Genomic DNA, 51682 nt, shown 5'->3' with positions numbered 1-51682 from the left:
CCGCCGTCATCGCGTACGTGATGAACGCGCTGCTGGCGTTCCTGGTCACCATCCCGGCCCTCGGCCTCACCGAGACCGCCGCGGGCTACATCTCCACCATCGGCTCCGGCGTGCTCGCGCTCATCGTCGCCTGGCAGACCCGGCCGTGGGTGATCTCGACGCTGACTGGCGCCGTCTCTACGATCCTGACCGGGGTCAGCCACTTCTGGCTGGTGCTCACCCCCGCGCAGACGGCGGCGTTCATCCTGCTGCTGTCGGCAGTGCTGGGCCTGGTCCTGCGCGGCCAGGTGTCCCCGAAGTCCGGGCCGGTCGCGCACGTGGTCGTCGTGGAGGAAAAGCTGTCATAGACTCCGGCTGCTCAGACAAGAAGAGGCCCCACCCGCTCCGGCGGGTGGGGCCTCTTTCGCGTTTCCGCCGTCAGATGCCGTGCTGCCAGCGGGCGATCACCTCGTGCAGCACCTGCAACGCGTGGTCCGCGTCGTCGTCGTACATCCATGCCAGCGCGCCGCGGGCGTCGTAGTCCCATCGCCAGCCGTCGCACAGGGCGTCAAGCACGTCGGCCGCCTCGATCAGCGCGGCCAGATCGCGAGCGGCCTTGAGCGACTTCACCTGCTGGTGCCCGAGATCGACGCGCAGCGCGTGGTGGCGGCTTTCGCGCCGATGCTCCGGCAGCTCGCCGTCGAGCGGGGCGAATGTGAAGACCGCCTGCCGAGCCTGATGGTCGATCTCCAGGATCGGCGTGTACTCGTCGCGGGGGCGGCCGAGCAGGTCGTCGAGGTTGTGGGGGATGTGGATGGTGATGGGCATGACGGATCTCTCTCTCGGGGTGGTGAAGGGTGGATCTCCGCTCAGGCGGAGAGGAGAGAGAACCCCGCGTGCGCGGGGAGCAAGGCGGGTGTGAGCACCGCCAATGGATCATCCCCGCAGGTGCGGGGAGCATGGTGGGTCAGATGTCCACACTCGGCATGTCGAGCATACTTGTCGCCCGGCGCGCGTTGGGGAGCCACTGGTGGATGCGGTGCCAGGCCCGCTTGGAGCTGCCGCCCATGGGGCCGTCCGGGGAGAGCAGCTCCTGCAAGGTGTCCCACGCCTGGCGGTCGTCGGGGTCGGCGATGACGCGCGCGAGGTGGCGAGCGACCTCGATCGCGTAGCGACCGGTGCGCTCCGCGTCGTCCAGGTCGTTGGCGGGCAAGGTCACCATGAGGAACGAGTCGTACCGCCTGCCGCCGGGGCCTCGGACCCAGGCGACGGCGTCGCCGTACCGGGGCCGGCGGATGGCCTCGCACCACCATTCGGTGGCGCTGTCGATGCCGTGGTCCTCCGGGGTGATCTCGTCGGAGTTCGAGGTGCCCGTGAGGATGCGCACCTCCTCAGGAATCGGCGGGGGATGGACGGTCATGCTTGCCATGACAGGACTCCTTTCGGCTGATGGATGGGGGTCTACAGAGACATGTTCTCTTCCGTGAACCGGACTCGTACGGGGTTCGCCACGATCCGCAGCAGCTCCAGCGCTCGGCCGCGCTCGTCGGCGATGATCTGGTCGGCGGCCAGCACCCACGCCCCCTTGCCAAGCTTGAGGCGTGAGGTCTCATCGCCGGTCGCGAGCCGCGCCTGGACTGCGCGCCGGGTAACCGCGGCGGGGGAGTGGCCGACCTGGGCCAGCGTGGCGTAGATGCCGCCAGGCACCTTGCGCTCGGTGGCAATCGGCGTGCGCTCGACCAGCTCGGCCGGGTAGTACGCCACATCCAGGCGGACGACCTCCTCGCCGATGGTGGCGTGCCGGTCGCGTCGTACGACCGGGTCGCCGTCGCCGAGTCCGAGCAGTTCGGCCGCCTCGGCGCTGGCGGCTGCGGGGTGGACGTCAGTGGTGACCATGATCCCGTCCAGACCGGCGCGCTTGCAGCACTCGGACCAGGGGAGAGGGCCATGGCCGGTCGGGTTGTGCAGGATCAGGTCCACGATCTTCGGGTTCGGGTTTTGGACGATCATGCCTACGGCGGCGTTGCGGCGGATCAGTCCCTCGCTCTTGAGGATCTTGTAGACCTCGTTGAGGGTGCTGTCCGAGCCGATCAGGTAGCGTTCGCGCAGCTCCCGCGAGGATGGCAGGACGCTGCCGGGCGGGTATCGGCCGTCGAGGATCTTGGCGCGGAGGTCGTCGGCGGCCTGGACGTAGAGGGGCGTGCGCTTCTCGGCCATGCGGGCATGTTATACGTAGAACATGCGCCTGTCGAGTGGGTTACGCAGCAGTGATCAACTCGTTGAACGCCAACGCCTGCGGCTGATCCGGCCACCGCGACATCAACACCGTGTTCAGCCGCATCAGCTCGGCCCGCACCGACTGCGAGCCCGCCTCCGTCGCGATGACCAGCGCCTCGCTCGCCGTGTCCGCCGCGGCGTCCGGCGCCTGGGCGGCGGCATGGGCGTGCGCGAGCCTCGCCAGATACGACGCCTTGTCGCGGCGGTGCGTCGGCGGGATGCCGCTGATGCACTGGGTCAGCAGGTCGATCGCCTCGCCCGGACGGCCCGCCTCGAGGTACGCGGTGGCGGACTCGGCGTCCGCGAAGCTGCGTCCGTAGAAGCGTAGATACCCCGGGGTGTCCTCGCCCTTCGGCTCGTTTAGCAGCTCGTTGGCGTGCTCCATGTCGGCGTCCGGCCTGGAGCACGCGAGCGCGTGGCCGCGGGCGAGGTAGGCGTGGCCGATGCCGCGCAGCACGGGCGGGAGCGGCCAGGCCGCGCTGACTGCCTGCTCGGCCAGGTCCACGGCGGTCTGGTGGTCGCGCTGGTCGAGAGCAACCGACGCGCGCCGCAGCTGCATGTAGGTGACCATCGGGTGGTCGCCGGCGTCGAGCGCCCACAGCGCGGCGCGCTCGGCCCAGGCCAGGCAGCCGGTCACGTCGCCGGCCTCCTTGGACAGCCACGACAGATGTTCGGCGTACGCGCCCTGCACGGCGCGCAGCTTGCGCCGGGTGGCCGCATCGCTGGCTTGCCGGATCTGCTCGATCCCGTCCAGGCGACGACGGAGCGCCTCGATGTGCACGCTCGGAGGGAAAAGATGGTGGGCGTCCTGATGCCCAACGAGGAAGCGGGTGGCGTAGGCGACAGGATCCTCGTCCCGGGGCCACGTCGGACCCGACGCCGTGGCCGGCGCGGCAGGGATCACTCCGGCGCCCCCGGCCGCCAAGACCCCGAGGAGCGTGCGACGGGACAACGACACGTGGACCACCTTCCCGGCAATGCTGATCGGCACGGTGACCGTGTCCTCAGCGTAGGCGTCCCCGCCCTCTGCGGGCAGGGGGGTAGAACTCGACATCTCCAGGATGCCCGGAACATCGGCAGAGGATGGCGTTGTGGGTGTTGACAATTCTGTTGCGCAACACCCGGTGTTCGTACGCAACACCTCCAGCACTCCATTGGCGCCAAGTACCTGGTCAACGGCCTGTGTGACTTGAAGAGAGAGCAGGACGAGACCCCGCTCCGCTCGGGAGATGTGGCTGGCATCGACGTGCACGGCCCTGGCCAGACCTCGGCAGGAAAAGCCTCGCTCTTCGCGGAGATGGCGCAAGACCTGCCCAAACGCGGCGGCGGTTCCGTCTGGCATCTCGCCTCCTTGGGTGTTGCGCAACAGTCAACACCCTCACTCAACACCTCGGTTGTCAACGCTCGTTCACGGGAGCAGCGTGTTGCTCAACCCGAGATTCCGTTCGCAGGGTAACCCGGACCGTGGAGGTCTGCTATGCGCAATGCAGCGATAGCACAGTGTGCGCAAGGCGGGTCAGAACTGGTCGGCGCCTGCGGCTTGCCCGATGGGGAAGACGTGACGGCTGCCCGCGCAGATGGTCTCCAACGTGTGGATCGGGGTTCCCTCGGTGCTGTAGCTGGCGCGGATGATCTGGGCCACCCACTCGCCCGGGTCCAGGTCCAGGGTGTGCGCCTCGAACGGCGTCGCCTTGCGGATCGTCAGGACCTCGTCGGCCCGGCCAAACTGGTAACCCAGAGCCTCGATCGCGGCCTGAAGAGTCGGGAGCACGAACTCCGGCTCAGCGATCCGGGTGTCACCGAACAGGTCCTCGCGGAAGTAGCTCGTCGCGATGCGGACGGGCACCTCGTTCGCGGTCATCAGCTTCCGCCTGGCGATCACGGTGTCGCCTTCGCTGACGCCCAAGCGGGACGCGATCTCCTCCTTGGCTGGTTCGGGTCCCACGAACAGCATGCGGCGGCCAGGCTCGATGCCCTGGGCTGCGGCCTCGGTGAGGAACAGCGACTTCGACCCACGGACTGCTGGGTCTGTCGGAAGCTGACGCTGAACCAGGACACGCGGGTACGGCTCCGCTGGGCCGGCCGGGGCTTTTGCGCCCTTCGAGGTCTGGGAGACCCTGCTGGGTGTGACGCCGATACGGTCCGCGATCTGGCCGACGCTGTAGCCGCGCTCGCGTGCTTCGGCGATGGCGTGTCGTCGCATGGTGGCGGCTTCGTCCACTCGGCCTCGGGCGGAGTCGATGTACTCGGTGAGCAGGCGGCCTCGGGTGATGGGGTCGTCAACCTTGGCGATCTCATGCAGGTCCACAGAGGGGTTCCTTTCGCGAGGAGTCCCCCCTAATGTAGCGGGCCGCTTGACGAGAGCGTATGAAGGGGCCTACATTCCTATTAGAAATTTAGAGCGCTAAAACGATTGCTATGGTTGAGTCTTCCACGGGTGCAAACGAGGAAGATCAACCACGACACGGCTAAGTCATCGGCGGTGCAACGTCGGCAACTGAGCCGCCGCAACAGAACGGCCCCCGCCCTGGGCCCGGTGGTGCAACACCGGAGGGCGGAGGCCGCGATCAGGTTCTCCTCGCGAAAAGAGATCACACCTGATGTCCACCATCATCGCACCCGTGGCCGCCGCGCCCAAACCCAAGCCGGCCGCCACCCTCCAGCAGAGGCTCAAGGCTGAGCAGATCCGGCTCGCTGAAGCCACCCGCCTCCGGGGCAAATGCGTCCGCCAGAACACCGAGCAGTGGTTCCCTGACAACTGGCGAGACGCCGACGCGGAAAAGGCGTGCCGCGGCTGCTGGGTCCAGGCCGCCTGCTTCCGGCTCCACGTGATCGACGAGGCCCTGATCGTCGCCAACACTGGCAGTTCGGTCTCGACCGCCGTCCGTGGCGTGGCCGGAGGACTGACCCCGAGCAAGCGGCGCCGGTACGTGAAGGCCCTTGCCGACAAGCTCCGGGCGGAGGCGTCGGCATGATCCTCTCCGCTGACCGTGGCCCCCACATCGACAGCCACGACACCGAGGACGTCGCACCGGGCATGCCCGGCAGCGTCTGCCACCTCATGCGGTCCGCCGACGACCTGGCAATCACTTACCACGAGCGGTTCGTCACGCTCGGCGGAGACGTCGGCCCCACCGTCACCTGGACGGCGACCCGCGCCGACCACTGCCCGAGCCTGGACAGCAACGGCGTGTGGAGCTGCACCGGCTGCCACGCCACGAACGAGCCGGGCACGCTGGCCGACGCCGAGCAGCACGTCACCTCCCACAACGGGGGCGCGGCGTGAACATCACCCTCGACACGATCCTGCCCATCGTCGGTCTGCTGGTCACGATGGCGATCCCCACCGTGGGGATCGTCGCTTCGTACCGGCGCTCCCGGCCGTACACGATCATCGGTCACTGCCTCGACATCGGCATGGTCAAGGTCCGCTGGCGCGACGAGCCGGACCGGATCTACCTGTACCCCGTTGGCCGCGTGCCTTCCCGGAGAGGGGAGGGCCGCTAGATGATCGCGAAGATTGCCCTCGCCACCGTGGTCGTCGCGGCCCTCCCCATGGCGGCCAAGGGCTGCGAGGCCGACGCCCAGGCGAGCAAGACGGTCTCGGGCAGCTGCCGGGCCGGCCTGACCGGCTCGCAGGCGGCCAACGCCCGCGCGGTCCTCCAGGTCGCCGACGACATGGGCCTGCCGGAGCGGGCGAAGGTCATCGCCATCGCCACCACTCTCCAGGAATCCGACCTGGACGAGAACGAGGTTGGCGACGGCGGCCAGGCGGTCGGCGTCTTCCAGCAGCACCCGCACTGGGGCCGCAACCGCACCGATCCGGCTGCGAGCGCTCGTCGCTTCTATGCGCGGCTCGTCAAGGTCCCGCGCTGGAAGACCCGGCCGCTGACGGAGGCGGCCCAGGCAGTCCAGGGCAGCGCGTTCCCGAACGCGTACGCCAAGCACGAGGCCCGCGCGACGCGGATCGTCTCCAAGCTCACGGCTTGCATGGGAGGCGACCGATGAAGCTGTTCAGCCTGGGCCACAGCAACGGCAACCCGTGCCAGAACATCAGGAACTCGATCGGCACGCACTGCTCGCCCGATGGGGTGCCGTGCTCGATGACTCGGACTCCCCGCGGGATCGTCCACGAGATCTACCGGCTGGCCGGGCCGGTCGAGTGGGAGGCACACGCCATCGACAAGTGCCCCACCCTCGACCAGGCCGGCGCCTGGGAGTGCACCTGCGGGACGAGCCGCACCGGCGAGCCGTTCGCCAAGGCCGAGGCGCACGCCAACGCGTGCACCCGGGCCAAGGCCGCGCCGGAGATGGCGCACCACTGACCCGCCAGTACCCCCACCACCACAGATCAACATCGCCGCACCATTTGAGGAGATAACCCCGTGAACGCCCAGCCCAGCACCCACGAACACGTGAGATGGCCGCTCTATGGCCTGCTTGTGTTCTGCGGGGCCATCTCCCTGACGTTGAGCGTCATGCACGCGATGAGCAAGGCCGAAGAGGGCAACTACGCGATGGCAGTGGCAGGCTTCCTGATCGGCATCGCGCCGGTCATCGCCGCCGCCCTCCTGGCTCACCTGCTCACCGACCCCTACGCCGCCCCCGCGCTCAAGGCCGGCGTCGGACTGGTGTTCTTGGGCGGCATGGCGCTCAGCGTGAACGCACAGAAGGAGATCGTGCTGCCCTTCGTCAACGGTGACGAAGGGCTGGCCATCCTCTTCCCGCTCGTTCTCGACCTGTCCACCGTGATGGCTCTCCTGGCGCTGTCCGGGGTCGGCTACTCCTACAACCGGGCTGTCCAGTTGGAGGAACTCCGGAGGGAACTGGAGCCGGTCCTGGAGAGGGAAATCCGGGGGAAGTTCGCGGCGGAACAAGACGCCCGCGAGGCGGAACTACGGGCGGAACTCGCCAGGAACAAGGACGCGGAAATCGCGGAACTCCGGAGGGAACTCACGGAGGAACGCCGGGCGGAAGTCGCGGAGGTTCGGAGGCAACTCACGGAGGAACACGGCAGGGAACTCGCGGAGCTCCGGCAGGCGCACAGCGAGGAACTGGTCGAGCAGGAGCAGGCCCTTCGGAACGAGTTCGCGGCCCGCTGGGAGCAGGCCGAGGCCCAGATTCGGAAGGACGCCGCATCCGAAATCGAGGACCGTGTCCGGCAAGCGGAGATCGCGGCCGAGGCCCGCGTCCGACTGGAGCTCACCAGGAACGGCACCGCGAGTAAAGGGCAGCGGAAAGCGCTCGGGCGGGGCTCCAAGACCGACCGTAAGCCGCAGGTGAGCGTGCGTGACCGCGCCGCCGCCCTACTCCGCGACACCCCCGACATGAAGGCGAGCGACCTCGCCGTCGCTCTCAGCTGCTCGCCGAGGTACGCCCGCGACTTGATCGGCGAGCTGGTGCCCGGCCGTGGAAACGGTCAGGACGAAAACGGCGGCGAGGAGGTGCGTCTCCGTGCGGTCCCGTAGCCGGGGTTCTGGCGCGGCTCGCGTCGCGCTGGGGCGCCAGTTCCCGACGCAGTTCCGTCCGCGCGGGGGCTCCAGTTCCCTCCGGAGTTCCGCCCCCAGTTCCCCTTGGAGTTCCCTCCGTACCGCCCCGGAGTTCCCCCCGCAGTTCCCCTCCGGGTTCCCCGTCCAGTTCCCTTCCGAGTTCCCCTCCCGGGGGCCGCGAGTTCCCCTCCGAGCTCCCTCCGAGTTCCCCGTCCAGTTCCACTCACGGACCCCAAGGAGTTCCCCGCGATGACCGCCATCGACATCCTCGCCCGATTCATGCCGCTGCCCGTCCGGGACATGGCGACCGGCGACATCCTCGCGGGCGAACTCGTCTACGGCCCCGGCCTCGAGCCCCACCACGTGACCGTCCTCGTGGACGGGTGGACGCTGCTCGTCCCGCACGCCGACCTGGCCGGCGGCCTCACCCACGAGGTGCGGTCCGAGCTGGGCGGCGGGCTCCTGTTGAGCATGTTTCCGCAGGTCAGGGGTGAATCCGTGGTGTGGGAGCTGTCCCAGCCCGGCTCGGACGACGGGGAGCGGGTGACGGTGCTGCTCGTCGAGGTCCAGCGCGGCTGGCTGCTGCCGTACCTGTCGGCCGCCGCCGACGTGACCCCGGCCGGGGTCGAACTGCCGGTCGTGGACTGGGACTCGGAGGCTGCCCGGTTCTTCGGAGGCAACCCGTGAAAGTGACGGTCCGTAACCAGGCTCAGGGCATCCGATGCGTGGGGGAGGCCCCCACCAGGGGGTTCAGAGGACCCCCTACACGTAGTGGCGCGCTCGCGCGCCCGCGCGCCAGCGCGCGCACGCGCGAGGGCATCGTACCCGGAACTACGGACGGTCACAACCCGGAAGGTGAGGATGGCGCCCAGAGTCACCCGCGCACAGGTCCGGATCGAGATCCGGGACGAGGTCTACGAGCAGCGCAAGCGGGACGCCACTACCGGCCGGGAACTCCTCATCGCGGCCCTGGACCTGATGCTCGCCGAGATGACCGACCTGGCCAAGCTGCTGCCCGCCCGAGCGGACGAGGCATGCCGCGACCTGGCCGAAGACATCGAGAAGGTCGCCTACGACACCCGGAAGGAGGCAGACGATGAGCGGAAGAATCAGATCACCATTCGCCAGCAGGCCCACCTCCGGCGCCGCTGACACCAGCACCTCCCCGGCCGATTCCACCTCCACCGTGACCACCGCCGTGGAGGAGGAGCCGGAGGACCAGCCCGCCGAGCAGCCCGCGCCGCCACGCCCTGCTGCCTCGCCGGCCGCGCGGCCCCACCTCACGTGGCTTGACCTGCTGGAGACCCGGATGCCCGCACTCGGCGCTCAGCGGCTCCCATCGACGGCGACCGTCCGCGCCTACCACAAGGACGGCAGCTACGTGCCATGGGAGTCGGGCCTTCTCGGCGGCGTCTGCCGCCTCCACGGCGCATGGGTGGCCTTTCCCTGGTGCTTCGTCTTCACCGCCGTGGCGTGGCTGGGCGCGGGCGACTACCGGCGCCGCCTGCGGAAGTTCCGCAAGGAGGGTCTGCCCGGCCTGTACCGCTCGCAGCTGCCGCCGCTGGATGCCCTGCACGGCTTCAGCCGGGTGTGGGTCGCCTGGTGGTCGGCGGTGGTCTGGTCGAACCTCAAGGTCACGCGGCTTCCCGCGACGACCTTCTACGTGCTGATGGCCACCGGCCCGTTCTGGTGGCCACTCATTCTCTCGATCTTCACTGACTGAAAAGGACTCATCATGGAGTGGTACAACGTCCTCGCCGCCTTCTTCCTCGGCGCGGGCCTGGCCCTGGGCAAGTTCCGGCGCAAGGACAAGAGCAAGGGACACCAGCCGCGTACCAAGGTCGCGTACGGGGCCGCCGGCGCGCTGCTGCTCGCTGGGCTGTTCGGCATGCTGACCCCTGTGGGCGGCTGGTCCGCCAACCTGGGCGAATGGCTGGCGAACAGCGTCGTGATCGCCGCCCTGTCGGTCATCGCCTCCGCGACGATGATTGCGGTCGGTGTCGGGATCGACCTCAAGGACGGGGTTCCCGACAAGAGGACCTTGCTGGCCTGCCTCATCGCCCCGCAGATCGCCATGATCGCGTTCGGCGCGATATGGGGTGCGAGCATTCACACGGACATGGTCAACCAGGCTGACACGACCAAGGACAGCGTCGCGACCGCGAAAGTCGGCCGATGAGAGAGGTCGCCGCCATCGTGGTCTGCCTGCTGCTCGTGGCCGGGTGCGGGCTGTACTTCTTCAGCGCGCTACGGCGCGAGCGGGAGCAGCCCGAACCCGAGCCACAGGCCCAGCAGGAGCAGGAGCAGGGGCAGGGGCAGGAGGCACCATCGTTCGAGCCGGACCCGGCCACGACGACCGTCGAGCAGACCTTCACCAAGAAGGTCACGAACGTCGCGCTCACCTGGGTCAAGCAGAGCATCGGCGCAGGACCGGACACCAGCCGCCCGGCGATCGAACCACCCCGGCCAAAGCCCGCGCCGAAGGACGACGGGCCAGCGTGGGAGCCCCCGACCAACCTGGATGACCTGCCCGACCTGTCCGAGTGGGACGTCGAGGTGGAGGTCGATCGGGTCGCCCCGGACCAGCTTCCGCCGCCGGATCAGCCTTCGGCGGCCGAGGCCCTCGTGATCCAGCGTGGGCCACTCGACCGGGTGCGGGACTGGCTCGGCGGCGGTAGCGGCAACGCGCCGCCCCCGCTGCCGCCCGACCTGGCCCGGCCACCGGCGCTGGGTGAGGCGGACCCGGACTGGCTCGCAACGATCCCCGATCCCCGTCAGCTTCCCGAACCGCAACTACCCAGCCTCCCCACCCTCGACACGCCAGGCGGGATCGACCTCCACGTCGAGCACATCCCCGCCGTCACGGCGGTCACCGAGCCCATCGAGCCGACCGCACTCCCGCCCGCCGACCCGCCACCAGAAGCCACCGTCGCGGTCATCGAACCCGTCGAGGTCATCGCACCCGTCGAACTGCAAGGAGTGGACGACATGGACCTAGTGCCAGCCGGCCGCCGCACCATGGCCCAGGTGCCCACCGTGGCTGGCATCCGGACCGCCCTCCGCACGCTCGGCTACCGCATCTTCCGGAACTGGCTGCTCAGCTTCCGCAAAGCCAACCTCACCGACCTCGGCACCGCCCAGCACATGCACCGCCTGGCCGTCATGCAGGCGCAGCGCTGCCGGGTGAAACTGGCCGTCGCCACGAACATGCTGCTGGCCGCCCAAGCGGACGGGCTTGGCCCGAACGTGGTCCGCCGATGCCAGGAAGCATGGCTCCAGGCCCACCGCGAGGTCACGCACGCCTACCAGGCCGCCGCCGCCACTGCCGCGCTCGTTCGTGTCTCGGGCGGTGTTCCCGTCTCACTCAAGGCCGCCATCGACGCTCTGGACCGCGACCACGGCCAGATGGCCGCCGCCGCCCGCAGGATGACCGTTGCCCCGGTCCGCGACCTGCGCTGGTACCAGAACTAAGCCCGGCTGACCCCATCACCGATCGACCCTCGAAGGAGAACCTCCCGTGGCCGCCACGCCCACCGCACCGCCGCAGCCTCAACCGCAGGCCGCCGGCCCGGTGCCGCCGACCAACCCTCCTCCTCCGCCGCCGGAGCAGGAGAGCGTGTCCGGGCTGGTCGCTGCCTGGAGCTGGGACGAACTCAAGAAGCGTGGCCAGCGGTTCCGCCACACCCTCCCCGCGCACGCCACCGTCCCCGCCGTGTGGGGTGGCGGCATCCTCCTGCACGCTCTCGACGTGCCCGGCTGGCAAGTCGCCGCCGGCGCGGTGGGCGCGTACGGCGTGACTGCTCTCGTCCGCACCCTCATTCCGAAGCTGCGTGAGCGGCTCGCTTCCCGCTGGTGGTGGGCCGCCGCAGGATCATGGCTGGCCCTCGCTGCCGAGGTCGGCGCGGACGGCTGGATGCAGACCCTCATGTTCACCGGGGCCGGACTGGCGATCATCCCTCGCATCTACCGCCACCGGACCCGCATCAGCCTGCCGAACCGACCGAAGCGGCAAGCATTGGCGGCTTCTGCCCCGGCCGCGCCCGCGCCGCAGGCGGAGCAGCCGGACCCGTATGTGCTCCGCTGGGACGCCACCACCGGCAAGAAGAACCGCGGCGCACTGCCCGGCTCCAAGCTCACCAACCGCACCCCCTTCGAGTACGGCGGCGCCCGCGGCGTCCACTATCGGCTGCAACTCGACGGGCACATCACCAGCGAGGCCATAGCCGCCCGTGAGAAGGTGTGCGGCGACTTCGGCCGCACCATCGACGGCATCCAGATCGAGGAGCCCGACGACCAGGTGCTCAACGCAGCCGAGGTGACATTCCTCGACCGGCTCGCCGTCGAAGACGTCCAGTGGTGGACCCAGCCCGGCCTCGACATGGACACCGGTATCTGGAGGATCGGCCCGTTCGCTGATGGCCGCGGTGACGCTGCTCTTCAGCTGTGGGAGGTCGGGTCAGGCCCTCTGCCGGTCACCATCATCGGCGCGCAGCGCACCGGTAAGAGCACCCTGCTGCGGTCGGCCGCGTGCGAGTTCAAGGGCAAGCCGATCCGGCTGCTGTACGGCGATCCGCAGAATGGTCAGAGCTGCCCTGAGCTGTTGCCGTACCTGCCGAAGAACGGCGTCGGGCTCGGCCTGGACGGCATCAAGGTGCTGGTGGAGCACGTCCATGCGGAGATGCAGCGCCGCAGCCGCCTTCTGTCCACGGTCGAGTGGATCGACCGGCACGGCAACAAGCGGCGCGGGGTTCAGTCCTACGACCGGCCCGGTGCGCACGACCTCGACATGCTGGTGCTCGCGCTGGATGAGTATCACAAGATTGTCCGCGATCCCGACGTGGCCGCGATGGTGTACGACATCCTCGCTGAGGGCTCCAAGTGCGGCATCGTCCCATGGATCATCGACCAGAACGCCTACGTGGACTCGTTCGGCGGCGGCGACATGTTGGGCCTGCTCAACGCAGGCAATGTGATCCTGCTCCGCAACGGCTCGCCGTTCATCGCGCAGCAGACCATCGGCCAGTACATGGACGTCTACCCGCACATGATCAAGCTGACGTTCCCCGGCGGCGGGCACACGAAGGGCTGCGGCTACGTCAAGGGCGCGACCATGCGTCCGGTCATGATGCGCATCCGTGACGTGGACAACCTGCATGCCGTCCTAGGCGGTGAGCCGCCCGCGCCGATCAAGTGGTTGCCCGCCGACCCGGCCGACGCCGAAGCCGCAGCCTCCGCGAGTTCCGCCGCCGGCGTGGGCTTGGATACCGGCAGCGCCCACGGCCACGCGGACGACCTCGCTGACCTCGATGACGCCGAGCTGCCCGACCTGCCTCAACTCGGCGACGATGCGGCGGGTCTACTCGACGACCCCACCGACATCGGCAAGCTGATCAACTTCGTGCAGCTCACCCCAGGCGAACTCGCGGTTGCCGAGTCCGCGATCCTGCCGTTGCTCGACGGGGCCGATCAAGGGCTCACCATCACTGACCTGGAGCTGGCCACTCAAATGCAGCCGATGGCCGTGCTGGTGGCCGTTCGCTCCCTTGAGGGCAAGGGCGAGGTGACGCCGGTTGACGAGAAAGGCACCCGGTACTTGCGAGTCAGGAAGGCGTCATGACCGGCGTGCGGTCACGAGCCGAGCTGGGCGAGCCGGTCATGGAACGTCGGGGGATCCAGCCGCCTGCTGGGGCGGGCATCGGCTTCGCTGCGGTCGGCGAGCCACCGCAGCCCGTCCACCACGCTCTGCCGCCCCACCCAGGAGGCGGCCAGCTCGTCAGCTTCGTGCACCCGGGCACGCAGTTCGTGCGCGGCCTCGATCCGGGCACGCCAGCCGAGCACGCCGCCGATCACGCCGAGACCGCCGATGAACAGGAACGGAGCCAAGCCTGTGGCAAGGCCGAAGACGCAGAACACGCCGCTGAAAATGAGCAGAGTCGGCGCCCACTGCCCGGTCGGCGAGGGGCTGCCGAGGTGAGCGCGAGCGACGTGCACGGCAACGACACCCTTGACGACGTCGCGCGGCGCTTCGACGGCAAGCCGCTCGCCCACGGTGAGGACCGGCCGCGGCCGGTCCTGGTCTGCGCGGGCAACGGTGACGGTGTGGCCGTCCCCGATGAGCACGTCCGGATCGCGGAACTGATCGGGCACGGGGATCTCCGCGACCCGGTCGCGGACGAGCTGCGCATAGGACTCGGCATGGGAACCCTGCATGCGCGCATGGTAAGGCCGACCCCTACACGTCGTACAGGACGGAATTCCCGCAGTGATCACGATGTGCGCCTGCTGATGCGGGTGTTGATGCTGGCCGGATGGGTGGGCGTGGCCCCGCTGCTCGGTCTCGCCGCGGGGGTGAGCCGCGCGGATCTGCTGGTGGTGGTGCCCGCCACGGTGATGGTTGCATGCCTGGCAGCAACCGGCGGGGCACGCCTTGGCGCACGCCGGTTGGCGGTAACGCTAACGACGGCGGCGGCTGCTCTCCTGGCCACCCGCACGTGGGGCACTGTCCCCGGGACCGTCCTGTCTCTCACGGCCACGGTGGTGGCCGATCAGATCACAAGCTTCCTGCGGCCATCCGGCCGCAGGGGAACCGGCCCACGACGGGCCTGACGAAAGGGGATCACCTCACGTGCCCAACACCAACACCTATCTCGCAAAGGTGACCGGCAACTCCGAGCGTGAGCTGGTGGCCGCCGCGGCGGCAGCCGCCCGCGAGTTCTTCCAGGACTGGGAGACGCCACTGTCCCATCACCCGTTCACCAGCACCGACAACAGCGGCGCCGCCCTGGGCGGCCACCGCTATAGGGCCGACATCACGATCTTCAAGGCGGGCGCTCCCGCCGGCCAGTGAACCTCCCTGACCGGGGCTGGCGCGGCTCAGCCGTTGCCGTGCCAGCCCCACCCCTCGACCAAACAACATGATCACAAACGACCAAAGGAGAAGTGATGCGGCACATACGTGTCGTCTCGTTCGGGTTCGGCCACGAACCCCCGCCGAAGGCCGAGATCCTGCTCGACGTGCGCGAGGTCCTGAGCAACCCCTTCGATGACATCGAGCTGCGGGAGCTGACCGGTCTCGACGAGCGGGTGCGTCAGCACGTGCTCGACACGCCCGGCGCGATAGGGCTGCTCCGCAACGTGGCGGCCACCGCGTCTGCTCTCGCCGCCGACGCCCAGAAGCCGGTGACCGTGGCTTGGGGATGTAGCGGCGGCCGACACCGCGCCGTCGCCCTCGCCGAGGAAACCGCCGCTCTGGTGTGGGCGTCCGGCGCGAACATCGTCGATGTCCAGCACCGCGACATGGACAAACCCCTCCTCACCCCGCAGGAGGTACAGGCGTGAAGGTCTGCGACAACGCGAGCGTCGGCGCCCTCATCTTCGACGACGGGGGCCGCCTCCTGGTGTTCGACCGCAACACCGACCCGCCCGGCGCCGCCGGGCCGGCCGGGCACATCGACGGGCACGGCGGCCCGATGGACGCCGTCTGCGCGGAGGTGTTCGAGGAGGTCGGGCTGACCGTCGCGATGGCCGAGCTGGTCACCGGCTGCTGGCGCCCGAACCGGTGCCGCCGCCTGCCCGGCCCGCGCGGTGTCGGCCACCAGTGGCAGATCTTCCGCGTCGAGGTCGTCGGCGAGCTGAACCCGAGCGCGCGGGAGACCCGCAACGCCCGCTGGCTCCGGCCGGACGAGCTCCAGGCGCTGACGCAGACGACGCTCGCCTACGCCCGCGGTCATCTCACCGCCGGCGAGTTCCGCGACCGGCCCGGCATCGAACCGGTCTGGGTGCAGTGGCTCGCCGACGCGGGCTTGGTCGAGGTCAGCCGCGACGACCTCGCCCTGCTCGACCACATCGCCGCCAACCCTCACCACGAAAGAACGATCGGATGACGAACCAGAACGAAAACCGCCCGGACACCGGCCGCGGCTATGCCGCCAACGTGTTCGGGCACGACGCTCAGAGCATGGAGCAGAAGGCTCTCAGCGAGGCGACGGACTTCTTCGGCGAGGGCGTGCAGTTGTGGCTCGACCCCACGTACGTGGCTCAGGACGCGTCGGGAGTTGGCTACAGGGCGATGATCTACGTGTATGAGGTCGTGGGGGACGCACGGTGAGCGGCGAGGTCATTACCCGTTACGCCAACCGGGCCGGCGCGGTCGTCGAACTGCATCACCAGCGGTTCACCACCAAGACTGATTACCGGGGCTACTACCACCAGGAGACGTCGTTCGAGGTGGACGGCTTTAACTGGCGCTGCCTGGGCTGCTCCGTCGCAGGCGGGCTCGGCGTCTTCAAGGACGATGCGTACCGCGATCTGGACAAGGCCCGCGCGGGTGCGCAGGGGCATGCCGACTCCTGCTCGGCGCTGCCGCCCGAGCAGGAGCAGGAGGAGCAGCGGCGCCGCGGGCTGTCCGCGTGGGTCGCCGGCCTCCTGCCCAGGGGGAGCTGATGGACGAGCTGTTCCGCAACGTCGAAATCACGTACGCGGGAGACGACGGCACACCGCGCAAGCTATACGCGCAGGTCAGCGAGGGGCAGTACGAGATGCTGCTCAACCCCAATGACCTGGCAGAGCCGCCCGACAAGGTGGTCATGTCGGTGTACGCCCAGCTCACCCCGACCGGCGATGTCGCTCCCCGAGTCATTCGGCTGAGCTGGGTCACCGGCATGCAGTTGTGGGAGCCGCCGCCGGACTCCGGCATCGCTCGGGAGGGGTGGGCGTGATGCGGCACGCAAATGGCCCGGCACAGCACGGCGGTGGCCAGGTCACTCCGCCCGGCACCGCCATCCGGCTCCCCAAGGCCCTGGCCGTCTACGACCAGCTCACCCCGGCCGAACGGCGCAGCTTGTTCGAGAACACCTTCGCCGCCATGCTCAGGTACTTCCGCACGGGCGATGTCGAGCACCTGACCCGCATCGCTGAAAGCGTGACGACGACGATGTGGGTGCGGGGCCTGCCGGGCGTGCTCCAGGCGATCCGGGCCGCGCCTACCGAGCCGTGCCCGGCCGAGGATCTGGTGCCCGTGGACGACGTGATCCGCATGCTCCGGGAGGACCAGCCGTGATGTACGTGCACATGGACGGGCGGCCCGAGGGAGCACGGATCACGCCGGACACGCATCCGGGCCGGTGGCTGGCCGAGGAGGTGGCGCTGTTCCGGCAAGGCCGCTGCTCGTACGACATCGGCTCGGCCTCGGGCCGGGCCGCATACTGCGGTGACACGTCGGACCCGGAGGCCGACTTCGGGCACTGCCGCGAGCATGCGCTGCGCGTCGAGGAGGAGGGCGGCGCCAACTGGTGGCACGGCCTGGGCGAGGAGCACGACGACCCGACCATCGACTGGAAGAGCGACGCGTCGCTCCTGCCAAAGTAAACGATCAAGTAAAACCGCTGGTCGCGCCCTGACTGGCGGCTCAGTAGACAGAATCGAACGCTTGACCATATGGTGGCAGGCGACGCGCGTTGATCGCGTCTCTCGCGCCGCGCACCGAGGAAAGATCGTCTCGGGAGCGGTGCGGGAGACGCGGTCACCCGGCCGCCAGCCCCTCAGGTCGCGCGGGAAAGGCTCCTCCATGATCGAAAACACGGAAAGTCGTTGCGCGACACGCCCGCGTGGATATGGAATCGCGACTCGCTTATACGCCATGATTGGCGACCATGAGCAGCAGAGGCAAACCTGGACGGCCCAAGACCACGGTCTCCCAGGAGACTGTGCGCTTCAAGCGACACGAGGCCGTGGACGCGATCGACGCGCTGGAGCAGTTGGGCATGTCACGCTCGGAAGCTGTAGAGCACCTGGTCTTGATGGCGCTCGGGCTTGCTTCGGCGCCGGGCTCGGCTCAAGCACAGCTGCCCCTGCACACCGGCGAGATGGTGGCCGCCTAACCGTACGGCTGGCGCCCCGTCGTGAAGGAGACAACCCCCAGAAAATAAGAAAGCCGGGCAGAGCCCGGCATTCTCAGACGCAACGACCCTCTACGTTTCTCAGCTCCCATGGTTGGCAGCCGGGTAGAGCTGAGCGACAAGGAGGATCGTCCGGCGGTATGACCGCGTCGGCCTGGATGGCCGCCCGCGGGCTTTGTCGTGCCTCCTGACCCACATCAGAAAGGCAATCGCCATTATGGCATCCCAACACGGGGCCATGCCAGCATGCCCCGAATCAGGAACTGTGGCGTGTCGGACACGCGCCACCAAAACGCCCACCACGCGGCGCCGGGACGGCGTCCTCTGGCGGCGCGTCACTGGCGTGTCGGACCTGCCCGACCTCATGCAAGCGCCCTCGAGGGCGCTCATCGCCGCGTCCGTACCGCGCGGCATGCGCCGGGCCGGCTCACAGAAGGTGTGGCTGCGCACCCTGAAGGAACACCCGGAGGTCCTCGAACTTCGGTGCGACGGCTACGCCAACCTCATGCGCGTCGCCAACCTCATCGTCTGGGCGGCCGACTGGGACACCATGTGCGCCCGGCCGACCATCGGCCGGATCGTCGAGGTGACCGGCCTGGGCAAGGCGACCGTGAAGCGGTGGGTGCGCTGGCTGCGCGTGCGCGGCTGGCTGGGCGTCGTGGAGCAGGGCACCACCTGCCAGTACCGCAAGGGCACCATGGCGGGCCTCCTCGATGACGGGCTCGGCAACCGCGCCGCCGTCTGGGTGCTGTGCGTGCCGCGCGTCTCGGCTCGCGATCGTGCCGACCTGCACCGTGATCAAGGCCACGGCCATGCCGCTGACCAGCCTGAACAGATAAGTGAACCCCCTTCTAGATCTCTCCCTAAGAGAGATCTAGATCCCACGCGCGCGCGCGAGGCACGCCGTGACCGCTCCCGTGATCATTCCCGTATTTCGCCGACATGGAGCCTGCACGCGACGCCTCGGACCAAACGAGATCGACTCTTGATGTGCGAGCGGCTCCGGCAGGAGTCGCCCGTGCTGCGGCTGATGACGGCCTGGTACCTGCGATGGCTGCTGAAGCCCTTCCTCGACGCGGGAGCCACGGCGGCCGACGTGCTGCACGGGCTGGACGTGCGGGAGGACGACAGCCGGTGGACGTACACGTGGTCGAGCGTCCGGGAGATCCGGAACCCGGCGGGCTGGGTGCGGCATCGGCTCGCGGCGTGGACCGGGCCGGACGGGCTGGTGCTCCCGCTGCCGTCGCAGCGCCGCGCGGCAGCGGACGCGAAGCGGCGGGCCGAGCAGGAGGCCCGGCGCCAGGAACAGGAGCGGCTGGCGGCAGCGGCCGGCCTGGTGCCCGCGCCGCGCCCGGCCGCCGAGCTCGCCGTGGAGGCGGGTCTCGAGGCAGTGGTTCCAGCGTCTGCTGCTCCGGCGGCCGGGCCGAACGCCGCGTACCGGTCGGCGCGGGCGGAGCTGGAGCGCCGCCGCCGGGAGAAGGAGGCGATGCTGGAGGCGTGGCTGGCGCGGAGGTCGTCATGACGGACGCGAGCGCATGGGCGGCGCTGGCCCGCGAGTGGCTGGCCGCCACGTCGCCGCGGGCGGCGCGGGCGATGCAGGAGCGTGAGCAGGAGTCCGCGCGTCGGCGCCGGGAGTGGCGGCCGGACGCGAGCTGGCGGGGGGCAGAAGCCGACGAGCAGGTTGGGCGGGACCTGGAGCGGGTGCGCTGGGCGACGGAGCCCGAGAGGGTGGCCGGCCTCAGCGAGGAGGAGATCGAGGCGGCTCGGGAGGCGCTGGCGCGGGCCACGTCGCTGGCGCGGGCTCGGGAGCGTGCTCGAGCTGATCGTGCGGCGCGGGAGAGCGGGTCATGATCGTGTGTCGCGCGACAAGATCGAATCTACGTAGTAAAGGAGCGGGCGACGCACAGCTCTCCTCGTCGCTGCCGGGCGTGGCTGCTCCCCCTACCGGTAATACCGGACATGCGGGCAGGATTCCGGCTCTCGATGCCATGGGGCCGCGCCCCGGGCGGCGGGGGAGGGGCGTGCGGCGGCTGGGTGGGGACGCGGTTGTGCGGTACGCCCGGCTTTACACCGTAGATCTGATCTTGTCGTGCGACACGAGGCCCGTTCCTGTCGTGTTCCGGCGGCTCGGCTGGCGCGGTTGGCGCGGAGACGCATGGAATGGTCTTCATGGTGGCCGCTGCTGGCCGTTTGGCCGATGGTTGGCGTTGACGATACCGCCAACGATGATCTTGGCTCAGAATCGCGTACAGACAAGATCGCTAAGGCGCTGATCTGCGCAAAAGCGTTACATATACAAACGTGCGCGAAATGGTAGACTGGAACCAGCACCACACAAGATCAAAACAGGCAGTGACCAGCAGAAACACCCCAGGAGGAACCATGCACCAGCCCACCCCCGACCAGCGCATCCCCGCCGACCAGATCAACACCCTCACCCCCTCCCAGGTGTTCGCCGACGCGAGAGACGCCGGCGCCCGCCCCGAGCACGCGCTCGACGCGGTCGCGGTCGCCATCGCCACACTCATGGAGCCGGTCACGGGTGGCGACTTTCACCACCTGCTGCCTGGCTACGCCAACGACGTCCAGTCCTGGGCGCACGGCTGGCTCCACCTGAACCACGGCTACGACCCCCGCGTCACGCCGATCGACTACGGCGCGCTGGACAACGACGTCGTGAAGGGCATGCTCGACCACGTCGCTGAGCACGCTCGCCGGTACGACGCCTTCGCCGGATAGCTCGTTGGCGTTACCGCCAACGAAGCTCCTCCGAAACGGATTGAGCCGGACCCATCGCCACATGGGTCCGGCTCGCTAACCAGCTTTGAACCCCCACCACCAAGAGGGAGTACGTGACCAGTGCTCCCACGATAACGCACCGCGCGGGCCACACCGCAACCGATCACCGCACGACGCGATGGGAGACCAACATGTCCTACTTCGAGGACGACTACGGCACCGACATGGAAGCCATCGAGACCCTGCGCCGGGATGCCGACCTGGAGCAGGCCGCGATGGAGAGGGAGGGCAACCGCCTCGCCGCCCTCCGCAGGCGCGGCATCTGCACTCACGGCTCGGTCGTCGGCTACGTCGGCAAGGTCATCTACCCCGAGCAGGAGGGCCTGAAGCCCGGCCAGTCCCGCTGCACCGAAGGCACGAACGGCTGCAAGCGGGTCTTCAACTCCGACGAGGAGTGGGTCGCCGCGATGGAGGCGCTGTGACCGTCTTCGACCTCGACCGGCCGTGCCCCAAGTGCGGCGCCCCCGCTGGCCAGCAGTGCGCCGACGACTGCGTGCTCATGCAGGACCCCGCCGACTGGTTCGACGACTTGACCATCTCCGACGCCGACCCCGGCCTGTGACAGAGGGAGACCCACATGTACGAGTACGTGCCCGGCGTGGCCCGCATCCACTACGACACCGTCATCGGCGGCCGGAACACCCAAGCCGACTGCATCAGCGTGTGCAACGGCGCCCGCGCGCTGGCCATCGCCATCGCGGACGGCGCGGGCGATGACGGCGACGCCGCCGAGTGCGCGCAGATCGCCGCGCAGGTCGGCGCTGCCGTCACCGCCTCCACTGGCAGCCCCGTCGAGGGCATGGACGTGGCTCGCACGCACGTCAACGGGCGCAACCACTATGCGCCCAAGCTCCAGCGCGGCGTGACGACGGCCACGATGCTCGCCATCGCCTCCGGCGAACTGCGGCTCGCCTGGGCGGGAGACTCACCGGCCTGGGCCGTGAGGCGGGACGGGGAGGTCGTCGGCCTGACCGTCCCGTCGTGCCACCCGTGCATGACGCCGTGCAACGTGGCCGAGGAGCACGACGAGTCGCCCTACGCCGAGTCGGACGGGCCGTGGCCTCACCAGCACACCGCCGAGGCAGACGACTTCGTCCGGGTCATCGTCGCCAGCGACGGTGTCACCGCGCACCTGCCGTGGATGGAGCGCGACGGCGACCACGTAGCGGGGATGCTGCCGACCCTCGCGGAGGTCGCCGACCCGCAGTGGGACGGCGAGTGCGTGCTGAGGCGGCTGTTGGAGATCGCTCGGCTTGGCCGGGGCACGCAGGACAACACCACCATCGCGGTCGTTGACCTGATCCCGAACGGCAGCGACGCGTGACCGCCCCCGCCACCGCCAAACCGCTCGCGCCGGGGGCCGTGGTCGTCTACTACGGCTCCTTGCCCGAGCAGTACGGCACGTACACCGTCGTCGGCCCGTGCAGTTGCGAACGCTGCGACAAAGCCTTCGATGAGCTGTGGGAGCAGTGGTACTGGTCCCTTAGCCGACGCGACCAGGCCCGCGCGGGCGAACTGTTCGACCGTCAGCACGGCCACCTGTGGCCCCGATACGAGCTGCTACGGGAGGACGGCGTTCGGCTGCTGTGCGTTGGCCGCTCCAGCCTCACCCCTGTTGACCCGATCCCGGACGGGAGCGACGCATGAATCTCACCAGCAAGATCGACGCGTGCGTGGCGCTCATCGACCACCCCAAGACCTCCGAGGAGGAACGCGAGGCGGCCCGCCGCCTGCTGGTCCGGTTACAGGCCCGCGCTGAGCGTGATGGCCAGAACAGCACCACCTCGGTCGGGACGCCCGGCTACCACGGGCCGGGCCGCCGCGCGTACGGCTCTAAGTACACCGGCTACATCCCGTCTGCCGAGCTGACCAAGCTGATCCGCGCCGACATCGCCCTCCTGCGCAAGCTCGGGCGGCAGCCGGCCAATCCGGGCGAGGTCAAAGTGCCCGAGCCGATCGGGGACGCCCCCGCCAGCGTCCGCTTCTCGGTGAAGAAGGAGGACTACAGCCTCGGCCGATCGATCCACATCACCATCACGGGCGTACCCGCTGACTGGTGGATCGACCAGCCGGACCCCTACGACCAGTCGATGAAGTGGCGAGTGGCCGGGCCGCAGCTCACCGCGCTGAAGGAAGCCCTTCAGGAAATCACGTGGGCGTACAACTACGACGGCTCCGACCTGACCACCGACTACCACGACCGCAACTTCTCCGACTGGTACCGGGCGGACGGCCACGGCGAAAGCGACTACCCGCGCGACATCTGAACGCTCGAACCTGCTGGTGCTGACGCGCCACCGTCAGCACCAGCCCCCCACCACCACGAAGAGGAAACCATGAACAAGCATCACAATCTGCTGACCACGAAAGCGCTGCTGACAGGGTGGAACCTCACCAGCGGCGGCACCCCGCCCGCGGCCACGCTCACCCGCGACGCGTGGTCGATCCTCATCCTCTACAGCGGCGACATCGCTGTCACCGCCAGCCTGCTGGCGCCCGGCCGCGTCGAATACGACACCATCCCCGTGGCCGCCGTCGATCGGTGGATGAAGTGCAGCCGCGAGGAGATGGCCCTGCACACGGTCGGTGAGTGTGTCACCGTGGGCGGCCGAGCTGGGACCGTCGTCGGCTTCCACCTGGAGGACCGGCCCCCGGCAGCCGGCCCGTGGCGGTTCCGGCTCCGGGTCGTGTACGACGACGGCGTGGACGGCGACCCCCGGCCGGCCAGCGCCGTGCACCTCGGTCCCGCACCGGACACGGTGGGGGAGTGCGGGGGTTGGCTGTGTGAGGACCTCGGCACTCGGATGTGCCTGGTCCGGGAGTACACCCGGGACGACAGCGCGCCGCTGGAGCGGAAGCCGCTGTGTGAGTATCACGCGGAATACGGGGACCGGCGACTCGTCGTCGTCCGAGTCCTGCACGAGATCCCCACCCCCGCCGCCACGGTGGCGGCCGTCGAGGAAGGCTGACCATGACCAGCAACGACAGCAAGCCGGTCAAGTACAGCATCCGGCTGCTCAACCACCCCATCTACCAGGACCCGGACGGCGTCCACACCTACCTCACCGTCTGGGAAGCGCCCGCGCATGAGGTGCTGCACGTCCCCGGCTGCCCCGAGCTGGCGAAGTACGACAGCGAGGAGATCCAGGAGCGGAACGGCACCTACCGGCAGGCGATGAACAACGGGCTGGATCACTGCCAGCGCTGCCAGCCGCACGGCACCCACCACGTCACTCTCCCGGACGGCACCCGCCGGTTCGCGCCGATGGGCCCGCTGTTCACTGGCGCCGACGCAGATCGCTACCGCCACGCCGAGTACGCGCTGGTCGAGAAGCGGAACGGCCGGTGGCGGGTCCGCCGCTGGGCTGAGAGCGCCCAGGCCGCGGTCAAGCTGGCGGTCGAACTGGGCGTGCCGTACGTGCTCGGGCCGCGCTACGACTCGCTGGGGCTGCCGACGCCGATCCCCGAGGAGGATCTGTAGATGACGGACCTGCTCACCGACGAGCCCGAGCCCACCCCTGCCGATCTGATCCGCGACTCAGTCGCAGTGATGCGCCGCACCTGGCGGGTGCGCGGCGACTTCGTCATCGGCACCCTCACCGCCGGCTACGGCTTCTGCCCGGTCGCCGCGATCGGCGCGCTCGCCGGGGACGTGTTCATCGCCGGGGTGCCAGTCGGCCGCGCCCCGCTCGTACGCGACACGCTGGCCTGGCTGGTCACCTACTTCGAGCTGCCCCGCTCCAAGCCTGAGCTCGAGGCCGGAGCCGACGACTCGCGCATGGCGTACCTGCGGGTCGCCGAATGGGCGGACTCGTTCCCCGAGTCGGCGGACGATGAGTTGTACGCCGCCCTCGAGTCCGCCGCAGACGCGTGGCAGCCCACACCAATTTACGTTGGCGGTCCCGCCAACGATACGAGGAGGAGATCATGACCGTGCCCTTCGTCACACCCAACCAGCTCGACCTGTACCGGGACCGCGCCTGGTCCGCGTTCGACCTGGCAGCCGATGAGGACCGCGAGGGCCTCGTATGGGAGCAAGGGACGTTCCGATCCCGATGCGGCACGGGCTGCTGCTATGCGGGGCTGCTCGCGATCGCGGAGAATCGCCGATGGCTGATCGACCTCGACGGGGCCGGACGCATGCTGATCGACGGTACGTCCCTTCGGCTGGAGGAGCACGCACACCTGCGATGGGCGCACTTCCCGCACGAGTACATGATCGCTGAGCCCGGCGACCCGGAGGCATTCGTAGAGCAGGTGCGCGGCAAGCGAGTCATTCACGTCCAGTACGCCGCCGCCGCGCTGCTCGGCCTGGACCTGGACCCGGCCTCTGTCTCGGAACTCACGGACGACGGTGGCCTTTTCGCCGGGGGCAACGATCTCGAAGACCTGGAGCGGCTCATCACCAACCGCTTCGGCCCCCGCCCCGCCGTTGGCGCAACCGACAACGAAGGAGCCTGACCATGACCACCCCGACCACCCACCTGCGCAACAAGGCGTTGCTGGCCGCCGTCATCGGCCGAATCGAGCACGATGGCACCCTCACCGAGGTCTGCGCGGCCGAGGAGCCCGCACCGAACGGATTCACCTGCTGGAACCAGCTCACCTGGCAGAACCTGGTGGAGGTGGCCGAACGGTGTGGAACCGCACTGTGCGCCGCTGGGTACACCGCCGAACTGGCCGGTCGGAAGTGGTTGGTCACGGTCGCCCAGGACGGCACCCCGCTGCTCTGCGGCGAGCCCACCAACTGGACGACGGCCTTCTGCCACACCGGTTACGTGCTGGCCGATGAGTCTGACCCCGCTGACGAGGTCAAGACCGTCTGCGGCCACAGGGTCGTACGCGTCCAGGACGCCGCGATGCGGCTGCTCGGGCTTAAGCCGCAGGCCGCCTACGACAGGAACGGTTACCCGCTCAACGTGCCGCATCCGCTGTTCGCGCCGGGCAACACGGTCGCGGACCTGCGGGCATGGCTGGACCGCCTCGCCGACTGAACCCCTCGCCGGCTGGCCCGCGCCGTGCGGGCCAGCCACCCCACCACCAGGAAGGAAATCACCGTGTCGAGAAGCGACATGACCGACGAGGAAATGGCCGCCTATAAGGCCCGCAAGGACGCCGGCCGCGCCCGCGCGCACGAGGCCGAGACCCAGATCGCGATCCTGCTGCGGGAGCACCCCGAGGCGATCGACGGCTTCCGCGCCTTCTGCGCTCGCATGAACCCGTACTCCATCCGCAACTGTATGCGGATCTACGGCCAGAACCCCGACGCCGCGCACGTCCAGCCCCGGTTCTTCTGGGGCGGCTACGGGCGAGCCATCGCCGACGACGCCGCCCGCATCTGGATTCTCGCCCCGAAGGTCGAGCGGAAGTTCACCAAGGAGGAGAAGAACCCGAAGACGGGCGAGACGGAGGAGGTCGAGGACGCCTACAAGTTCTGGCCCGTCGAGGACGTGTACGCCGCCCAGGCCACCGTGCCCAAGAACCAGCCGTGCATCTTCTGCAACACGCCAGAAGGGGAGCGCTGCCCCGACACCTGCGCGGTGATGCAGCCGCAGGCCGGGGCCGCGCCGTCGCGTGAGGAGGTGGCCGAGGAGCTGCGCAAGGTGCTCAAGAACGCCGGAGGGTTCGACCCGAGCGTACTCGCTGGACTGGGTCCGGACCCGATGCAGGACAGGTACGGCGACCCGTACGAGACTCCCGGCATCCGCTGGGAGACCATCGCCGTCACTGCGAGCCGGAAGGGCGCGAAGGAGAAGACGCGCCGCTACCGGTTCCTGCACACCGTGGACCTGGAGCGGCCGGGCGTCCGGTACGCCGTCGCCGGGCTCGGCGTCATCTGGATCAGCCCGTACGAGCTGCGCAACGACACCGGCAACGGGCACGCGGCGGTCACCGTCCAGTACGGCGACGACGTGCCCGCCGCCGACCGGCATTGGGACAGCCGGTACCACCAGGCTGGGCCGCACGCCCCCAACATCAACTCCATCACGTTCGCGGGGACGTCGATCGTGTACCCGCACGAGGAGCGGTGGCGCTGGTTCGCTCCGCACCGCAAGGGCTACGGCGGCACCGTCACCGAGGGCGCGGCCGAGAAGATGGGCCAGGTCCTCCGGCAGCTCCTCCCGCACTACCGCGGGCTCATCGAGTTCGACGCCATCGAGGAGGCCGCATTCCGCAAGCGGGCCGCTCGCCGAGCGCGAGAAGCGGAGCATGAGGCCAAGAGGCTCGCCGAACGCGAGCGCGAGCTGGCCGAGGAGCGCGCCGAGGCGGAGCGGCGGGCGGCCGAGCACCGCCACCAGGCCGCCAACCCGAACGAGCTGTAGAAGCGCGAGCCCGCGCCTATCGGGCTCGCGCCACGACCGATCGTATGGCCCGCTCGTTGGCGGGCGGGCCACCTTCCACGCAAAGGGGAGCATTTATGAAGCTTGTAGCACTTGCCATGGCGGCGGTCCTGCTCGCCGCCGAGCCCGCAGGATGCGGCGCCAAGGGCACCACCACCGACCCGTACAAGCCTGGCGCGCTGGGCTGCGACCGTGCGGTCCACGTCGAGGCCGTCCGGATCGGCTCGGCGGAGCCGAGGGTTCGCGTCCTGGTCAACGAGTCATGCACCGACCCGTCCGGCATCGCCACCCAGCTCATGAGCATCGACCTGGAGTACCGGGAATCGTTCGGCGCCCCCTGGCTGAAGGTCAACAGCGAGCGGTTCCCTAACGTGGCCCCGGACCACCGGTATGTGCTGACCCACCACCCGTGCCTGTCGGGCCGCTACCGCGCCAAGGTCGGCGTCGCGGGGACGTTCGACACCGGCAAGGAGTACCGGGCGTCGGTCGAGGAGTCGGCGCGGATCAACTGCGACAAGCCGCGCAAGATCTCCACCTACTAGGGCCGCCACCAGCGGCGCCGGGCAGCGCGGGCGCGGAAACGCGCCTCGCCGTCCGGGTCGCCGCCGTACGGGCAGCGCACCCGCAACCTTGGGTGTGGCGGCACGACGCCGACCGCCCAGCACGACGCCGCCTCAGCTGCGGCGTGGGTGATGTTGCCGGTGGCGTAGGCGGGCGGCGCGGTCGGGTCGGGCTTCTCGCCTGGCCACACGCCCCAGCCGTCGCCCCACCAGGCGACCGTCCAGACCTGCTCGTCCAGCGCATCCACGCATCCGATCGTACGCCCCCACCGCACGCCTCGGTGGGGGCAACTACCACCACCACCAGGAAGAACAGGAGGAGAGCAGTGGCCAACGCTGCAATCCCCATCCAGCTCGCAACCGCTGAGACCCATAACGGGATGGTCATCCCGTACATAGCTCTCCGACACCTCGACGGCACGCCTGAGTTCGGGCAGATCGACCACGACCGCGTCGCCGAGTGCCTCATCGAACAGCGATGCCAACTGTGCGCGCAGCCCCTCGCCGACGCCGCAGTGCTCATGGTCCGGCCGATGGACTTCGGCGCCGGGCACTGCCCTGAACCTGCTCAGCATCCGGAATGCGCCGCCTACGCGATCCGGGCCTGCCCCATGCTGTCGGGCCGGCTACGCCGCCACCGCGACCGGACCCGACCCCAGCGACGCCAGTGCACCGCGGCGGGCTGCTGGTGCGGGGATCCAGTCACTCCCGACCTGGACGCGATCGTCCGGTCGGGCCAACCGGCCACGCCGTGGTACTCGGTGTGGTTCCCGATGGCTGAGTACAAGCTCAAGATGTCGGCGCGGAAGGGGCCGCGCGGCATCTCCCTCGCCATCATCAACGTGAAGATCCGGCTGGTGTCGTGGGGTGACCCCGACCGGGACGACCTGGGCCGCGTCCTGGTGTACGGCCTGCCTCTGCCCGAGGCCGGGAGCGGATCGTGACGACGATCAACCGCCAGCCCGCCAAGCACGGGCGTGACGAAGAGTCCGCCCGCCACCTGGCCGCGCTGCTCGAACACCTCGCCAGGGCCTTGGCCGCCGCCCACGGCGGCAACTGGCGATCCTTCCGGGAGCACCTGGCGCGCGTCCGGGAACGGTCCGCGTTCACCGACATGTGCATGAACGGCGACAGCTTCCCGAACGATCCGGACCACTACCTCGCCACCATGCGAGCGCACTTCCCGGCCGAGTGGGCGAAGGCCCTCGCACAACACCTCACTCAGGAGTAGATCATGGCCTGCCACCACCTGTTCTACCACCCGCAGACTCCCGAGGAGCGGGAGGCGATCGTCAAGCAGTTGGACTACTGTCGCAGCATCGGCGACAGCCAGGGCACGATGATCGCGCTCGTTCAACTCACGCAGCCCTGCACCTCGCCGGCAGCGAACGCTGGAGGGGCCAAGTGAGCCGCCGCGCCAAGCAGAAGCCGCCCCGAACCGCGTCACACCGCCCCGCCCTACGACCGCGCCGGTACCGCTACGACGACCTCGTCGCGGTCGATCTCTTCTCCGGCTTCGGCGGGCTCACGAAGGGAATCGAGGACGCTGGGTTCACCACGATCCTCGCGGCCAACCACAATGAGTACAAGGTCAAGGTCCACGAGAGGAACAACCCGCACGCCGAGCACTGGATCGCGGACCTGGTGGACAAAGAGGCGTCTGACTACCACTCCGCCGCCGACCTTCCCCGCGCCGACCTGCTCGTCGCGGGCGTGAGCTGCACCAATCACTCGCAGGCGAACACACAGAAGGCGTACCAGCTGGGCCTGACGCTGTTCGACCTCGAAGACCCCGAGTACGAGGAGCGCGCCACCCGATCGGAGAAGGACAGGGCCACGGCCACGTGCACGCTGCAATACGCGGCCAAGCACCACCCCTGGATGGCGCTCATCGAGTGCACCACCGAGCTCACCTCGTGGGGGCCTCGGGTACCAGGCAAGAAGTACGGCGACGGCACCACGTTCAAATGGTGGCTCAAGCAGTGGGGCATCGAGCGCTACAAGCACCGCATCCTGTACCTGAACAGCATGTTCTTCGGGGTACCGCAGTCCCGTGACCGGCTCTACATCGTCTTCTGGGACGAGAAGCTGCCCGCACCGGACCTCGACCACCGGCCCGAGTCGTGGTGCGGCTTCTGCGGCACCATCGTCCAGGCGGTGTGGACCTGGAAGACCGGGATTCCACCCACGGGCAGCGTTCGCTACGGCAAGCAGTACGAGTATCGGTGCCCCTCCTGCCGCCGCGTGGTGATCCCGCCGTTCGCGCCGTCGCTGAACGCGCTGGACCTGTCCGACCTCGGCCCCAAGATTGGCGAGAGGCCGCTCAAGGAGTTCACGGACAAGAAGACGGGCGAGACCGTTCTCAGCCCGCTCGCGCCCTCCACGATGGCCCGCGCCGAGAGGTGCAGGCAGAAGTTCGCCGACTTCCCCGCCGTGCTCATGCCGGCCAAGGCCGCCCACGGGTCCGAACGCCACCCGTGGCAGCCCCTCTCGACGCAGACCAGCCAGCAGGAGACGGCGATCCTCTCGACCGGGGCGTTCATTGCCGCCGCAGGTAACACCTTCGAGCGGCCGGGCTCCGACTGCCGCACTCGCACCCTGGACGAGCCTCTGCCGTCGCAGACCGCGACGAACACGCAGGCGCTGCTCACGCCGCCGGTCTCCCTGGTGACGGGGCAGGTGATGGTCGCGCACCGGCACAACGGCGACGGCCAGCACATTACGGAGCCTATGGACACGGTCACGACCACGCACGAGAAGGCGGTCCTGCTCGCGGTCAACAACTTCCAGGGCTCCCCCCGTGGCGTCGATGAGGCGCTGCCCACGCAGGGTGGCTCTGAGACGCTGGGGCTGCTGTCCGCTGGCGTCGTGCCGTTCCGGAAGAACACGCTGCCGACCTCGCATTCCGAAGCGATGCCGACCGTCACGTCCGATCAGATTCCGGGGCTGCTCACGGCGGCCGGGCTCGTCCAATTCAATCAGGGCGTTGACCGGCGGGTGTCCGGGGTTGACCAGCCGCTCAAGACCGTCATCGCGGACAACACGATGGCCCTGATGTTCTCCGGCTGGTACAAGGAAAACGGCAAGACCGCTCCACACCCCATGAGCGACCCAATCGGAACGATCACCGGCCACGACACCACGGCACTTCTCCACGCTCAGTGGCGCGAGGTCCTTGCGGACCTGAAACTGGAGGACTGCCACTTCCGCATGATGGCCCCGCACGAAGTCGGCGTTGGCTGCGGCTTCGATGTCGATTTCGGCAACCACAAGGGCACCTTCATCGTCTGGGGCTCCGCGAGAGACCAGATTGACGGCTTCGGCAACGCCGTCAGCCCTCAAGTCGGAGAGTGGATAGGACTGCGGATTCGCGCAGTCCTTCATGGAGAACAGCTCGACGATTAACTCGTTGGCGGTACCGCCAACCTTTCTCCCGCTCGACCGGGCGGGGTCCTCACCACCACGAAGGAGACAAATGTCGATCACCGACGCCAGCACCAACACCCGCACCCTCGCCGAGCTCGTCGCCGCCACCGGCCTGCCCGGCAACACCGACCTCCGCGACCGCCAGACGCTGCCCGGCCTGACCGGACTCACCCGCGGCAACCTGCTGCGCGAGGGCATCCTCACCCTCGACCGACTCGCCGAGTACGACGACCTGCCCCTGGGCGACATCCGGAACTTCGGACCCGGGTGCCTGAAGAACGTCCGCGCCGTCCTCGCCCAGGCCGCCGATCAGGCTAACGCCACCGCCTGAACCTCTGAGGCTCCCGCCGGCCACCGGGCTGGCGGGAGCCACCCCCACCACCACGAAAGAGAGACCCACGATGGGCAAGTACGACCAGCAGACCAACGACCTGTACCTCACCTTGCACCGCGCCGGAATCCCCGCCGTCATCGACCGCGACGGCGACGAGCACACCGTCACCGTGCCAATGCCCGACACCGACCGCACGCTGGTGTTCGACCCGACCGACGACGGCTGCTACGACCTCGACCAGTGGACCGGGCGAGGCACCGACTACCCGCTGATCGAGAGCATCGCTGAGAACGTCGGCGACAACTCAGCCGCGGCCATTGTCACGGGTCTGCTGCTGGCCAACCTCCCGCCCGCTACCACCAGCGAACGCGTCTACTACGACCACGCGCAGCGCTCCATCCTGCTGGTGGAGAACGGCCAGGCCACCCCGCGACTCGTCGGTCACGCCTTCGACAACCCGATCGCCTGCATGGTCGTCGCCATGCTGAACGCCGCCATCCGGGCTGGCCGGGCGACCGGCGGCAACTCCTCGTACTGGATCGACGGCGACCGAGTGTATGCCCAGCACGGCCCCAACGGTCCGAAGCAGGCCCTGGCCGTGGAGGGCCTGTCCAGCGAGGCGAGGAGTGCTCTCGCGTACGAGCTGCACCAGGCCGGGCAGATGGGCGCCTACACGTGACCCGAACCGCCACCAAGCCACCGCGGGCGCGACGGCCGTCAACCGACGAGCTCGAGCGCCCGTGCGGCAGATGTGGCCACCAGAACGGCGGCCACACCCTCGGCCGCCGCTGCACGTCCTGGTCGCAAGGCGCGTGGGCGGCCTTGTTCGACGAGGTGTATGTGATGGCGTCCGGCCCGTGCGCCGTTCCAGGCTGCCCGTGTCCAGGCCGGGTGGATGGCGTCTACACGCCGACCGCCGATTACCCCGCCCAGCTCGACGCGGCGCCCGCCGACACCAGCGTGGTGCCAGCCCCGCCGTCGTCCCGCCTCTACGGGCCGTGCATGCAGGGGCCTGGCCCGTGCGGCAAGGAGCCGACCCGGCCGTATGTAGACGGGCCGCGATGCGAACACCACCAACCGAAGGAGATCACGACCCATGGGTGACAACAGCGCCATCGAATGGCTCAGAGGACCTGACGGCCGCCAGGGCATGACCTGGAACTTCGTCACCGGCTGTACCCGCGTCTCCGAGGGCTGCCGGAACTGCTACATCGAACGGCAGACCCCAATGCGGGTCGCCGGCCGCCGGTTCAACGGTGGCGAGCCCGGCGCCACCACCGGGGTCATTCTGCACCCCGAACGCCTCGACGTGCCGCTGAAGAAGCGCGACCCGCTCCGCATCTTCGTCAACAGCATGTCCGACCTGTGGCACGCCGACGTGCCCGACTGGATGATCGCGCGAGCGTTCGCGGTGATGGCCATGACGCCGCAGCACACGTACCTGGTTCTCACCAAGCGGCCCGGCCCGATGCGGTCGATGCTCCGCTCGGACGACTTCTGGTTGGAAATCGGTAAGCACGGCCACGACATCGCGATAACCCGGGCCAGCGGTAAGTACCGGTCGGCGTCGCCGATGCAGCTCACCGACGACTCCAGCGCGGCCGGGCCGTGGATGCCGGTCCGGCCGCTGCCCAACGTCCAGATCGGCGTGTCAACCGAGGACCAGGCCAGCGCTGAGCTGCGCATCCCGACGCTCCTCGACACCCCGCACATCGCGATCCGGTGGATCAGCGCGGAGCCGCTGCTGGAGCAGGTCGTCCTGCGGGACGAATGGCTCATCGCCGATTCCTGGGGCAGCGTCCCGGCGCTCGACTGGGTCGTGGCCGGCGGCGAGTCCGGCCCTGGCGCGAGGCCGATGCATCCCGACTGGCCGTGCGGCCTCCGCGATCAGTGTGTCAAGGCGGGGATCCCGTTCTTCTTCAAGCAGTGGGGCGAGTGGGCACCCTCCGGCGCGGTCGGAATCGGCCGCAGCCCGGACAAGCACGCCCTCGTCGGCGATCCCGTCGATGAGCAGGGCCACCGGATCGAGATGGTCAGGCTCGGCAAGCACCAGGCGGGCGCCGTCCTCGACGGCCAGACGTGGACGGAGTACCCCGATGCCTGACCTGACCCTCTGGGAGGAGCTGGAGACGGCGGCCACCATCTGCCGCGAGATCGCCGCCCGGACGAGTGGCACCCCGTGGTGCTCGAACGGCAACAACGTGGACGGCCCGGCCGGGCCCGTCGCCATCGCCTACCAGGGATACGCCGACGCCGCCTGGATCGCCATCGCCGACCCCGGCATGGCCGTACCGATCGCGGACGTGCTGGAGCGGGCTCTCCTCATCCGGGAGCGGGAGGTCCGCGCCCAGGCCGCCGGCGACTACCACACGGCGTGTGACGGCTTCGTGGGCGATGACTGCGACTGCTTCACGCCCGCGGCGACGCTGGCGCAGTACGTGCTCAAGAAGGCGGCCCGACATGGGTAGGCGGGTCAAGGTCACCGGAGACCTGTTCCACGGCCAGGTCCCCGCCGGGGCCGTCTACATCGGCCGCGCCGCGCCCGGCCTGCCCGCGTCGCCGTACGCCAACCTGCACAGCACCTCGCCGAAGGGCTGCCGAGTCTGCTACGGGCGGGTACACACGCTGGCCGAAGCGATCGGCCTGTACCGCGCCGAGCTCAACTCCAACCCGGAGCTGGTAAAGCGAGCGGTGGCCGAGATCGGCGACCGGGACGTCGCGTGCTGGTGCCCAGACGGCCCGTGCCACGGGGACGTGCTGCTCGCCGCGATGGCGGCCAGGCGGTGACCCGGTGGAGTTCTTCCTCGGGACGAGCGCGCCTTCCTGGCTCAGGCGGGAGGACGTGGGCGTGCCACTCTGCGTCGCCTACCCGCGCCTGGCCACGATCAAGGGTGAGCTGCCGCGCGCTGTGGTGCCCTGGATTCTCGACTCGGGCGGCTTCAACGAGGTCACGCAGCGAGGCGAGTACACGGTCACGGCAATCGACTACGCGCGGGCGGTACGCCGGTACGCCGACGAGATCGGCAACCTGCGGTGGGCGGCCTGCCAGGACTGGATGTGCGAGCCGCCCGCGCTCGCCAGCTCGGGCCGGTCGGTGAACGGCCACCAGCACCTGTCGATCGACAACTACATCACTCTGCGCGGGTTGTGGGGGCCGGACTGCCCGTTCGTGCCGCCGCTCCAGGGCGACAGCCGCGACGCTTTTCTCCGCCACGTCGATATGTACGCGCGGCGCGGGATCGACCTGACCAGGGCGCCGCTGGTCAGCGTCGGGTCGGTGTGCCGAATGCAGAGCACGCCCGAGATCGGACGCGTGCTCGGCGCGCTGGCCAGCCTGGGCCTGCGGATGCACGGGTTCGGTGTGAAGACGCTCGGTCTGCGCCGGTTCGGGAATCTCCTCGTCTCGGCTGACTCCCAGGCGTGGTCGAAGAATGCCCGCGAGAACGCTGACGACATCTACATCGAAGTCCCCGAACACACCCATCCCCGCGGCGGCAAGACCTGTTCGAGCTGCCCCGTCTACGCGCTGGCCTGGCGGAAGCGGATGCTGGCCAGCCTTCCGGCCGCGCCACCGCACACGGTGATGGAACTGCCTGGCATTCACGGAGAGGGGCTGTCCTCCCTGATCCGGGCAGAGCCGCCGCGCGTGCGATACAGGCCCGGCATCCCCATCTACGACAGGAGAAGATCATGACCCAGCTAAACGAAACTCCCACCACCATCGGGCCAGCCGAGGTCGAGGTCCAGCCGGTCGAGGCCGCCGACTTCATGAAGCTCCTCGCGCGCAGCGTCGCCCGCGACCTGGACGTGCTCGCCCTCGCCACCGGAGACGCACCGGAGATGGTCGCTGCGGCGGCCGAGGACGCCGCAACGGGCATGGACTCGCTGATCAACATGCTCATGCAGGCCGAAGGGCTGACCGTCGAGGAGGCCCAGTCGCGGGCAGCCGCCCTGATCGCTGAGCAGGGGGAGGGCTGGTGAGATCCGACAAGTGGACCCGGCTCATCGAGTGCCTGGACCTCGTCAACGAGGACCAGAACATGGAGCCACGCGAGATGGCCGCCCGGCTCCGGGTGAGCGAACGAACGGTGCAGCGCTACCTGCACGCCATGAACGGCGGCCCACGACGGCCGCCGACCTACTACGAGCGGGTCATGCCCGACGTCCTCGCCCACCTGCGCCGCTACCCGCGCTCCCGGTTCACCACGGGCGAGCTGGCGCGGGTCCTGCTGGGCGACCGGACGGTGGCCCTGGAAGCGGCGCTGCGGCGGATGGAGCAGGCCGGGCTTGTGACCCGTACGGTCGAGCCACGCGGCGACGGCCTGTTCTCGCCCGAGCAGCCGGTGACGTGGTGGCAGCTGCACGAGGGCGCCCCGCGGTTCGCGGCGGTGTGCTCGGCGTGCCGGAAGCGTCCGGTGGCGGTGCAGCGGCTCGGCTGGTGCCGCGCCTGCCACGAGCGGTGGGAAAAAGCGGGTAAGCCGAAGGACGGCCCGCCGGAGCCGAGGAAGGGCGGCCGGCCGCGCGACCCGGAGACCGAGGAGCGTGTGCAGAGGACGCGGAAGCTTCTCGCGGAGGGCAAGGGCACCATGGAGATCGCACGCCTGCTGGGCGTGGAGGGGTCCACGGTGAGCTACTACAAGCGGCGCCTGGCCGAACGGGGCGAACTGCCGCAGGCGTGCTGACGTTGGCGTAACCGCCAACGATGAGGGCGCGGTCCGTTCCCCCGGGCCGCGCCCTTTGTGGTTCATCGCGAGATTCTGCTGTCGCGTTGTCGGCATGCTGGTGTAACCTGCCGACAGGCTGACGCTCCAGCCCACCCCGAGCCGGCCCGACCCACGCGCGGAGACGGCGATCGACGGGGAAAGTGTCGTACGACGGCGAGCGGCACCCCTCTCACGGATCTTTCGCACTGGCTGTTGCCGTGCGCTCTCGACCAGGCGGGGTGAGCGTGGGCGCCTCGTGAATGGGACGAGACAATGCCGCACAACGACCGCGACCTTGGCCGCGCCGTACGACAGCTCATGGAGTACCGGCCCGACCAGCCGTACACCGCGGTCCGCGCCGAGTTGGAGGACTGGCTCGACGGACGTGAGGAAACCCCCGCCGAGGCGGTCGCCATCATGACCGACCCGGCCAACCAGGTCGCCTGCGAGAAGTGCGGATGGACCAACGGCATGCTGTGCCCTGAGTGTCCCGGATGCGGCTGCTACGACGGTCAATGCTCGGGGTGGCGGCATCGGGAGTACATGCACCCGGACGACGTCGCCGAGCTGGAGGCGGCCGAGGCCGAGTGCCCAGAGTGCGGTGGCGACACACGCTCTGGCTACGACTGCCACTGCGACGACGAGTAGCAGGACGCGGGGGTGAAGGACATGACGATCATCCCTGACCCGTTGGCGGTCGCCGCACTGGGCCTGGCGGTGTTCGGCCTGGAGCCGGGGAGCAAGCTCGTACGCGGCCCCGGCTGGCAGCATGCGGCGACCAGCGACCCCGAGGTGCTCGCGTCGATCTGGCGGCCGGGGGACAACGTCGGCGTTGGCTGTTGGCGGTCCGGTGTGCTCGGCCTCGATCTCGACGTGAAGGGCGGCGTGGATGGCATCGCCCGTTTCGCCGCTCTCTGCGACCAGCGTGGGCAGACGTGGCCGGACACGCTCACCGTCCGTACGCCCTCGGGTGGGCTGCATCTCTATCTCGCGGTGCCCGCTGGCGTCGTAATCGGCTCGACTGCGGGCCGTTCGCCGAGCTCACCCCTTGGACCAGGGGTCGATACTCGCGGCCCCGGCCGGGGCGGACGTGGTGGCTACCTGGGTCGATCATGCTCCGGCGCGGCGGCCTGCGCGGCGTAGGGCGCTGCCTCCTGCATGACGAAGGGGCGCCCATTCGGACGGGCGCCCCTCGAGAGAGTTGATCTTGTCTACCAATCCCGCGAATTGGTAGACAAGATCAACTCTCTTCGTTGGGCGGGAGATCCGCCTCCAGCTCCGCCGCTGCCTGCCGCTCCAGCTCCGCCGCCGCCTGCCGCAACCGGGCCGCCAACTCCCGCGCCCGCTCCGGAACCTCGGTCGCCACGCGACGCAGACCCCGCAGATCGTCCAGCGCGCGGAACATCGGCTCGTAGCGCGGCCACACTGGCTGCGCCTCCGACGTCGGCTCGTCCTGCTTGGGCGCCTCCAGCGACGGGAGGAACCCGAGGTCCCGCGCCGCCTGCTCCAGGCCCGCCCCGGACGTCCGGCCGCGCTCCTCGGCCAGCCGCCACACCTGCTCGGCCGCCTCCTTGCCGTGGCCATCGACCACCGGCAGGATCGCGCGGAGCTGCCGCTCGTTCGGCACCTCGTCGGTGACGCCCTCCAGTGCCTCCATCGCCCGAACGGAGTCGATGAGCTGGTAGGCCCGCGGCCGGGACATGTCCCACCGCTCATCCACGTATCGCTCGAACGACGCGAACCCGGCGTCCTTGTAGAGGCCGTCGTCCCGGATCTGCTTGAGTGCCGGACCGGCCGTCAGCCGCCAGTACCGCTCAGCCTTCGTCAGGACCTTCGCGACCTTGGCCCGGGCCCGGGAGATTGTGGCGTCGTAGTGGGCGAACTGGGCCGCTCGGTCGGCATCCTCGGCCGCCAGTGTGAAGTCGGGTGCGTCCGGAATGTCTGCCAGTGCCGTGGACGGCAGCACAAGCTGCCCTGTCAGGACCGGCTCGGCGTCAAGCCCGCCAGACTCGGCCTCCTGCTGTGCCGCGAGCTCGGCCGCAGCCTTCTTCGCAGCCTCCAGCCGATCGAACGCTTCATCAGCGTCGGAGCCCCGCCGTGCAGTGCTGCGGCGGCGCCGGGCCACCTCGCGCTCTTGCCGGGGAGACATGTCCGCGTCCTCCTCGGCCTCGTTGCCCACCGCCGTCGTCATGCAGACTCTCCTGTTCGGCCGGGTACCTCGTCAAGGTCAAGTGCGAAGGTCACCAGCTCGGCGATCACCGGGCCGTACCCTCGGAAGCTGGAGGGGAATTGGCCGAACGCCTCGGCGTACTTGAGCGAGTCGTACAGCGGCTTGGACACAGCCGGGTAGTCCTGCTTTTGGACCAGGTCGTAGCTCTTGCGCAGCAGGTTGGTGTCGGAGTTGCCCGCCTGCTTGGCCCGGACGAACAGCACGATCGAGGCGAGTCCGCCGCCTTGCGTGTCCTTCAACATGTCGATCTTGTCGGCGCTCTTGAACGTTGAGTCGAGTTGCGCCGTGTCCATCGGGGTCGGCTGGCACGGGATCACGAGCGTGTCGGTGACCATGAGCGCCGCTTCGAGGATGTCGGCGTGCTGCGGGCTGGTGTCGATGACGAGGTGCTTGAACTGGCCCTCCATCGCCTTGACCCGCTTGGCCAAGTCGGGCGTCGCCCACGGCATCACGGTCAGGTTGACCGGCCAGTCCTCACCAGCGCCCAGCTTCCACATCAGCGCGCTTTGGTTCTTCGGGTCACCGTCGATCAGGAGAACAGGGTCGCCGGTGAGCGCCAGCGCGAGAGCGAGATGAACGGCGGTCGTGGTCTTGTTCGCGCCGCCCTTCAGGTTCCCGACCGTAATCCGGACGGAGCGCACGCCGACGGCATCGACGATGGCCTGGAACAGCTTCCGATCAGAGGGGGTGAGGAGGTTCCAGATGCCGCGAAGCTGGTCCTCGACGGCGTCGCGGTCGAGCTGAACGGGGGTGTTGGGCGTGGTCACGGCATCATCTCGTCGTGTCTGCCGATGGTGTTCATCGGTCCTCCGGTCATGGTGGTGCAGCTCGGCGTCGGCGACATCCTAGGACCGCCCGCTCTCGTCGAGGTGGTCGAACCACGCGTTGAGCGCGGCCGGGATGAACTCCTGCCCACCCTGCTCCTCGACGTGACAGCCGGCCACGAGTCGGGCGCGGGTGTTCGGGGTGAGCCGCGTGGTGACGAGCTTGAGCTGCTCCGTGTCGCCTGGTGGCGTGCTGGGGCGGGGGATGGGTTCCCGTTCGCTGCCTGGCGGCATCTCGGCGGGGACGCCGAGCTGGTCGCAGTAGTAGTTGATCGCGGCTTCCCAGACGCCTTGGAGGCCCAGGCCGGTGGTGTCGCACGCGTCGTTGAGGCGTTCCATCGTGTCGGGGTCGAGGCGGGTGCCGGTGTTGATGAGGTCGATCCAGCGGACAGCTTTGGTGCGGGCGGGGCGCGTTCGCGGTTTCGCCAACGAGTGCTTTCCGCCTTGTTCGGGGGGTTGGAAGGTGACCTGGCGGGGGTCGGTTTGTCGGCGGGCCACGTGGCGCTCCCGGGTGGTGTGTGGCGGTGGTTGTGCTGGGCGTGATCCCTACCGTAGTCCTGCGCGTGTCGCGCGACAAAGCCATGTCCGGTTTTGTCCGTTTTCGTGAGGCGCTGAGAGTCCATCTGCACCTATGCAAAGGTGCTCCAAGAGGTAAGCTCGAAAGAGATCCGATCAAGCCTCACAAGCCAGCACAGCCACGCGGAGCGCCATCGCCTGACATCGTTGGCGCTACCGACAACAAGAAAGGATCAAGAAAACGCATGATCACCCCCACTGCCGCCGATTGGCCATACGACGCCGACCGCGACGATCCCCTCACCGAGCTCCGCATCGCCGTCATCGGGCACGCCTGGCCAAGCTGGGCGTACATCGTCTCGGTCGATTCCGGCCGGATCGACGACGAGCACCACCGCCCCGACGAGCACGAGACCCAACTGCTGTGCTCCTTCCTGGACCAGTACATCACCTACTGGTACAACGATCGCTGGAGAGCGAAGATGGCCGAGCGCCCCTTCGACATCGACGGCGGCGCGAACGGGATCACCTTCCGCAAGTGGGGCGACGGCGACTGGGGCTACCGCCGCCGCACCTGGCAGTACGGTCCGACGTACGTGCCGGAGCATCCCCGCATCCGTGGCGAGGAGTCTCCTGGGCCGCTCACTCTGGTGCAGGTGATGGACCGCATCCACACAGTCGGCGACGAGGTTTCGCCGGACTGGCTGAAGTGGAAGGCCGCCCACCCCAAGGTGTCCGGTGTTCGCCCTGGAAGGAGGCGTTGAGTGAAGGCAGTAACGGTGTGGCATCCGTGGGCCTGGGCCATAACCGCGAACCTAAAGCCCGTCGAGAACCGCGGATGGGCAACCCGCCACCGAGGCGAGATCGCCATCCACGCCGGGAAGCCCTGGGACGAGATCGGCGCGGCCGACCCGCGCATCATCGCCGCCGCCGGCCAGCTGGCCGGGCCTGTGCTGCCGGATGAGCGGTTCGTGTTCGGCGCAATCGTGGCCGTCGCCGACCTGGTCAACGTGGTACAGGACTCGTCGTCGCCATGGGCGGAGCCTGGACAGGTTCACTGGCTGCTGGCCAACATCCGCCCCCTCGCCGAGCCGGTGCCGTGCCGAGGCTGGCAGAACATCTGGGACGTGCCTCCCGACGTGGAGGCTCTGGTGCGCGCCAAGCTCGGGCTAGTGGCATAAGGAGGCTGGTCAACCAGACGACAAACCCATAGAGTGCCTCCGTACATGCGCGTGATCTGCATAATCCGCGCACCCGAGGCCCCGGCGGGACGTCCACCCCTTCCGCCGGGGCCTTTCGCGTAGGTATACACAGGTGCGCGTCCCGGGTTACGGTAGAAGCATGATCCAGCCCCGGTCGCGCACCCACGCCGACGCCGTCTACGTCAAGGTCGCCGCCGAGATCGCAGCCGACATCGACAAGGGCAGGCTCAAGCCCGGCGACAAGCTGCCGTCCGAGATGGAGCTCGGCGCCCGGTTCGGCGTCGGCCGGACGACGGTACGGTCCGCCATCGAGCGACTCCGCGAGGAAGGCCGCGTCGAGACCGTGCACGCCAAAGGCACCTATGTCACCCAGGGGACGGCGAGCGCGCCCGTCCCGCCATCCCGGCGCCTGGTCCAGGACCTGCGCGCCGCGATCACCTCCGGCCAGCTCAAGCCGGGCGACCCGCTCCCCTCCGAGCAGGAGCTGATGGACCGCTACGGCCTGGCCGGCATCACCATCGCCATCGCCCTGCGCCCACTGCGCCAGGAGGGACTCATCCACCACCTGCCGGGCCGCGGCCGGTTCGCCGGCCCCGGCCCGAGCCGGGATCGCCGTGCTGGCCGGTGAACGCCAGCAAGCTGGGTCTACTGTCCATGGATGATCGGCGGAAGAATTGTCCGCATGCCTGAGTCACGAATCAGCCCTCCGTACCGTCTGACCGTGCTCGGCATGCGCCTCGCCCAGCTACGCGAAGCCCGACATCTGACCGGAGCACAGGTAGCCCAGCAGACCGGAGTCACTCAGTCGGCGCTGTCGCGGCTGGAACGCGGGAAGAACAGCTACGTCACCCCAGGTGATGTGCGGCTGCTGCTTGACCTGTACGACGCCAACGAGGACGTGCGCGAGGAGACCTTGCACCTCATCGCCAGCGCCCGCCTCACCCCGTACTGGGCGCCGCACCGGCGCGCTCTCGGCGCTCTGGAGGAGTATGTCGCTCTCGAGACCGAGGCCCAGCACATCCGGTACTGGCAACCGCTGCTGATCCCGGGCCTGCTTCAGACGGAAGCGTACGCGCACGCGGTGATCGCCGCCGACCGGTTCGACGACGACGCTTCCCTTGTCCGGTTGAAAGTGCGGGCGCGGCTGGCGCGGCAGTGGATCGTCTTCGGCGACGACCCCGTCCAGCTGCACGTGGTCGTCGCCGAAGACGCGCTGCGGCAGCGCGTCGGCGATCCTCAGGTGATGCGTGACCAGCTCGACCGGCTGGTGCGGGAGGCGGGCCGGCCGAACGTCACGATCCAGGTGCTGCCGCGGGCGGTGGGCGCTCACCCGGGCATGGCGGGCGGTTTCGTGCTGCTGAACCTGCCGTGGCTGGGCGACGCGTTGTTCATCGAGGCGGGTGCGGGAGGGGTGGTTGATCGCGGGCCGCGTGTGCGGGAATACGGTCGGCTACTGGGTCGGCTCCAGAGCATGGCGTTGCCGGGCGAGGAGTCGGCCGCCTTTATCGCGCAGGTGGCAGAGGAGATCAGATAGTGCTGGGCAGGGATTGGGTGACGGCGTCGGAGTCGGGCGGCTGCGTCGAGGTGCGCCGCGGCGAGGACGGCGGCGTGCGGGTGCGTAACAGCCGTGATCGCGGCGGCCCGGTGCTGGACTTCACGCCGGGGGAGTGGGAGGACTTTGTGCGCGGTGTGAACCGGCGCACGTTCGACCTGCCGGAATGGCATCCGGGCTGGCACGCGGCGCCTTAGCCGCGGGGAGGGTCCACGCTGTCGTAGCCGCGCTGGTACGCCTCTGAGAGGGGCGGGCGCGGCGTGGGCCGCCGCAGGACGTCCCACAGCACTCCTGCGGCGGCGGCGACGACCAGCACGCCGATGCCGAGCAGCGCGGCCGGGCTGAGATCGGCGTTCACGAGCACCATGGCGATGGCGGCGACCCCGGCGATGGTGACGCTAACAGTGACGCTGCGGATACGGACTGCCCGTTTCATCGGGGACCCCCGTGCATCGTGGTGAAGAACCCTTACTAATGGCGTGGCTCAACGTATCCCATGTGCGGCATTGCCGCGATATGCCATCGTGCTGGCCTGTTGTGCTCATATGGCCGACATGTGCCATGTCACGCTCCGGCCACCTGTACCCGTGGACACGACATGACATGAACGTTTACACATGTCACTTCAGCACCAAAACCCTCGGGCGCGGATTACCTCGCACCCGCAAACCACCACAGGGAGTGACCAGTCCATGAGCTTCGCTGGGCGCATCCGCACACTCGGCCTCGTGTGCGCTGGAACGATACTCGCGCTCACCACCCTGACCGCCGCGGCCTCCGCCGACGAGCCCACGCCGAGCAGCTCGCCCGCGCCTGCCGCTACAGCCACCACCACGCCGAGCTCGAGCTCCACCACGACGGCCAAGCCAGTCGTGACCACGACGAAGACGGAGAAGACCGAGACCGTCACCAACCCGGACGGCTCCCGGACCGTCACCAAGACGGTGACCGAGACCACCACCACGGTCACCGTCATGCACCTGGAGCAGGCAAACGGCGACCAGGGCGGCTGGTGAGCGCCCCGGCAAGGCTCGTACGCGCACGTTGGCCAGCCCACGCGATGACTCTTGTCGCGGGGCTGGCCGCTCCGGTTGCGTTGCTGGCGCACTCCGAGCAAGCGCTTACCGACTCGATGATCGCCTTTGCGGCCGTGTGGGTGTGCGTTCCCCTGCGCGCGGGTGTCCAGCTGGTCGCCGAGGTGCGGTGGGTCAGCAACTGGCGCAGGCTGTACCGCTGGGGACAGCGCGATGCCAACCTCATACGTCACTCAAGCGTCAGATGACACGAGTCGGGGGCAAAGAGAACATCACGGGGAGGCGATGTGACACCGCTGGGCATGGACGCGCGGGAGGAGCAGGTGTTCCGCTACCTGGCCGCGAATCCGCGCACCGACCTGGAGACGCTGGTCGATCGGTTCGGCGCCGAGGCGGCCGACGCCCTGGAGGGCCTGCGCCGGTTAGGACTGGTATCGGGCGAACCACTGGACGTGCGCCGTCCTGACCAGGCGTTCCAGCGGCTCGTGCGGGAGAAGGAAGCGGCGCTGTTCGCGGCCAAGGCGCGGGTGGCCGAGCTGCAAGAAATCTATGATCTCGCTCACCGGCCCGGCAGCACCGGCCCGGTGGTGCTACTGACCTCCCGCACCCAGCTCCAAGCGTGCATGGACGAGCTGGAGTTATCAGCCGCACAGACCCTGGACAAGTTCATCACGGACCCGTACATCCCGCTCACCAACGTGCACACCCCCGGCGACGACGCCCGCCGCGGTGAAGATGGAACGATCCGCATGCCACGCCGGCGGGTCTTGTATGAGCAGGCCGTCGTGGACGACGACCGCGCCCTCGAGGGAATCCGCAACACCATGGATCTGCCGAACGCGGAGATCCGCATCGCGCCGTCGCTCCCCTACAAGCTGATCATCGCGGATGGCGAGCGGGCGCTGGTACCCGCCTACGCGCGCGACCATGACGACAAACTGTCCACACATCTGATCACGCGCGGGACGGAGCTGATCGCCCATCAGATGGTGTTCGAGCAGTGTTGGACGGCGGCGACCCCCCTGGCCGGCGGCAACGAACTGCTGAACGAGGAGTTCAGCGTCGAGGAGAAGCACATCGTCGGGCTTCTCGTCTCCGGCGCGACCAACGAGCGGATCGCGCGCATCCTCGGGGCCGGCGTGCGGACGGTGCAGCGGCGGTTGACGGACCTGCAACAGCGGGCCGGGGTGCGGTCACGGAACGAGCTGATCCGGCACGCGGCGACCCGCTGGATGAACTGACCTGATCAGCTGCGCTTCAGCGCTTCGACCCTGGCCTCGGTGTCGTCCAGCGCCTGCTCGATGCGCTGCCGGAGGAACTTCTCGATCCGGGCGGCGTCCTCCTTGGTGACGCCGGGCAGCTTCCGGACCTTCTCCATCCTCTGGTGAACGATGCGTTCCAGTGCGTCCGACAGGTCGAGCTGGTCATCGGGCGTCTGGGCGGTCGTGGCCTGCTGGTCGGCGTGGATCTGGCGGAGCAGTTCGGCGGCGTCGGTGCGGCCGGTGGCGGCCAGCTCGTCGGCGGGGACGTCCACGGCCCAGGCCATCCAGGCGAGGTCCTTGTCCGAGATGTCGGTGACCTCGCCGGATTCGCGGCGGCGCCAGTATTGCTCGCCGAACTTGTGGCCGGAGGCTCTGCTGATTTTGCGGGCGAGGGGGCGGATTCCGAGTTCGGGTTCGGGGGTGCCCTCGCGTCTGCGGTGGCGGACGATGAGCGCCATTTCGGGGCTGAGCTTAGATGTTCTGGTGGCGGGTGGCATGGTGGCGGTATCCCCTCGTGGCGGACTGGGATCGACGCGAGCGTATCACCCGGGTTGGCGTCGGTCGCGTCTCAACGCCACCTGTCAAGATCATTAACATCGGCTTGTTGATCTTGCAGTGCTGGCCAAATGCGACGCAAGCGACGCAATCGGCGCGTGACAGGCGCGTCTCTGAGGCGTAGTCTGGACTTGTCGCGAGACACGCACCACCAAGATCACCAAGTCTCACGGCAGACACCACCACCAGCGGAAACGCCACATTCCGCACCTGTCCATACGTTGGCGGAACCGCCAACCAACCCAGGGAGAGACGCAGTGACCAGCAACCCCCACGACGAACGCGCCGCCAACCGCGCCGCCGACCTCGCACTCATCGCCGCCACCGACCACGACCCCATGTGCCCCGTCGTCGGCACCGCCCGCACCCTCCTCATCCAGCAGATCGGCCCCGGCGCCGCCGAGCGGCACATCGCCGCCGCCCGTGCCGTCCTCGCCGAGCAGGGGGCCTGACCGCGATGAGCACCTACTACGAGACCGGCCGCCGCTACAACATCACCCTGGAGAACATCCTCGTCGTCGGCACCACCTCCGAGCGAGGCGGCACCACCGACATCACCGTGAAGCTCGTCGGCCCGAACGGCTCCCAGACCAGCACCATCCTTCACATCCCGCTCGACCATGTCGGCGTGACGGTCACCCCTGTCCCGCCGCCGAACTGGCCACCGCAGCCGGGGGACGTATGGGAAGCGGACGACACGTGGTGGTTCGCCCTCGCCAGCCGAGACACCGAAGGCGAGCTTAGGACAGTGGTCCTCGTCAACGAGGAGGGCCGGCACGCCCACAACTACTTCGCCGACCCCGTCCCGTGGGACGACCCGGCGACCATGCTCAACAACTCGACCAAGCTGTTCCTGGTCACTCGCAAGGGTCAGCCGCCGGAGCAGTCCACGGAGGCGCGGGACTACCCGGACTTCTCCGACGAGCCGCCGTTCTGATGACCACCACCGTCACCGACACCCCCACGTGGCTCGGCCGGTTCGAGCCAGGCAGCCCCGAATGGCTCGCCACCCGCATGGCCGAAGACGGGCCACGCATGGGCGGCACCGACGCCGCCGCCGCCCTCGGATTCAGCACCTTCATCTCCCCGTACGGACTGGCGATGATCCTCACCGGCCGCGTCGAGCGCGAGGAGACGGGCGAGGACGCCGAACGCGGCAACCTCCTCGAACCCTCGCTCGCCGCTTACTTCCGCAAGTGCCACCCGGAGTGGGAGATCGTGGACCACCCCGGCACGTACGTGAACGGCTGGATGCTCACCAACCCCGACGCCCTCGCCTACTACCAGGGCCGGCTGATCGCGGGCGGCGAGTACAAGTCGGCCCGCTACCGCGACGAGTGGGGCGAGCCCGGCACCGATGAGATCCCGCTCCCGTACTGGGTGCAGTCCATGTGGTACGCGCACATCCACCAGGTGGACCGCTGGTACGTACCCATGATCGGACCCGGACTCGAGTTCGAGGAGTACGTCGTCAAGTACGACCCGGAGGCGGCCCACGCGTTGGTCGCGCAGGTCGCCGAGTTCCGCAGGAACCTGCTGTGGGGCGTCATGCCGCCGCTCGACCACCACCCGCACACCTACCGGGCGCTTCGCGCCGCGCACCCAGAGATCGACGAGGGTCTGTCCATCAGCGTCTCGGACAAGGTCGGCGTCCGCTACGTCAAGGCCCAGCTCGCGCTCAACGCGGCCGAGAAGGAGCTGACCGGCGCGAAGGCCGACATGGCGGCCGAGGCCGGGCGCGCGAAGAAGCTGTACCTCAACGGCCAGCTCATCGCCACCCGCCGCCGCAACTCCGGCCCCCACCCGCACATCCAGGCCGTGCGCAACCTCAAAACGATCGAGCTTCCTGCCCTGGAAGGAGACCCCGATGGGGTTTGAACTCACCGAGTACCAGAAGGACAAGCTGGCGAAGCTGGACGACACGATCACCGACTACGAGCTGGTGTTCCGCGAGGCGCTGCCGCCCGGCGTCCGCGTCGAACGGTTTCTCCAGGACGCGCGCAATGCGCTCGCCAACAACCCGGACCTGGCCACCGTCTACGCCCCCAGCGTGATCGGCGGGCTGGTGACATGTGCGCAGCTCAACCTGCGTCCGCACGTCCCCGCGCTCGGCCACGCCTGGCTGATTCCGATGAAGAACAAGAAGGCAGGCGGTCGGCTCGAGGCGACGCTCATCGTCGGCTACAAGGGCTTCACCGACATCGGCTACCGCGACCCCGCCACCACCCTCATGGGCGCGTACGCCGTCAAGGAGGGCGACGAATTCAGGTCGTGGTTCGACGGCGAGTGGCGCGTCCTCTACGAGCCCAACCGGCGCGACCCGCGCCGCGACCAGCGGCCGACCACGGACTACTTCGCGATGGCGAAGTACCGGGGAGAACTGCACGTCACCGAGCCGATGACGCACGCGCAGATGGTACGCCACCGCGACAAGCACGCCATGACCAGGGGAGGCGGCCCCTGGTACGAGCACGGCGAATACTCGCCCGAGTTCGACGAGCAGGGCAAGAAGACCATGATCCGGGCCAGGTTGGTCAAGCTGCTGCCGCAGACGATCGAGCTGGTCACCGCCGCATACGCCGACGAGGGCACCCGCATCGACGACGACCCGCGCGCCGACATCCTCCAGGTCACCGTCCACCATGACCGGGAGGGCGACGGCGGCGCCGACGACGACGGCGGCGGGCAGCAGGAGGAGCCGCGGCCCCGTTCCGTGATCCGGCTCATCGCCGAACGCCTGGACAGCCCCGCCAACGACGAGGACGAGGCGTCCAAGGACGAGCTGCTGGACGCGCTCGGGACCGCGCTCAAGTCCAAGGGCGTCCTCGGCCCGGCGATGCTCGCGTACGCGTCGAAGGCCCTGGACCGTCAGCTCACCCACCCTCGGGAGATGAAGCGGGACGACATCCGGAAGGTGCTGGACGCGGTCAACAAGGGCCTCTACCTGAACGAGCAGACGCCACCGCCTGCGCCAGACGCGCCGAGCCAGGAAGCCCCGCAGCCTCCCACGGCTGAGCCCGCCACCGCGCCGGCCCCGCCTGCACCGGCTCCTCCCGCGCCAGAACAGCCCGAGCCGGAGCAGCCACAAGGGCGTCCGGTCGGCGCTGCCAACCGGCAGACCCTCACCAAGCTGAACACGCTGTTCGGTGAGGCGGGCATCAGCGGCGACGCCCGCTTCTTGTGGCTGCTGAACACCTGCAACGTCAAGGTCACCTCGACCGCCCAGCTAACCGCGGCAAAGGCCGACGAGGCGATCGCCAAGCTCGAACCCGAGGCGCAGGCCCGCCGTGAGGACCTGAAGATGCGGGTCTGGCAGGTCTGGTCCGACCTGGGCGGCACCCGCAACGAGCTGACGCCCGCCATGTGCATGTGGGTCAACGCCAACACCAAGCGCCGCAGCAAGCAGCCCCTCACCAGGCTGGACGAGGTGTCCAACCCCCACCTGGAAGCCTTCCTCACGGCGCTCTGCGCCGACCCGGACAAGGGCCAGGTCACGCCGGAGGACTACCGGCAGGCCGTCGCGCAGCAGGGAGGTGCCTCCTGATGCCGTCCAAGGAGATCGCCCTCCCGCACATCGTCCCATTCTTCAACGGGCACTCCCGGCCGACCTTCCACCTGTACGTCAGCCAGCCGCCCCCGAAGAACACGCTCGACTCCCGCGTCGAAACCTGCACCAACCACCGAACCGCGTGCGACTGCCGCGAAGCCATCCTCGCCGAAGACCTGGCCGAGCTGCGGGCCGAATGCGACATGCTCCTCGGCACGCTGCGCGAGGAGCTGGACGGGCACGCCACTCGGGCCTACACCGCTGACGGTGCGCGGGACGAGCAGGCCGAGTGCAAGTGCACCGGCTGCCGGATCGCCCGGCGTCTGCCTTGGTACTGCATGGGCGGCTACGTCGTCACGACCCGTACCACATAAGCCCCGGCCGGGCGCCCTGAGCACGTACGAGGCCGGGGCGCTCAGCCGGCCCCCAACACCCCCCAACCCCCCGAGAAAGGAAGATCGGATGTCGATCGACACCCTCTCCGAGCAGCCCGGCACTCTCGACGTCACCACACCCGCCGTCCGCTCCTACCTCAGGCAGGGCGTCGAGCAGGTGGACAACTCCATCGCAGTCGCTGAGCGGCACCTCACCGAACTCGACCGCCGCCGCGCCGATGTGGACAGGCAGTTCGCTGAGGCGCGAGCCGATACCGAGAAGCACCTCGCGGTCCTGGTGGCCAGCCGGGCCCAACTGGTCGCGTTCCTCGGCGGCGAGGAGGAGATGAAGGCCGACACCGGCGAGGAGCCGCCCACGTTCGTGTGCGCGTGCGGCCGGATCGCGGTCGTGGACAAGGTGCGCGGCCCTGTCCACGACGCGAACGGCACGCACGTGCCCGCCGGGGAACTGTGCACGATGCCGATCCTCGGCAACCTGACCGGCCTGCTCGCCCAGAGCGCCGCCGGCGAGGAGGGCCCGGCCACGTGAACACGCTGACTGACCCCGCCGCGGCGGCGATCGACTCCAGATGGAAGTCCGGCCTGTTCTGGCTGGTGTTCGTCAACGGCGTCGCACTCGACCCGGAACACCCGCTGCCGCTCCTCGGCGCGGCGGCGGCGTTCGTGAAGGCCGCGCTCGACCACCCCGGCCAGGAGATCGGCGTCGCTCCGTGCACGGCCGAAGACCTGGCCAACGCAGGAATCACCCCTCGAAAGGTAACCACATGAGCACCACCATCAGCCCGGACACGATCCGCCCGGCCGCCATCGTCGTGCTGCGCAGTGACGGCTGGGTCCAAAGTACCTTCGCCAACAACCAGCCCGGCAAGACCGGATGTTGCCTGATCGAGGCGATCGGCCGTGGCGCGGGTCTCCCGCCGTTCGCCTTGGCCGCCAAGAAGCCTCGCCGCCGCGATGCCGCCTTCCGCGCTCGATGGGACGCGGCACACAACCTTATGGACGAGATCGCCACCAGCCTGGGCCGCAACCCCGAGGACGACGAGCTCAGCCCGAAGTGGTGGCTGACGAGCTGGAACGACAGGAACGGCCGCACGCTGGAGGAAGTGCTGGAAGCGCTGGAACCTCCCGCCAGCGAGTCGGCATGATGCAGCCGCCCGCGCGCCGGCCCGGCTCTCCCAGCGCGGCGCTGCTCGCCGGGCTGGCCGGGCTCGGCGCAGGCACCTGGCTGCTCTCGCTCGCCAACCAGGGAGTGGCCGCCTTCGTCACCGCCATCATCTGCCTGGCCCTGGGCGCCGGTGCCGGGCTGACCGCAGGCTTCTTCATTGGGGACCTCCGCCGTCTGGAGCGGACCGACCGCCTCAAAGACGCGTACGACAACCTGTACGAACACGCCCGGCAGAGCCAGATCACACAACACCAGACCGCACGCCAGCTCGCCGAGCTCGAGCGGGATCTGCGGGACGCGCAGACCGAACTGGCCGCCCTGCGCGATCAGAACAGCACCCCTGCGAAGGAGGGAGACCCACAGTGACCATCCAGCCGCCGGCCGGGCCGGCACCGCGGGTGGCCGGGCTCGACCAGGCCGCCGAGAAGACGGGCTTGGCTCTGCCGGACGGCACCACCTGCCTCATCACCGCGCCCAAGGTCAGCGTGAAGAAGGGGCAGAAGCGGACGCTGGCGGACAACATGCGGCGGATGGACCACGTCGATGGCGAGTGCATGCGCCACATCCTCGCCACGGGCGTGGAAGCGATCGGGATTGAGGACTACGCCTTTCAGAAGCGGTCATCGGGTACGCACCGGCTCGCCGAGATTGGCGGGACGGTGCGGCTCGGCTGCTGGCGGGCCGGGATCGCCATCGCCGTCATCAACGTCAAGCACCTGAAGATGTACGCCACGGGGGACGCCGACGCTTCCAAGCGCCAGATGAGCGACGCCGCCCTCGAGTACGCGGGCGCCCGGTTCCCCAGCGAGGACGAGTGCGACGCCGCCTGGGCGCGCTGGCTCCTCCTCGACCTCCTCGGCCACCCCGAGGTCCATGTCCCGGCCGAGCACCGCCACGTGCTCGCCCACATCACCATGCACCGAAAGGAGGCAGCGTGAAGACCCCATCCGACGTCGCTGACGAGCGACGTTGGCGGAACCGCCAGCGGCCCCGCATGCCTGAGAGGCCGCGCGCCGCCGTTTGGAACGGCGACCGCACCCGCGCCGTGGCGGTCGTCGAGGGCCGCGACCTCACCGCGGCCGACCTCGACGCCGCGCTGCGGCTGGCCAACCACCCGAACGTCCACCACCACACCATCCAGGAGAGAGCATGACCATGCGATCGGCGGCGACCGTCCTCAGCAAGGAGCTGGCCCGCCCTCATCCCACCCCGCGGCGGCTCCTGCGAGCGCTGCACGCAGCCGGGTTCGAGGTCCGGCCCACCGTCCGCAACGGTCCGGCGTGGATGCCGACCACGCCCGACGCGTACGCGCTCGTCAAACGAGCCGCCGACGAGTTCAAAGCGGGCTTCAACCGGCACGAGATCGCCAGGCGGATGGGCAAGGACAAGCGGACGGTTGACAGGTACCTCGCCGCAGCGGACGCGATGGGCCTGCTCGACCCGGACCGTGAGGAGCCGCCGCGATGAGCTGGCTCACCGACTTCCTGGACAAGGCCGCGTGCCGAGACGAACACGTGTCGCTGTTCTGCGGGCCTGGCTCCGACATCGGCGAAACGCCCGAGGAAAAGGAGCAGCGTCGCGCGCGAGCTCGCGCCG

Annotated in this window: 82 protein-coding genes and 1 pseudogene (1 of these 83 cut by a window edge); 70 read left to right on the top strand and 13 right to left on the bottom strand. The window is 69.1% G+C overall.

Annotated elements, in window-relative coordinates:
• Positions 1-347, top strand: the 3' portion of a protein-coding gene (locus AB0H84_RS45930; protein WP_357619373.1) for a hypothetical protein. 49 nt of this gene lie to the left of the window's left edge; 347 of the gene's 396 nt are visible here — the last part of the coding sequence; its start codon lies beyond the left edge, outside the window; its stop codon occupies positions 345-347.
• Between the two features lie 70 nt (positions 348-417).
• On the opposite strand, the gene AB0H84_RS45925 is transcribed toward AB0H84_RS45930, so the two are convergent.
• The 6 genes and pseudogenes from AB0H84_RS45925 to AB0H84_RS45900 all read right to left on the bottom strand — a co-directional run bounded on the left by AB0H84_RS45925 (position 418) and on the right by AB0H84_RS45900 (position 4564).
• Complete coding sequence (locus AB0H84_RS45925; RefSeq protein ID WP_357619371.1) at positions 418-807, bottom strand: hypothetical protein; 390 nt, start codon at positions 805-807, stop codon at positions 418-420.
• A 139-nt stretch (positions 808-946) separates the two neighbouring features.
• On the bottom strand, positions 947-1408 hold the full coding sequence (locus tag AB0H84_RS45920; RefSeq protein ID WP_357619369.1) for a hypothetical protein: 462 nt from the start codon (positions 1406-1408) through the stop codon (positions 947-949).
• Between the two features lie 32 nt (positions 1409-1440).
• Positions 1441-2196: a GntR family transcriptional regulator gene (locus AB0H84_RS45915; RefSeq protein ID WP_357619367.1), complete on the bottom strand. Its 756-nt coding sequence runs from the start codon at positions 2194-2196 to the stop codon at positions 1441-1443.
• A gap of 40 nt (positions 2197-2236) precedes the next feature.
• Positions 2237-3214: a hypothetical protein gene (locus tag AB0H84_RS45910; RefSeq protein ID WP_357619541.1), complete on the bottom strand. Its 978-nt coding sequence runs from the start codon at positions 3212-3214 to the stop codon at positions 2237-2239.
• Positions 3215-3412: 198 nt separating this feature from the next.
• Positions 3413-3598, bottom strand: a pseudogene (locus AB0H84_RS45905) (helix-turn-helix transcriptional regulator); the annotation flags it as partial.
• A gap of 174 nt (positions 3599-3772) precedes the next feature.
• The gene (locus AB0H84_RS45900; RefSeq protein ID WP_357619365.1) at positions 3773-4564 is read right to left on the bottom strand and encodes a UTRA domain-containing protein; all 792 of its coding nucleotides are present in this window, start codon (positions 4562-4564) and stop codon (positions 3773-3775) included.
• Between the two features lie 292 nt (positions 4565-4856).
• On the opposite strand from AB0H84_RS45900, the gene AB0H84_RS45895 reads away from it, so the two are divergent.
• From AB0H84_RS45895 to AB0H84_RS45840, 12 genes are all read left to right on the top strand, one after another.
• Positions 4857-5231: a WhiB family transcriptional regulator gene (locus AB0H84_RS45895; protein WP_357619363.1), complete on the top strand. Its 375-nt coding sequence runs from the start codon at positions 4857-4859 to the stop codon at positions 5229-5231.
• Entirely contained in the window at positions 5228-5542 is a 315-nt protein-coding gene (locus tag AB0H84_RS45890; RefSeq protein ID WP_357619361.1) for a hypothetical protein, read from the top strand. Before AB0H84_RS45895 ends, AB0H84_RS45890 begins: the two co-directional genes overlap by 4 nt.
• Entirely contained in the window at positions 5539-5763 is a 225-nt protein-coding gene (locus tag AB0H84_RS45885; protein ID WP_357619359.1) for a hypothetical protein, read from the top strand. Before AB0H84_RS45890 ends, AB0H84_RS45885 begins: the two co-directional genes overlap by 4 nt.
• Positions 5764-6264, top strand: coding sequence for a hypothetical protein (locus AB0H84_RS45880; protein WP_357619357.1), 501 nt, complete (start codon positions 5764-5766; stop codon positions 6262-6264).
• The gene (locus tag AB0H84_RS45875) at positions 6261-6581 is read left to right on the top strand and encodes a hypothetical protein (RefSeq protein ID WP_357619355.1); all 321 of its coding nucleotides are present in this window, start codon (positions 6261-6263) and stop codon (positions 6579-6581) included. The genes AB0H84_RS45880 and AB0H84_RS45875 overlap by 4 nt, the downstream gene beginning before the upstream one ends.
• Before the next feature lie 60 nt (positions 6582-6641).
• Positions 6642-7724 (top strand): hypothetical protein, encoded by a 1083-nt coding sequence (locus tag AB0H84_RS45870; RefSeq protein ID WP_357619353.1) that lies wholly within the window; start codon positions 6642-6644, stop codon positions 7722-7724.
• Between the two features lie 270 nt (positions 7725-7994).
• Positions 7995-8432 (top strand): hypothetical protein, encoded by a 438-nt coding sequence (locus AB0H84_RS45865; protein ID WP_357619351.1) that lies wholly within the window; start codon positions 7995-7997, stop codon positions 8430-8432.
• Positions 8433-8606: 174 nt separating this feature from the next.
• Complete coding sequence (locus tag AB0H84_RS45860; protein WP_357619349.1) at positions 8607-8897, top strand: hypothetical protein; 291 nt, start codon at positions 8607-8609, stop codon at positions 8895-8897.
• Positions 8842-9468 carry a hypothetical protein gene (locus AB0H84_RS45855; RefSeq protein WP_357619347.1) on the top strand — a complete coding sequence of 209 codons (627 nt, stop codon included), beginning with the start codon at positions 8842-8844 and terminating at the stop codon, positions 9466-9468. Before AB0H84_RS45860 ends, AB0H84_RS45855 begins: the two co-directional genes overlap by 56 nt.
• Before the next feature lie 12 nt (positions 9469-9480).
• Positions 9481-9924 carry a hypothetical protein gene (locus tag AB0H84_RS45850; RefSeq protein WP_357619345.1) on the top strand — a complete coding sequence of 148 codons (444 nt, stop codon included), beginning with the start codon at positions 9481-9483 and terminating at the stop codon, positions 9922-9924.
• Entirely contained in the window at positions 9921-11216 is a 1296-nt protein-coding gene (locus AB0H84_RS45845; protein ID WP_357619343.1) for a hypothetical protein, read from the top strand. The genes AB0H84_RS45850 and AB0H84_RS45845 overlap by 4 nt, the downstream gene beginning before the upstream one ends.
• Before the next feature lie 46 nt (positions 11217-11262).
• Complete coding sequence (locus tag AB0H84_RS45840) at positions 11263-13362, top strand: hypothetical protein (RefSeq protein WP_357619341.1); 2100 nt, start codon at positions 11263-11265, stop codon at positions 13360-13362.
• An 11-nt stretch (positions 13363-13373) separates the two neighbouring features.
• Here the strand turns inward: AB0H84_RS45840 and AB0H84_RS45835 are convergent, their stop codons facing one another.
• Positions 13374-13955 (bottom strand): hypothetical protein, encoded by a 582-nt coding sequence (locus tag AB0H84_RS45835; protein WP_357619339.1) that lies wholly within the window; start codon positions 13953-13955, stop codon positions 13374-13376.
• A gap of 415 nt (positions 13956-14370) precedes the next feature.
• Here AB0H84_RS45835 and AB0H84_RS45830 point away from each other — a divergent pair, with 415 nt between their 5' ends.
• The 24 genes from AB0H84_RS45830 to AB0H84_RS45715 all read left to right on the top strand — a co-directional run bounded on the left by AB0H84_RS45830 (position 14371) and on the right by AB0H84_RS45715 (position 27323).
• Entirely contained in the window at positions 14371-14592 is a 222-nt protein-coding gene (locus AB0H84_RS45830; protein ID WP_357619338.1) for a hypothetical protein, read from the top strand.
• Between the two features lie 95 nt (positions 14593-14687).
• Positions 14688-15083, top strand: coding sequence for an RNase adapter RapZ (locus AB0H84_RS45825; protein ID WP_357619336.1), 396 nt, complete (start codon positions 14688-14690; stop codon positions 15081-15083).
• Positions 15080-15628: an NUDIX hydrolase gene (locus tag AB0H84_RS45820; RefSeq protein WP_357619334.1), complete on the top strand. Its 549-nt coding sequence runs from the start codon at positions 15080-15082 to the stop codon at positions 15626-15628. The genes AB0H84_RS45825 and AB0H84_RS45820 overlap by 4 nt, the downstream gene beginning before the upstream one ends.
• A complete protein-coding gene (locus AB0H84_RS45815; RefSeq protein ID WP_357619332.1) occupies positions 15625-15852 on the top strand; it encodes a hypothetical protein in 228 nt (75 codons plus the stop codon). Before AB0H84_RS45820 ends, AB0H84_RS45815 begins: the two co-directional genes overlap by 4 nt.
• On the top strand, positions 15849-16187 hold the full coding sequence (locus tag AB0H84_RS45810) for a hypothetical protein (protein ID WP_357619330.1): 339 nt from the start codon (positions 15849-15851) through the stop codon (positions 16185-16187). Before AB0H84_RS45815 ends, AB0H84_RS45810 begins: the two co-directional genes overlap by 4 nt.
• The gene (locus tag AB0H84_RS45805; protein WP_357619328.1) at positions 16187-16462 is read left to right on the top strand and encodes a hypothetical protein; all 276 of its coding nucleotides are present in this window, start codon (positions 16187-16189) and stop codon (positions 16460-16462) included. Before AB0H84_RS45810 ends, AB0H84_RS45805 begins: the two co-directional genes overlap by 1 nt.
• The gene (locus tag AB0H84_RS45800; protein ID WP_357619326.1) at positions 16462-16803 is read left to right on the top strand and encodes a hypothetical protein; all 342 of its coding nucleotides are present in this window, start codon (positions 16462-16464) and stop codon (positions 16801-16803) included. Before AB0H84_RS45805 ends, AB0H84_RS45800 begins: the two co-directional genes overlap by 1 nt.
• Entirely contained in the window at positions 16800-17111 is a 312-nt protein-coding gene (locus AB0H84_RS45795) for a hypothetical protein (protein ID WP_357619324.1), read from the top strand. The genes AB0H84_RS45800 and AB0H84_RS45795 overlap by 4 nt, the downstream gene beginning before the upstream one ends.
• A gap of 284 nt (positions 17112-17395) precedes the next feature.
• Positions 17396-17623, top strand: coding sequence for a hypothetical protein (locus AB0H84_RS45790; protein ID WP_357619322.1), 228 nt, complete (start codon positions 17396-17398; stop codon positions 17621-17623).
• 361 nt (positions 17624-17984) lie between these two features.
• Positions 17985-19163 (top strand): hypothetical protein, encoded by a 1179-nt coding sequence (locus tag AB0H84_RS45785; RefSeq protein WP_357619320.1) that lies wholly within the window; start codon positions 17985-17987, stop codon positions 19161-19163.
• Positions 19160-19492 carry a hypothetical protein gene (locus AB0H84_RS45780; protein ID WP_357619318.1) on the top strand — a complete coding sequence of 111 codons (333 nt, stop codon included), beginning with the start codon at positions 19160-19162 and terminating at the stop codon, positions 19490-19492. The genes AB0H84_RS45785 and AB0H84_RS45780 overlap by 4 nt, the downstream gene beginning before the upstream one ends.
• A 531-nt stretch (positions 19493-20023) precedes the next feature.
• Positions 20024-20380: a hypothetical protein gene (locus tag AB0H84_RS45775; protein WP_357619316.1), complete on the top strand. Its 357-nt coding sequence runs from the start codon at positions 20024-20026 to the stop codon at positions 20378-20380.
• Positions 20381-20571: 191 nt separating this feature from the next.
• Complete coding sequence (locus AB0H84_RS45770; RefSeq protein ID WP_357619314.1) at positions 20572-20862, top strand: hypothetical protein; 291 nt, start codon at positions 20572-20574, stop codon at positions 20860-20862.
• Complete coding sequence (locus AB0H84_RS45765) at positions 20859-21002, top strand: hypothetical protein (protein ID WP_357619312.1); 144 nt, start codon at positions 20859-20861, stop codon at positions 21000-21002. The genes AB0H84_RS45770 and AB0H84_RS45765 overlap by 4 nt, the downstream gene beginning before the upstream one ends.
• A gap of 15 nt (positions 21003-21017) precedes the next feature.
• Positions 21018-21764 carry a protein phosphatase 2C domain-containing protein gene (locus AB0H84_RS45760; protein WP_357619310.1) on the top strand — a complete coding sequence of 249 codons (747 nt, stop codon included), beginning with the start codon at positions 21018-21020 and terminating at the stop codon, positions 21762-21764.
• Positions 21761-22087 carry a hypothetical protein gene (locus AB0H84_RS45755; protein WP_357619308.1) on the top strand — a complete coding sequence of 109 codons (327 nt, stop codon included), beginning with the start codon at positions 21761-21763 and terminating at the stop codon, positions 22085-22087. Before AB0H84_RS45760 ends, AB0H84_RS45755 begins: the two co-directional genes overlap by 4 nt.
• Entirely contained in the window at positions 22084-22707 is a 624-nt protein-coding gene (locus AB0H84_RS45750) for a hypothetical protein (protein ID WP_357619306.1), read from the top strand. The genes AB0H84_RS45755 and AB0H84_RS45750 overlap by 4 nt, the downstream gene beginning before the upstream one ends.
• Before the next feature lie 69 nt (positions 22708-22776).
• Positions 22777-23409: a hypothetical protein gene (locus AB0H84_RS45745; protein ID WP_357619304.1), complete on the top strand. Its 633-nt coding sequence runs from the start codon at positions 22777-22779 to the stop codon at positions 23407-23409.
• 2 nt (positions 23410-23411) lie between these two features.
• Positions 23412-23921, top strand: coding sequence for a hypothetical protein (locus tag AB0H84_RS45740; protein ID WP_357619302.1), 510 nt, complete (start codon positions 23412-23414; stop codon positions 23919-23921).
• Complete coding sequence (locus AB0H84_RS45735; protein WP_357619300.1) at positions 23922-24371, top strand: hypothetical protein; 450 nt, start codon at positions 23922-23924, stop codon at positions 24369-24371.
• The gene (locus tag AB0H84_RS45730; protein WP_357619298.1) at positions 24368-24901 is read left to right on the top strand and encodes a hypothetical protein; all 534 of its coding nucleotides are present in this window, start codon (positions 24368-24370) and stop codon (positions 24899-24901) included. Before AB0H84_RS45735 ends, AB0H84_RS45730 begins: the two co-directional genes overlap by 4 nt.
• A 2-nt stretch (positions 24902-24903) precedes the next feature.
• On the top strand, positions 24904-25434 hold the full coding sequence (locus tag AB0H84_RS45725; protein ID WP_357619296.1) for a hypothetical protein: 531 nt from the start codon (positions 24904-24906) through the stop codon (positions 25432-25434).
• 63 nt (positions 25435-25497) lie between these two features.
• The gene (locus AB0H84_RS45720; RefSeq protein ID WP_357619294.1) at positions 25498-26763 is read left to right on the top strand and encodes a hypothetical protein; all 1266 of its coding nucleotides are present in this window, start codon (positions 25498-25500) and stop codon (positions 26761-26763) included.
• 95 nt (positions 26764-26858) lie between these two features.
• Positions 26859-27323: a hypothetical protein gene (locus AB0H84_RS45715; protein WP_357619292.1), complete on the top strand. Its 465-nt coding sequence runs from the start codon at positions 26859-26861 to the stop codon at positions 27321-27323.
• On the opposite strand, the gene AB0H84_RS45710 is transcribed toward AB0H84_RS45715, so the two are convergent.
• Complete coding sequence (locus AB0H84_RS45710; protein ID WP_357619290.1) at positions 27320-27589, bottom strand: hypothetical protein; 270 nt, start codon at positions 27587-27589, stop codon at positions 27320-27322. The genes AB0H84_RS45715 and AB0H84_RS45710 overlap by 4 nt on opposite strands.
• A gap of 78 nt (positions 27590-27667) precedes the next feature.
• On the opposite strand from AB0H84_RS45710, the gene AB0H84_RS45705 reads away from it, so the two are divergent.
• The 14 genes from AB0H84_RS45705 to AB0H84_RS45640 all read left to right on the top strand — a co-directional run bounded on the left by AB0H84_RS45705 (position 27668) and on the right by AB0H84_RS45640 (position 36947).
• Positions 27668-28285 (top strand): hypothetical protein, encoded by a 618-nt coding sequence (locus AB0H84_RS45705; RefSeq protein WP_357619288.1) that lies wholly within the window; start codon positions 27668-27670, stop codon positions 28283-28285.
• Positions 28282-28572, top strand: coding sequence for a hypothetical protein (locus tag AB0H84_RS45700; RefSeq protein ID WP_357619286.1), 291 nt, complete (start codon positions 28282-28284; stop codon positions 28570-28572). Before AB0H84_RS45705 ends, AB0H84_RS45700 begins: the two co-directional genes overlap by 4 nt.
• Before the next feature lie 3 nt (positions 28573-28575).
• On the top strand, positions 28576-28749 hold the full coding sequence (locus AB0H84_RS45695) for a hypothetical protein (protein WP_357619284.1): 174 nt from the start codon (positions 28576-28578) through the stop codon (positions 28747-28749).
• Positions 28746-30746: a DNA cytosine methyltransferase gene (locus tag AB0H84_RS45690; RefSeq protein WP_357619282.1), complete on the top strand. Its 2001-nt coding sequence runs from the start codon at positions 28746-28748 to the stop codon at positions 30744-30746. Before AB0H84_RS45695 ends, AB0H84_RS45690 begins: the two co-directional genes overlap by 4 nt.
• A 70-nt stretch (positions 30747-30816) precedes the next feature.
• Positions 30817-31098 carry a hypothetical protein gene (locus tag AB0H84_RS45685; RefSeq protein WP_357619280.1) on the top strand — a complete coding sequence of 94 codons (282 nt, stop codon included), beginning with the start codon at positions 30817-30819 and terminating at the stop codon, positions 31096-31098.
• A gap of 70 nt (positions 31099-31168) precedes the next feature.
• On the top strand, positions 31169-31780 hold the full coding sequence (locus AB0H84_RS45680) for a hypothetical protein (protein WP_357619278.1): 612 nt from the start codon (positions 31169-31171) through the stop codon (positions 31778-31780).
• A 417-nt stretch (positions 31781-32197) separates the two neighbouring features.
• Positions 32198-33205, top strand: coding sequence for a phage Gp37/Gp68 family protein (locus AB0H84_RS45675; protein WP_357619276.1), 1008 nt, complete (start codon positions 32198-32200; stop codon positions 33203-33205).
• The gene (locus AB0H84_RS45670; protein WP_357619274.1) at positions 33198-33569 is read left to right on the top strand and encodes a hypothetical protein; all 372 of its coding nucleotides are present in this window, start codon (positions 33198-33200) and stop codon (positions 33567-33569) included. The genes AB0H84_RS45675 and AB0H84_RS45670 overlap by 8 nt, the downstream gene beginning before the upstream one ends.
• The gene (locus AB0H84_RS45665; protein ID WP_357619272.1) at positions 33562-33888 is read left to right on the top strand and encodes a DUF4326 domain-containing protein; all 327 of its coding nucleotides are present in this window, start codon (positions 33562-33564) and stop codon (positions 33886-33888) included. The genes AB0H84_RS45670 and AB0H84_RS45665 overlap by 8 nt, the downstream gene beginning before the upstream one ends.
• A 4-nt stretch (positions 33889-33892) precedes the next feature.
• Positions 33893-34795 carry a hypothetical protein gene (locus tag AB0H84_RS45660; RefSeq protein WP_357619270.1) on the top strand — a complete coding sequence of 301 codons (903 nt, stop codon included), beginning with the start codon at positions 33893-33895 and terminating at the stop codon, positions 34793-34795.
• Positions 34792-35082: a hypothetical protein gene (locus tag AB0H84_RS45655; protein WP_357619268.1), complete on the top strand. Its 291-nt coding sequence runs from the start codon at positions 34792-34794 to the stop codon at positions 35080-35082. Before AB0H84_RS45660 ends, AB0H84_RS45655 begins: the two co-directional genes overlap by 4 nt.
• Positions 35079-35783, top strand: a complete 705-nt coding sequence (locus AB0H84_RS45650; protein WP_357619265.1) for a hypothetical protein — start codon at positions 35079-35081, stop codon at positions 35781-35783. Before AB0H84_RS45655 ends, AB0H84_RS45650 begins: the two co-directional genes overlap by 4 nt.
• Before the next feature lie 294 nt (positions 35784-36077).
• Complete coding sequence (locus AB0H84_RS45645; RefSeq protein ID WP_357619262.1) at positions 36078-36452, top strand: hypothetical protein; 375 nt, start codon at positions 36078-36080, stop codon at positions 36450-36452.
• A 21-nt stretch (positions 36453-36473) separates the two neighbouring features.
• Positions 36474-36947: a bifunctional DNA primase/polymerase gene (locus tag AB0H84_RS45640; protein ID WP_357619259.1), complete on the top strand. Its 474-nt coding sequence runs from the start codon at positions 36474-36476 to the stop codon at positions 36945-36947.
• 97 nt (positions 36948-37044) lie between these two features.
• Here AB0H84_RS45640 and AB0H84_RS45635 read toward each other — a convergent pair whose 3' ends face one another.
• The 3 genes from AB0H84_RS45635 to AB0H84_RS45625 form a co-directional block, all read right to left on the bottom strand.
• Positions 37045-37995: a hypothetical protein gene (locus AB0H84_RS45635; protein WP_357619256.1), complete on the bottom strand. Its 951-nt coding sequence runs from the start codon at positions 37993-37995 to the stop codon at positions 37045-37047.
• Complete coding sequence (locus AB0H84_RS45630; protein ID WP_357619253.1) at positions 37992-38801, bottom strand: AAA family ATPase; 810 nt, start codon at positions 38799-38801, stop codon at positions 37992-37994. Before AB0H84_RS45630 ends, AB0H84_RS45635 begins: the two co-directional genes overlap by 4 nt.
• A 78-nt stretch (positions 38802-38879) precedes the next feature.
• Positions 38880-39287 carry a hypothetical protein gene (locus AB0H84_RS45625; protein ID WP_357619250.1) on the bottom strand — a complete coding sequence of 136 codons (408 nt, stop codon included), beginning with the start codon at positions 39285-39287 and terminating at the stop codon, positions 38880-38882.
• A gap of 332 nt (positions 39288-39619) precedes the next feature.
• On the opposite strand from AB0H84_RS45625, the gene AB0H84_RS45620 reads away from it, so the two are divergent.
• The 5 genes from AB0H84_RS45620 to AB0H84_RS45600 all read left to right on the top strand — a co-directional run bounded on the left by AB0H84_RS45620 (position 39620) and on the right by AB0H84_RS45600 (position 42325).
• The gene (locus tag AB0H84_RS45620; RefSeq protein ID WP_357619248.1) at positions 39620-40138 is read left to right on the top strand and encodes a hypothetical protein; all 519 of its coding nucleotides are present in this window, start codon (positions 39620-39622) and stop codon (positions 40136-40138) included.
• Positions 40139-40555 (top strand): ASCH domain-containing protein, encoded by a 417-nt coding sequence (locus tag AB0H84_RS45615; RefSeq protein WP_357619245.1) that lies wholly within the window; start codon positions 40139-40141, stop codon positions 40553-40555.
• Positions 40556-40715: 160 nt separating this feature from the next.
• Positions 40716-41204 carry a winged helix-turn-helix domain-containing protein gene (locus tag AB0H84_RS45610; RefSeq protein WP_357619242.1) on the top strand — a complete coding sequence of 163 codons (489 nt, stop codon included), beginning with the start codon at positions 40716-40718 and terminating at the stop codon, positions 41202-41204.
• A 102-nt stretch (positions 41205-41306) separates the two neighbouring features.
• Entirely contained in the window at positions 41307-42110 is an 804-nt protein-coding gene (locus tag AB0H84_RS45605) for a helix-turn-helix transcriptional regulator (RefSeq protein ID WP_357619539.1), read from the top strand.
• Positions 42110-42325: a DUF397 domain-containing protein gene (locus tag AB0H84_RS45600; protein WP_357619239.1), complete on the top strand. Its 216-nt coding sequence runs from the start codon at positions 42110-42112 to the stop codon at positions 42323-42325. The genes AB0H84_RS45605 and AB0H84_RS45600 overlap by 1 nt, the downstream gene beginning before the upstream one ends.
• Here the strand turns inward: AB0H84_RS45600 and AB0H84_RS45595 are convergent.
• On the bottom strand, positions 42322-42564 hold the full coding sequence (locus tag AB0H84_RS45595) for a hypothetical protein (protein ID WP_357619236.1): 243 nt from the start codon (positions 42562-42564) through the stop codon (positions 42322-42324). The genes AB0H84_RS45600 and AB0H84_RS45595 overlap by 4 nt on opposite strands.
• A gap of 256 nt (positions 42565-42820) precedes the next feature.
• Between AB0H84_RS45595 and AB0H84_RS45590 the strand changes: the two genes are divergently transcribed.
• A complete protein-coding gene (locus AB0H84_RS45590; RefSeq protein WP_357619234.1) occupies positions 42821-43144 on the top strand; it encodes a hypothetical protein in 324 nt (107 codons plus the stop codon).
• Positions 43145-43449: 305 nt separating this feature from the next.
• On the top strand, positions 43450-44403 hold the full coding sequence (locus AB0H84_RS45585; RefSeq protein ID WP_357619231.1) for a LuxR C-terminal-related transcriptional regulator: 954 nt from the start codon (positions 43450-43452) through the stop codon (positions 44401-44403).
• Between the two features lie 5 nt (positions 44404-44408).
• On the opposite strand, the gene AB0H84_RS45580 is transcribed toward AB0H84_RS45585, so the two are convergent.
• On the bottom strand, positions 44409-44882 hold the full coding sequence (locus tag AB0H84_RS45580; protein ID WP_357619228.1) for a hypothetical protein: 474 nt from the start codon (positions 44880-44882) through the stop codon (positions 44409-44411).
• Positions 44883-45236: 354 nt separating this feature from the next.
• Between AB0H84_RS45580 and AB0H84_RS45575 the strand changes: the two genes are divergently transcribed.
• The 12 genes from AB0H84_RS45575 to AB0H84_RS45520 all read left to right on the top strand — a co-directional run bounded on the left by AB0H84_RS45575 (position 45237) and on the right by AB0H84_RS45520 (position 51553).
• The gene (locus AB0H84_RS45575) at positions 45237-45431 is read left to right on the top strand and encodes a hypothetical protein (protein ID WP_357619225.1); all 195 of its coding nucleotides are present in this window, start codon (positions 45237-45239) and stop codon (positions 45429-45431) included.
• Positions 45432-45436: 5 nt separating this feature from the next.
• Positions 45437-45916 carry a hypothetical protein gene (locus AB0H84_RS45570; protein WP_357619222.1) on the top strand — a complete coding sequence of 160 codons (480 nt, stop codon included), beginning with the start codon at positions 45437-45439 and terminating at the stop codon, positions 45914-45916.
• A complete protein-coding gene (locus AB0H84_RS45565) occupies positions 45916-46857 on the top strand; it encodes a YqaJ viral recombinase family protein (RefSeq protein ID WP_357619219.1) in 942 nt (313 codons plus the stop codon). Before AB0H84_RS45570 ends, AB0H84_RS45565 begins: the two co-directional genes overlap by 1 nt.
• Positions 46847-48523, top strand: a complete 1677-nt coding sequence (locus AB0H84_RS45560; protein ID WP_357619215.1) for a recombinase RecT — start codon at positions 46847-46849, stop codon at positions 48521-48523. Before AB0H84_RS45565 ends, AB0H84_RS45560 begins: the two co-directional genes overlap by 11 nt.
• Positions 48523-48900 (top strand): hypothetical protein, encoded by a 378-nt coding sequence (locus AB0H84_RS45555; protein WP_357619212.1) that lies wholly within the window; start codon positions 48523-48525, stop codon positions 48898-48900. The genes AB0H84_RS45560 and AB0H84_RS45555 overlap by 1 nt, the downstream gene beginning before the upstream one ends.
• Positions 48901-48988: 88 nt before the next feature.
• Complete coding sequence (locus AB0H84_RS45550) at positions 48989-49450, top strand: hypothetical protein (RefSeq protein WP_357619209.1); 462 nt, start codon at positions 48989-48991, stop codon at positions 49448-49450.
• Positions 49447-49689, top strand: coding sequence for a hypothetical protein (locus AB0H84_RS45545; RefSeq protein WP_357619206.1), 243 nt, complete (start codon positions 49447-49449; stop codon positions 49687-49689). Before AB0H84_RS45550 ends, AB0H84_RS45545 begins: the two co-directional genes overlap by 4 nt.
• Complete coding sequence (locus tag AB0H84_RS45540; RefSeq protein ID WP_357619203.1) at positions 49686-50066, top strand: hypothetical protein; 381 nt, start codon at positions 49686-49688, stop codon at positions 50064-50066. The genes AB0H84_RS45545 and AB0H84_RS45540 overlap by 4 nt, the downstream gene beginning before the upstream one ends.
• Positions 50063-50452 (top strand): hypothetical protein, encoded by a 390-nt coding sequence (locus tag AB0H84_RS45535; protein WP_357619200.1) that lies wholly within the window; start codon positions 50063-50065, stop codon positions 50450-50452. Before AB0H84_RS45540 ends, AB0H84_RS45535 begins: the two co-directional genes overlap by 4 nt.
• The gene (locus AB0H84_RS45530) at positions 50449-51024 is read left to right on the top strand and encodes a hypothetical protein (RefSeq protein ID WP_357619197.1); all 576 of its coding nucleotides are present in this window, start codon (positions 50449-50451) and stop codon (positions 51022-51024) included. Before AB0H84_RS45535 ends, AB0H84_RS45530 begins: the two co-directional genes overlap by 4 nt.
• Complete coding sequence (locus tag AB0H84_RS45525) at positions 51021-51239, top strand: hypothetical protein (RefSeq protein WP_357619195.1); 219 nt, start codon at positions 51021-51023, stop codon at positions 51237-51239. Before AB0H84_RS45530 ends, AB0H84_RS45525 begins: the two co-directional genes overlap by 4 nt.
• Positions 51236-51553, top strand: a complete 318-nt coding sequence (locus tag AB0H84_RS45520) for a hypothetical protein (protein ID WP_357619192.1) — start codon at positions 51236-51238, stop codon at positions 51551-51553. The genes AB0H84_RS45525 and AB0H84_RS45520 overlap by 4 nt, the downstream gene beginning before the upstream one ends.
• Positions 51554-51682 lie beyond the last annotated feature (129 nt).

This window comes from Nonomuraea sp. NPDC050786 (genome assembly GCF_040654115.1).
GTDB lineage: Bacteria > Actinomycetota > Actinomycetes > Streptosporangiales > Streptosporangiaceae > Nonomuraea.
This window is presented reverse-complemented; position numbering and strand designations above follow the sequence as displayed.

Coding starts and splice junctions, on each gene's coding strand:
- AB0H84_RS45590 (WP_357619234.1), top strand. CDS start 42,821: ATGAGCTTCGCTGGGCGCATCCGCACACTCGGCCTCGTGTGCGCTGGA.
- AB0H84_RS45605 (WP_357619539.1), top strand. CDS start 41,307: ATGCGCCTCGCCCAGCTACGCGAAGCCCGACATCTGACCGGAGCACAG.
- AB0H84_RS45535 (WP_357619200.1), top strand. CDS start 50,063: ATGATGCAGCCGCCCGCGCGCCGGCCCGGCTCTCCCAGCGCGGCGCTG.
- AB0H84_RS45815 (WP_357619332.1), top strand. CDS start 15,625: ATGACGAACCAGAACGAAAACCGCCCGGACACCGGCCGCGGCTATGCC.
- AB0H84_RS45875 (WP_357619355.1), top strand. CDS start 6,261: ATGAAGCTGTTCAGCCTGGGCCACAGCAACGGCAACCCGTGCCAGAAC.
- AB0H84_RS45775 (WP_357619316.1), top strand. CDS start 20,024: ATGCACCAGCCCACCCCCGACCAGCGCATCCCCGCCGACCAGATCAAC.
- AB0H84_RS45800 (WP_357619326.1), top strand. CDS start 16,462: ATGCGGCACGCAAATGGCCCGGCACAGCACGGCGGTGGCCAGGTCACT.
- AB0H84_RS45560 (WP_357619215.1), top strand. CDS start 46,847: ATGGGGTTTGAACTCACCGAGTACCAGAAGGACAAGCTGGCGAAGCTG.
- AB0H84_RS45790 (WP_357619322.1), top strand. CDS start 17,396: ATGAGCAGCAGAGGCAAACCTGGACGGCCCAAGACCACGGTCTCCCAG.
- AB0H84_RS45860 (WP_357619349.1), top strand. CDS start 8,607: ATGGCGCCCAGAGTCACCCGCGCACAGGTCCGGATCGAGATCCGGGAC.
- AB0H84_RS45895 (WP_357619363.1), top strand. CDS start 4,857: ATGTCCACCATCATCGCACCCGTGGCCGCCGCGCCCAAACCCAAGCCG.
- AB0H84_RS45655 (WP_357619268.1), top strand. CDS start 34,792: ATGACCCAGCTAAACGAAACTCCCACCACCATCGGGCCAGCCGAGGTC.
- AB0H84_RS45695 (WP_357619284.1), top strand. CDS start 28,576: ATGGCCTGCCACCACCTGTTCTACCACCCGCAGACTCCCGAGGAGCGG.
- AB0H84_RS45540 (WP_357619203.1), top strand. CDS start 49,686: ATGAGCACCACCATCAGCCCGGACACGATCCGCCCGGCCGCCATCGTC.
- AB0H84_RS45880 (WP_357619357.1), top strand. CDS start 5,764: ATGATCGCGAAGATTGCCCTCGCCACCGTGGTCGTCGCGGCCCTCCCC.
- AB0H84_RS45555 (WP_357619212.1), top strand. CDS start 48,523: ATGCCGTCCAAGGAGATCGCCCTCCCGCACATCGTCCCATTCTTCAAC.
- AB0H84_RS45595 (WP_357619236.1), bottom strand. CDS start 42,564: ATGAAACGGGCAGTCCGTATCCGCAGCGTCACTGTTAGCGTCACCATC.
- AB0H84_RS45745 (WP_357619304.1), top strand. CDS start 22,777: ATGAACAAGCATCACAATCTGCTGACCACGAAAGCGCTGCTGACAGGG.
- AB0H84_RS45890 (WP_357619361.1), top strand. CDS start 5,228: ATGATCCTCTCCGCTGACCGTGGCCCCCACATCGACAGCCACGACACC.
- AB0H84_RS45780 (WP_357619318.1), top strand. CDS start 19,160: ATGACGGACGCGAGCGCATGGGCGGCGCTGGCCCGCGAGTGGCTGGCC.
- AB0H84_RS45580 (WP_357619228.1), bottom strand. CDS start 44,882: ATGGCGCTCATCGTCCGCCACCGCAGACGCGAGGGCACCCCCGAACCC.
- AB0H84_RS45855 (WP_357619347.1), top strand. CDS start 8,842: ATGAGCGGAAGAATCAGATCACCATTCGCCAGCAGGCCCACCTCCGGC.
- AB0H84_RS45750 (WP_357619306.1), top strand. CDS start 22,084: ATGAATCTCACCAGCAAGATCGACGCGTGCGTGGCGCTCATCGACCAC.
- AB0H84_RS45760 (WP_357619310.1), top strand. CDS start 21,018: ATGTACGAGTACGTGCCCGGCGTGGCCCGCATCCACTACGACACCGTC.
- AB0H84_RS45640 (WP_357619259.1), top strand. CDS start 36,474: ATGACGATCATCCCTGACCCGTTGGCGGTCGCCGCACTGGGCCTGGCG.
- AB0H84_RS45565 (WP_357619219.1), top strand. CDS start 45,916: ATGACCACCACCGTCACCGACACCCCCACGTGGCTCGGCCGGTTCGAG.
- AB0H84_RS45665 (WP_357619272.1), top strand. CDS start 33,562: ATGGGTAGGCGGGTCAAGGTCACCGGAGACCTGTTCCACGGCCAGGTC.
- AB0H84_RS45915 (WP_357619367.1), bottom strand. CDS start 2,196: ATGGCCGAGAAGCGCACGCCCCTCTACGTCCAGGCCGCCGACGACCTC.
- AB0H84_RS45715 (WP_357619292.1), top strand. CDS start 26,859: ATGAAGCTTGTAGCACTTGCCATGGCGGCGGTCCTGCTCGCCGCCGAG.
- AB0H84_RS45685 (WP_357619280.1), top strand. CDS start 30,817: ATGTCGATCACCGACGCCAGCACCAACACCCGCACCCTCGCCGAGCTC.
- AB0H84_RS45635 (WP_357619256.1), bottom strand. CDS start 37,995: ATGACGACGGCGGTGGGCAACGAGGCCGAGGAGGACGCGGACATGTCT.
- AB0H84_RS45770 (WP_357619314.1), top strand. CDS start 20,572: ATGTCCTACTTCGAGGACGACTACGGCACCGACATGGAAGCCATCGAG.
- AB0H84_RS45740 (WP_357619302.1), top strand. CDS start 23,412: ATGACCAGCAACGACAGCAAGCCGGTCAAGTACAGCATCCGGCTGCTC.
- AB0H84_RS45805 (WP_357619328.1), top strand. CDS start 16,187: ATGGACGAGCTGTTCCGCAACGTCGAAATCACGTACGCGGGAGACGAC.
- AB0H84_RS45675 (WP_357619276.1), top strand. CDS start 32,198: ATGGGTGACAACAGCGCCATCGAATGGCTCAGAGGACCTGACGGCCGC.
- AB0H84_RS45925 (WP_357619371.1), bottom strand. CDS start 807: ATGCCCATCACCATCCACATCCCCCACAACCTCGACGACCTGCTCGGC.
- AB0H84_RS45610 (WP_357619242.1), top strand. CDS start 40,716: ATGATCCAGCCCCGGTCGCGCACCCACGCCGACGCCGTCTACGTCAAG.
- AB0H84_RS45835 (WP_357619339.1), bottom strand. CDS start 13,955: ATGCAGGGTTCCCATGCCGAGTCCTATGCGCAGCTCGTCCGCGACCGG.
- AB0H84_RS45920 (WP_357619369.1), bottom strand. CDS start 1,408: ATGGCAAGCATGACCGTCCATCCCCCGCCGATTCCTGAGGAGGTGCGC.
- AB0H84_RS45645 (WP_357619262.1), top strand. CDS start 36,078: ATGCCGCACAACGACCGCGACCTTGGCCGCGCCGTACGACAGCTCATG.
- AB0H84_RS45845 (WP_357619343.1), top strand. CDS start 9,921: ATGAGAGAGGTCGCCGCCATCGTGGTCTGCCTGCTGCTCGTGGCCGGG.
- AB0H84_RS45825 (WP_357619336.1), top strand. CDS start 14,688: ATGCGGCACATACGTGTCGTCTCGTTCGGGTTCGGCCACGAACCCCCG.
- AB0H84_RS45620 (WP_357619248.1), top strand. CDS start 39,620: ATGATCACCCCCACTGCCGCCGATTGGCCATACGACGCCGACCGCGAC.
- AB0H84_RS45725 (WP_357619296.1), top strand. CDS start 24,904: ATGACCACCCCGACCACCCACCTGCGCAACAAGGCGTTGCTGGCCGCC.
- AB0H84_RS45520 (WP_357619192.1), top strand. CDS start 51,236: ATGACCATGCGATCGGCGGCGACCGTCCTCAGCAAGGAGCTGGCCCGC.
- AB0H84_RS45865 (WP_357619351.1), top strand. CDS start 7,995: ATGACCGCCATCGACATCCTCGCCCGATTCATGCCGCTGCCCGTCCGG.
- AB0H84_RS45680 (WP_357619278.1), top strand. CDS start 31,169: ATGGGCAAGTACGACCAGCAGACCAACGACCTGTACCTCACCTTGCAC.
- AB0H84_RS45570 (WP_357619222.1), top strand. CDS start 45,437: ATGAGCACCTACTACGAGACCGGCCGCCGCTACAACATCACCCTGGAG.
- AB0H84_RS45730 (WP_357619298.1), top strand. CDS start 24,368: ATGACCGTGCCCTTCGTCACACCCAACCAGCTCGACCTGTACCGGGAC.
- AB0H84_RS45670 (WP_357619274.1), top strand. CDS start 33,198: ATGCCTGACCTGACCCTCTGGGAGGAGCTGGAGACGGCGGCCACCATC.
- AB0H84_RS45550 (WP_357619209.1), top strand. CDS start 48,989: ATGTCGATCGACACCCTCTCCGAGCAGCCCGGCACTCTCGACGTCACC.
- AB0H84_RS45735 (WP_357619300.1), top strand. CDS start 23,922: ATGACGGACCTGCTCACCGACGAGCCCGAGCCCACCCCTGCCGATCTG.
- AB0H84_RS45850 (WP_357619345.1), top strand. CDS start 9,481: ATGGAGTGGTACAACGTCCTCGCCGCCTTCTTCCTCGGCGCGGGCCTG.